We start from the raw sequence: 57671 nt of genomic DNA on the forward strand, positions 1-57671 counted from the left end.
CCACTGCATTTCTTCCTTAACGCCCACCATGTCGTAGAGATCCCCGAGGCTCTGGGCCTTCTTGAGGGCCTCAACTTTGTCGCCGGTCAGGTCAAGGCGCTCCATCATCTGGGGTGTGAGCTTGTTTGCCTGGTCTCCGTAGAGCTGGATGTACTCGCTCGGGGTGAGGGTTCTTATGAGCCCCTGCTCCTGGAGCTCGGTGAGCCTCTTATAGAGCGTCTCAAGGAAGAGCTTTCCGTCGTAGGGGTAGTGCTCCCACGGGTTCTCTCCGTCGAGGGTTATGACGTAAACGAGAGAACCATCGTAGTTCTGCTTCTGGAGCTTGAGAAGCTCGTTTATGAAGTCCTCAACGGCATCGTACTGGTTCATTCCACCGTAGGTAAATCCAACGCGGTCGCTCAGCGCGTGGTCCCTCGGGAAGAGGTATATCTTCTTTTCGTCGAACTCAGCTACCCAGGGCTTGTGGTAGTTCTCAACAGTTCCCTCTATGCCGAGCTTCTGGAGCACGAGCTGGTCGGTCATGACCCAGGTCCAGCCGTTGCCGGCAAGTATCTCGAGGGTCTTGTCGTTGAGAGCGCTCTCAGCGGCCCATCCTCCAACCGGCTCAACCTGGCCGCCGCCAAGGTACTCCTTGTAGAGCTCGTCGGCCTTCTTCACCTGGTCGTTGAAGTCGCTCTCCCAGCCGAAGTCATTGAGGATTGGGCCTATCGGGTGGGCATAGGGAACGACGGTAACTTCCACGTTGCCGTTGCCGAGGAGGAGGTTAATAGCCTCGTGCTCCTCGAAGGTGTGGTTGAGGAGCCACATCTGGGCGTCCAGAACTGTCTTAACGTCTTCCCTCGTGTAGCCGCCTTCATCAACCTTGTCGTAGAGGGCCTTCAGCTCTGGATGGCTCATTATGTAGCCGTAGTCTATCCAAGCGAGGTTGAACAGAACGGCGAGGTCGATGTAGTCCTGCTCTGTGAACTCGTTGGTAACGGCTATTTTCTGCTCCTCGAGCGGCAGGTTGGCATACTTGGCCTTGGCCTGCATCATCTTGTTCTTCAGCTCGGTGTAGCGGTTCCAGAAGTCCCTTATGGGGTTGCCGTTCGGGTCGGTTATCGGCTCACCGTTCCACGGAATCGTGTGGTCGAAGAATCCACCCGGGGCCTGGAGCATGAACCACTTCTCGTCAACGGTGAGCGGCTCGCCGTTGGCTATCTTCTCAGTGATTATCTGGTAGTTGTCCTTGGCGCCGTTCATATAGTCAGCCAGCTGGGCTATGAGCGAGCCCGAGAGGTCTATGGTAGCGTGAACCTCAGGATACTGACTCAGGTAATAGGCCATCTTCCAGTAGTTGTTGGCCGCGTGGAGCCTGACCCACGGCCTCGTGTAGATGTCCTGTATTGGGTCGTAGTAGTAGGGCTGGTGCTGGTGCCAGACTATTATCACGTTCAGGGGCTTGGGCTCTTCAGCCGTCACGCTCGGCTGAACTGCCAGGAGGCTTCCGAGCATTAAAAAGGCCACAAATAGGGAAAGGACCTTTCTCATATTATCACCTCACTCCTTTAAACCTCCAACGGTTAGACCGCTCCTTATGTAGTTCTGAGCGAGCATGAACATCACGAACACTGGCAGCGCGAAGAGCAGCGCCGCTGCCGCGAAGTAGCTCCAATCTATTCCCCTGCCGATACCGCCCATGAGGAGGTATATCCACACCGAGAGTGGCTGGTTTTTCTCCGTCAGTAGCAGGCTCGCGAGGATGAACTCCGTCCAGCCGCCGATGAAGGCGAATATGGCTACCGTGGCTATTCCTGGCAGGGCCATTGGCAGGAGGACGTACCTTATAATCTGCAGGTAGCTTGCACCATCTACCAGTGCCGCCTCGTCGAAGTCGGGACTTATGGAGTCGATGTATCCCTTGAGGAGCCAGGTGTTGAAGGGAACGCTTCCGGCAGCATAGATGAAGGACAGCACCGGCAGCTTGTCGTATAGGCCGAGCTTGACTATCATACCATAGAGGGCTATCAACCCGGCTATGCCAAGACCCCCTGCAACCTGCGTGAACATCAGGTAGAAGTAAAGAATGTGATCTCTGCTGAAGAACTGCATCCTTGAGAATGCGTAGGCCGCTGGAACGACGAAGATCATTGACAAGAGGACTGTTAGCGTGGCCAGCAGGAGGCTGTTCTTCAGGTAGCCGAAGAACACCGAGTTGAGGAACTTTCCGACCGCTGTGAACTCGGCCTTACCTGTGTTTCTGATCACGACGTACTTCTCCATCGGGCCGGAAACTGAAACGCCGTTGACATCACCACTCGTCAGCTCAACCTCCCTGACTATTCCGAATCCTATGCTGCCATCATCGTTCATCCTGGTGAGGACAAACAGTCCCTCTATCTCTCCCTTGAGCGTCCCCTGAAAGTTCTCTGTCGTGGAAACGTCGAAGATGATGCCAGAGACAGGTATTTCAAACTTCAGTCCTGTGAACGGTCCATACTTGATGGCTCCTGTTATCTTTCCATCAGTGAGATAGAGCTTGCCGTCCTCGATTTTGGCCTGTCCTTCAATGGTTCCAGTGAAGTTTTTGCTTATCTTGCTTCCTTTGAATCCAAAGAGCACTTCCCTGTAGGCATCGAGCGTAACGTTCCTTGGTATGAGCTCGATTTTTGTTGTTGCGAGCGTTGCGGCTGGTTTTATCGACACGGTGAATATATAGTACACTGGGAAGAGGATGATAAACATTATGAAAATGGCCGCGAGGGTGAGGAGGAAGCTCTTGATTATCTCCTTTTTCTTTTGGCCCATCATCCCTTGGCACCCTCCTGGAGCTTGGTTATCCTAACGTTGACGTACATGTAAACCGCCAGCACGAGGGTCGCTATTATCATCACCGCCGCTGCCCTTCCGTAGTGGGGACTCGCCCCAAAGGCCTTCCTGAAGCCGTAGAGCAGTATGAACTTGTCCTCGAATAGGCCAGCGTTGTAAATGTATGGCACCATGAAGTACTGGAAGCTGGCTGCACTGGTGAGTATTGTGGCGAAGGCTATTGGCTTGCCGACTATCGGGAGAACGACGTGCCTGAGTCTCTGCCAGTAGTTGGCACCGTCTATTATTGCCGCTTCCACGAGCGTGTCCGGAACGGACTGAAGCGCCGCCGTGATGACGGTTATCATAAACGGATAGGCCAGCCAGACCTCGATTATGTTGAGAGCTACAAGGCCCCAGAAAGGATCGTTCGTCCAGTTGGGAAGGGTACTCACGCCGATCGATTTGAGAATCTGATTAATCGGACCAAAAACCGGATCAAACATAAACCTCCAAACGGTGACCGAGAAGAGGAGCGGTAGGGCCCATGGGATTATCAGGAGCGACCTGTAGACCATCTTGCCCTTGACGTATTTGCTGTTGTAGAGCAGGCTGAGGAAAGTTCCTACAAGAACCTTGAGGGTAACGCTCGTTGCGACGAATATCCAGGTCCACATAAAGGCGCTTCTGAACTTTTCGTCGCTCAGTATCCACCTGAAGTTCTCTAAACCAACGAACTTGAAGGGCTCTGCATCCGGCGCCTGGATTGGAAAGTTGCCGAGCTGGGCGTTGGTGAAGGCAAGGTAAATCGAGTAGATTATCGGCCACAGGTTGAAGAGCAGAAACGCCGCCATCCCTGGAAGAATGAGGAACAGAGCAATTGTGGTGATCTTCTTCATCCCAATCCCTCCAAAAAGGTAGGAAAAGGGAAAGGGCTTCAGCCCCCGAGGTTGTTCAGGATCTCCTGCTGGTACTTCTGGAGTATGGCGGGTATGTCAGCGGTGGCCGGGTCCTGGAGTATCTCGTTGATGGCTCCGTCAACACCGCCCCAAACGGCGCCCATCTTCGGGCTCTTTGGCATGAGGTATGCGTGCTGGACTGCCTGACCGAAGCCGTAGATAACGGGGTCAGCTTGGATTTCTGGGTCCTCAAGAACCGGTGAAAGGACCGGGATGTATCCGAGCTGGAGGGAGAGCTCCTTTATGGCCTCTGGATTGGTGGTGAACCACTTGACGAAGTACCAGGCGGTCTCTTTGTTATTTATGCCCTTGGCGAAGTAGATGTTCTTGACTCCACCATAGGGTCTCGGCCAGTACTCCTTACCGTCCTTGATTATCGGCGGGAGCGGGACGATGCCGAAGTTGATTCCAGCGTCCTTGACGCTGGCAATGCTCCACGGACCGTTGACCATCATCGGAGCACGGCCCTCGAGGAAGATGCTCTGCTGGGTGTTGTAGTCAGCGGTTGGGGCCATGTATGGCCAGACGTTCTGGAAGAAGAACTCGAAGCCCTCTATGGTCTCAGGCTGGTCGAGACCGGGCATCTCGGTCTGGTCGTTGAAGTAGTAGCCTCCAAAGGCCTGAGCCCAGGCAGAGATGAAGTAAGCGTTAACTGGGTAGGCTATGCCGTACTTATCGTTGTCCGGGTCGTAGTACTGCTCCATTATCGCCTTCATCTCGTCGAAGGTCTTGGGCGGCTCGCTTACCATATCCTTGTTGTAGATGATTGCAACGGTCTCGGCAGCGAAGGGCATGGCGTAGAAGTGACCCTTGTACTGCATAGCATCCTGAGCCATCGGGGCGAACTGGTTCAGAATGTCGTCGGTAACGTAGTCGTCAATCGGCTCGAGAAGGCCAGCATCGGCGAACTTTCCAATCCAGTCGTGGGCCCATATGAAGAGGTCCGGACCCTGGCCGGTCGGAATTGCGGCTTTGAGGGCACTCTCAAGATCCGGCTTCTGCTCGAAGACTATCTCAACGTTCGGGCACATGGCCATGTACTCCTCTGCGAGGCTCTGGAAGACCTCGAGCTCGTTCGGTTGCATGGCGTGCCATATGACTATTTTTCCGCTGCCGCACTCGATCTCTGGAGTGGTAGTTGTTTCTGTTGGGCTGGTAGTCGTTGTGGTCTCGCTCGGGGTGGTTGTTGGCTGAGTGGTGGTGGGGCTGGTAGTTTCACCGCCGCCTATACAGCCGCTGGCCACGACGCTAAAAATCAAAACTCCAATCAAAAGTAGGGTAAACAGTCCTTTCTTCATAGCTTTATCACCCGTATTCGCTTTGGGTGTTATAGTATCATCGTCAGTGATATATATACCTTGCGCTTCCCTGTTCAAGTTTGCATTGTGTGTACAACCCGGAACGCTGGTGAAAAAACGTGGCATCAGATGGTTGAGGCGAGGGCGACAAAGGACCAGGGTTTCATCTTGAGGAAGGACACTCCATCCGCTGCAGGACGGTAAGCTTCAGGAATCTGAATGGCTGTGGGAACGTCTGAGTAGTTTATCCCCACCAGAACTCCTTCGTTCTGGTAAACTCTCTCGTAGAGGAGCAGGCCACCTTTGAACTCCAGTGGCCTGAATTCTCCCAGCTGTAAGGCTTTGCTCTTCCTTCTCAGCCGTATCAGCGCTTTTGTCACTCTGAGTATCTTGGTGTTCCACGTCTCTTTCCCCCATTTCATTGGAGTCCTTGAGCTTTCCATCCCAGAAGCACCTATTCCCCTCAGTCCTATTTCGTCACCGTAGAAAAGCGCTGGAATCCCCTTATATGTCATCAGGAAAGCGAGAGCGCAGAGGTATCTCCGCTCGTCACCGACGAGGTCGAGGAAGCGCTCAACGTCGTGGTTGTCAAGGAAGTTGTACATGGAGTATTCAGCGGGCCCATAATAGGTGCTCAGGAGCTCGAGCCAGTTGAGGAACTCTTCGGCACTTATCTCTCCACGCACGAAGAACCTTAGAATGGCCTCGTACAGGGGATAGTTCATCGTTCCGTGGAACTTGTCGAAGAGCCAGAGTCTTGCGTCGTCCATCACTTCTCCTACCAGATACGCGTCTTCCGGCATTCTTTCCCTGACCTCGCGCCACAGCTCTGGCGGGACGCCGTGGGCGACATCCAGTCGCCAGCCATCGGCACCTTCTTCGAGCCAGTGTTTCATTACACTGACTATGAACTCCCTAACCTGTGGATTGTCGTGGTTCAGACGGGGCATGAGCCACACCGAGAAGAAGTTCTCATAGTTCTGATGGAGCTCCTTCAGCCCCTTGTACTTTCGCTCCGGCGGTTCGTTCGAGTCGAGAACCCGAAGGAAGTCCTTCGACACCACCGGGAACTTCAGGATTCTGTAGAAGTCCCGGTACCTGCTCTCTCCGCCCTTCTTCACGACGTCCTGAAAGTATGAGTGGAAAAAGCTCGTGTGGTGGAAGACGCCGTCGAGAATCAGTTTTATGTCCCTCCTTTTCAGCTCCCGGGCGAGCTCTCCGAAGGCCTCGTTACCTCCGAACTTCCCCGCGACCTTGAAGTAATCAACTATGTCGTAGCCATGGTACGTCATGGACTCGAAGATTGGGGTCAGATAGAGTGCATTCACACCGAGCCCCTCAAGGTGGCCGAGCCTCTTCACGATTCCGGCTAAATCGCCACCGTGGTGCCCCAGACCGGTTTCGATTATCCTTCCTCTTGGCTTTTTGATCATGTCTCTTTCGAACCTATCGGGCATTATCTGGTAGAATACCCGATTGAATATCCATCTTGGGACTTGGAGCTCTCTCGGTTCGGCGGTGAAGTTACCGTATTCGATTGTTCCTTCTCCGGTCTCTATCTCGAAGCCGTAGCTCAGCTCCTCGGTTCTTGGAAGAACGGCCTCGAAGTAGTCGAAGAGCTCGTCGCTTGCCTTCTTTCTCATCTCTATACGCTCATCGGTGATGAGGTAAGTGGAGATTGCTTTTCCCTTCACAGTCCTCAGCAGGACATGGGTTCTGTCGGCAAAGGAGTACAAGTAAGCGAGCGCGGGTTCGTGATAGAAGTCGTCTCCGGCGGATATTCTGGCAACGCTGGTTTCCCTCTCGAATTTGTATGAGAACCGCCTGTAAGCCCTCTTCTCTGGATTCTCTGGGTCTGGAGCGTATTTTCCGTCAATTGAGAAGCCGTAGTGCCAGACCCCCTCGGGGAGTTCAACAGTGGCACGCCATCTTCCGTTCTCTTCCCTCATCCGGAAGCTGCCCTCGTTGAAGGCGTTGAAGCTCCCGACGAGGTAGGCGTAGCTTCCCCTGGACGGGACTGAAAATTCAACCTTTGCGATCCGGCCAAAGTATTCGTTTGACTCGAATCCGAAAGTTTTATACACCTTTCCCACCAGGTATCACTAGTGATGATTAAACTAATGCTAGTGAACTTAAAAAGTTGGAGGTCTGAAAATGAAGGAAGAGGAAATTATCGAAAAGCTCCAGAAGCTCGGCTTGACTAAATACGAGAGCTTAGCTTACATAACCCTCCTCAAGCTTGGCCCCAGCAAGGCCACGGACATAACAAAGGAGAGTGGAATCCCCCACACGAGGGTTTATGACGTTCTGAGCTCCCTTCACAGAAAGGGGTTCGTTGACGTGATGCACGGCGCCCCGAGACTCTACAAACCGGTCAATCCTGAAGTTGTCCTTGAGAAGATAAAGGAGGAGTTCATAGAGGACTTGGAGAACCTGAAGGCAGCCTTCCTTGAGCTCTACCGCCAGGTTCACGGAGAGGAACTGCCTGAGATATGGACGATTCAAGGCTTTGAGAACACTGTTGAGAGAGCGGAGTACGTCATCAGGACAGCCAAACACGAGGTTCTGATAAACGCTCCGTTTGAGTTCCTTCGCCTTTTGAAGGATGAGATAAAGCGCCGGAAAGACATAATATTCGTCATAATTAGCAACTTCGAGGAGATTCCGGAGTGGCTTAACGCCGACAACATCATCCTGGCGAAAACCGGCGGCGCCCCCTGGCTCATGGCCAGCTGGATAATCGGGGACATCGACTATGCGCTCTTCTTCGGTGCTCTGCCGAGAGACAAGAGGCGCGAGAAGTTCTACTCCTTCTGGGCCAAGAGTCCAAAGATCATCCAGAACTACATGCACTGGTTCTACACCATATACCTCGACAACAGTGAGATCATAAAGCCCCTTAACTACGGTAAGCTGCCCAAGCCACTATCGTTTGTGAACATCAGAACTCTCATAACTGTCTTGAAGTTTACAGAGCTTCCCAGGAGGGCTGAAGTCATCGGCAGGCTCGTCGAGACGAAGGAGCCCGTGACCCTTGACGGGGAAATAGTTGAGTACGAGTACACGCCGCTTATGGCCAACGTTACGGTCAAGGCTAGTGGCAAGGAATGGAAGGTTGGCGGAATCGGGAGCTACTTCGAGGACGTTGAGGGCGAGAAGTTCATCCTTCTGGAGTGATTTTTCGCTCTTTCCCTATTTTAAAAGGAGATGGCCGCAATGCGGATTCTGATATTGGGATTTGAGTACCTGCCCGTGAAAGTTGGGGGCTTGGCCGAAGCCGTAACCAGCATAGCCGAGGGCCTCTCGAATCTGGGCCATGAAGTGGCTGTTTTTACCCCGAGCCACGGAAAAGACCTTGGCGAGCCTTTCACAGCCTTTAGGGTTTCAGCCTTTGGGGAGAGAGTGGAGGTAACTGTAAAAAAGAGAGAGCAGAATGGTGTCGTGGTTTATTCTCTTGGCGGTGGTGTTCTTGACAGCTCTGACGTTTATGGCCCGGGTTGGAACGGCCTGCTCAAAAAATCCGTTCTTTTCGGCAAGGCCAGCGTTGGGCTCTTGAACGAGCTTATCGGCGAATTCAAGCCTGACGTTGTCCACGCCCACGACTGGCACACGGTCTTCGCTCTTGGCCTCCTTAGGAAGTACTTTGGCCTGAGGAGTGTCTTCACCGTCCACAGGCTCAACAAGGCCAAGGTTCCCGCCCACTATTTCCACGAAGCCCACCTCAGTGAGCTCGTCCCCTACCCGGACATCGACCCCGAACATACCGCGGCTTACATAGCCGACGCAGTAACGACCGTCAGCAGGAGCTACCTATGGGAGGAATGGGACTTCTTCGGGCTCTTCGAGGGCAAAGTTACGCACATCTTCAACGGTATAGACTGCTCCTTCTGGAACGAGGAGCTGATAGAGACGGGAGATCTTCCTAGGGAAGAGCGCAGGAGGAGGATTCTTGAGGACCTTGGATTAAGCGACGGAAAGACCTTTATGTTCATAGGGCGTTTTGATAAGGCACAGAAGGGTGTGGACACCCTGCTGTATGCGATAGAGCTCCTCTCTACTGACCCCTCTTTCAGTGAAATGAGGTTCATCATCATCGGCAAGGGGGATCCGGAGCTGGGAGCGTGGGCAAGGGCCATGGAAAACCGTTTCCCTGAGAACGTGAGGACAATTACCAAACTTCTCAGCAGAGAGGTCGTTAGGGAGCTCTACGGTTCCGTGGACTTTGTTGTAATCCCGTCGTACTTCGAGCCTTTCGGTCTGGTTCAGCTCGAGGCAATGTGCCTTGGTGCCGTTCCAATAGCTTCCGCTGTTGGGGGATTAAAGGACACGATAATAGGCCTCAGCAGTGATCCAGAGCGTGCGACAGGGATGCTCGTTTCTCCAAGGGATGCTTTTGCCCTAGCGAGGGCGATGATATGGGCCAAGGAGCTCGACGATGAGACTCTGGAGAGACTCAGAGAGAACGGGAAAAAGCGGGCCAGGGAGGACTTCAGCTGGGAGAAAGCGTGCGAGCGATATGTGAGGGTTTACGAGGGGAGGGTTGACAAGGCGGTTTCATTCCTTCGCTGATTTTATTTCCATCCGAATTCACTCAGAAACTTTCTCTTCAGTCTCTTTATCGTCCCAGAAACGCCGAGAGTCCTGAAAATTGCCTTAGAACCGTTTATGTGGGTGACGAGCGCCAGGGCGAAGCGGAGCTCCTCCACGTGCTTTCTATCAACACGGACTATACCGGTCTGACTCTTCTCGTTGAACTTTATGAACCAGGGCTTGGCCCGAGCGGAGCCGAGCGTCCCAAGGGTCGAGAGGCTTGCCTCCCAGATGGCCCTCTTTATCTCGTCCTTTGTGAAGGTTCTCTCACCGATGACCTGAAAGGCAATATAGCGGTGCTTATCCCTTAGTGTCGGCGGCAGTGTCTTGGGTCTTTCCTTCATTTTCACACCTTCCCATTTTTGGCTACCAACCTTTTTAAGGCCTGCTCCTCTGGTTGTGTTAGCGAGAGCTGGAGGGATTTGGATGTGGGAGACCCCTTACTTTTCATACGCCGTGAGAGAACTGCCGAAGGGCTGTCAGATGTGCGTTAGGGGAGAGAAGCTCGTCCTCTTCACCACGGGTGCATGCCCGAGGGACTGCTTCTACTGCCCGCTGAGCCCTTGGAGGAGGGAGGATGTCGTTTACGCCAACGAGAGGCCGGTTAAGAGGATAGATGACATTATTGAAGAGGCCAAAATTCAGGAGGCGAGGGGAGCAGGGGTCACCGGCGGAGATCCGCTGGCAAGATTAGACAGAACAGCCGAATATATTCGAGCCCTGAAGGAGCAGTTCGGGGAAAAGTTCCATGTCCACCTCTACACGACCGGAGCACTCACAACGAAAAAGGCCCTCGAAAAGCTCTACGACGCTGGTTTAGATGAAATCCGCTTCCATCCGGATCTCTTCAACCCGAACTCAAGGCTCTTCAGGGTGGAGATTGAGAACATAAAGAACGCATTCGACTTCGACTGGGACGTTGGAGGAGAGGTTCCCGCCGTTCCGGGTCAGGGCGAGAGGATTAAGTGGTTCGCGGAGTTTTTGGACGGACTTGGAGCGAAGTTCCTCAACATCAACGAGCTGGAGTTCAGCGAGACCAACCTGAGGAACCTCCTGGATAAGGGGTACCGGCCCATCAGCGACGAGAGTTCGGCGATTAAGGGAAGCTTAGAACTTGGCCTCGAAATCCTCCGCTGGGGCGAGGAGAACACCTCACTGAGCTACCATCTCTGCACCTCCAAGCTCAAGGATGCCGTCCAGCTCAGGAACAGGCTGAGAAGAATGGCTAAAAACGTGGCTAAGCCGTATATGGAGATAACGGAGGACGGAACACTCCGCTTTGGAATAGCTGAGTACGAGGATTTAGACGAGCTCTACACCCTCCTCGTGGAGGAGGCAGAGGTTCCCGGGGAGTGGCTTTACGTAAACCGCGAGAAGGGCAGGATAGAGATGCCTGAGGAGGTCGCCGTCGAGCTGGCCGAGGCGATTGAAGGAGACGTGAGGTTCTTCATCGTCGAGGAGTACCCCACGTGGGACAGGATTGAGGTGGAGAGGATTCCGTTGCCCTGAGCTTTCCCTTTCTCCTTGTACTATCCGATGTTGCTGGTTCTGGGGACGTAAGTAACTTACGGGGGCATAAGTTGTAAGGGTTCCGAAAAAGTTATTTACCCTGCTGGATATTAACGGCCATGCGGGTCTTCATCAAGGACTACCTCCTCCCGTGGCTGTTCGTTATCGTCTTCTGGGTTGCCATCTGGGGCCTCGTTCCCGGGAAGGAGAAAAACCTCTCGCTTCCGAACGTCCTTTCGGTTTTCGTTCTCCTGCCCATATTTCTCCTCGGGGCCCTGTGTTTCGTTGGAAAGACCCTCGAACGCTACGGCTATTCGCGAGGGGACATCAGAAGGCTCCCCGAAATAATCGAGAAAACCCACGGGAAGCTCTACCCTGCCAAGGAAATCTTTGATACCATCGCAAGTGCCCTCGTTTTCTGGGGACTGTTTTCCACGGCCGTGTTGCTGACAGAGAACCCCCTGTGGGGAGTGATTAATGCCCTGGCAATGTTTGCGTTGATCTTTTCGTTCTTCGTCCTGCTTATCTCGATGGTCATCTGGGTGGTGGTATTTCCACTCTCCCTCTACCGGATTTTCACAGATAAAGAACCGCACAGGGGCCTCATAGATTTTGTCGTCGAGTACAACCTCGTTCTCACCGGGATTCTCCTGGCGGTCAGGCTCATCGCACTTCACGCTGGCGATATCTCTGCTCCCCACTACATCATGAAGCTAATCGCCTTCGGAAGAAACGGCCAGGTTGTGAATGCTCTCTTCGAGCTTTCGGCGCTGAACTTCCTCTTTGGGCTGGTCGGCTTCTACGGGCCAAGGAGAATCGGAAAGGGGACGGCATTAATCCTGACACTCATCGTCCTCGGCCAGCTGTGGGTTGCTTGGGGACTGCTGTTTGGTTGAGGGAAAGCGTTAATTACGCCAAGCACTATTCACGGACATGGATGAAGGTAGAAAACATGCTCCAAAGAGAGCTGGCAATCTTCACGTGCTTATGATAGCATTTGGAACAATGAGTGAAGAGGAAGTCGAGAGGCTCAAGAAGGAGCTCAAGGAAGTTGAAGACTGGATAAACTCTTGGATACTCACTCAGTTGGGGAATTCAAGAGAAGACGAAGAATGAAATTTTGGAAAAGTGAGAAGGCTCAAACCTCTTCAATCCCTATCTTCGCCTGAACTTCGGGCCACTCAACCACGTAGCCCTTGGCCTCGCCGAAGATGACCTCAGTTGCCCTCGTCTCCCTCTCTATGTAGTCAAGGTTCTCCTGGAGCAGTTCGCGATTCTCGTCGGTGGTCTCTATGGTGACAACTATCCTGTCGTTGACGTCGAGGTCGAGCCTCTTCCTCATCTCCTGTATTCTCCTGACGAACTCCCTCGCGAGGCCCTCAGCGAGGAGCTCCCTGGTGAGGGTCTTGTCCACGAAGACCCTTCCGCCGTCGAAGTCCTCAGCAACGAAGAAGTCCGGGAGCTTCTCCTCTATGGTCAGGTGCTCCTTTGTGAGGTGGAAGGTCTTGCCCTCTATCTCGACGTCCATCTCGCCGGCCTGGTAGAGCTCCCTGCCGTGCTCGGCTATCCACTGGGAGACGAGTCTGGCGTCGCCCTTGAACTCCGGCCCGACCTTCGCGAAGTTCGGCTTTATTATCAGCTCACGCTCGACCCTTCCAACGACGACCTCCTTAGCGTTGAGCTGATCCCTGAGCAGTCTGTTAAGCCTCTCGACAGCCCTCTTTACGGTCTCGTCCTCGGTCTCTATGATTATTCTCCTAACAGGGTAGCGGAGCTTTATCTTGGCCTTCTGCCTTGCCGCTGAGCCGGCCTCGACTATCTTCCTTACGGCTTCCATCTCCTTCTCGAGCTCTTCATCAATGGTCTTCTCATCTGCCTTCGGCCAGTCGAGCATGTGGACGCTCTCAACGCCAAGGAACGGCTTGAGGAGGTTCTGGTATATCTCTTCAGCTATGTATGGCGTGAAGGGTGCCATAAGCCTCAGGAGGACGTTGAAGACCTTCCAGACGGTGTAGTAGGCAGCTAACTTGTCCGGGTCGTCGCCTTCAACCCACATGCGCTTCCTGATCAGCCTGATGTACCACCTGCTCAGGTCCTCGACGACGAAGTTGTATATCGCCCTCGTTGCCTTGGTAAGCCTGAAGGTCTCTATGCCCTCCGTGACTTCTCCTATGAGGCTGTTGACCCTGCTTAGTATCCACCTGTCCTCCTCGCGGAAAGGCAGCTCCTCGGGATTGACTCTAGTCGGGTCAAAGTTATCCAGGCTCATGTAGGTGGCGCTCAAAACGTAGACGTTCCATAGTATGTTGAGCATCCTCTTGACCTGAGCCAGGCCCTTCCAGCTGAACTTGAGGTTTTCCCAGGGGTTGGTGGCCCAGAGCATGTAGAACCTGAAGGGGTCCCTTCCTTCCTTCTGGACGACCTCTTCCGGCCTTATGATGTTGCCGAGGCTCTTGCTCATCTTGTCGCCCTTTTCGTCGAGGACGTAGCCGTGCATGGCGACCTTCCTGTAGGGGACTGTGTCGAAGGCTATAACGCTGGCCGCCTGCTGGGAGTAGAACCACTTGGTTACTTGGTCTTCACCCTCGACTATGAAGTCTGCCGGCCAGAGCTCCTTGAAGAGCTCCTCGTTTCTCGGGTAGTCGAGGGAAGCCCAGCTGGCTATTCCGCTGTCAAACCAGACGTCAACGACGTCCTTAACGCGGCGCATCTCCTTGCCGTTGACCTTTATGATGAATGCATCCACGTAGGGCCTGTGGAGGTCCTCCGGGCCGAGCTTCTCTTCGATGACCCTGAGCTTCTCGCTGTAGTCCTCCGGGAGGTCTATCCTCTCGCCGTTCACTTCTATGGCCACGGAAAGCTTGACAAGCTCCTCAAAGCTTCCAACGACGTATATTTCGCCGTCCTCACTCTGCCATATCGGCAGGGGTATTCCCCAGTAGCGCTGTCTGCTTATGACCCAATCTCCGGAGTTCATGACGCCGTTGTCGTACCTGACCTTCACCCAGTCGGGGTACCAGGTCACCTTCTCGTCGTTCTCCTTGATTATCTGGTCTTTGACCTTGCTGACCTTGAGGAACCACTGGTCGGTGGCGCGGAATATAAGCGGCGTCTTACAGCGCCAGCAGTGCGGATATTTGTGCTCTATCGTTCCGGCCTTGACGAGGTAGCCCTTCTCCTTGAGGTGTTCTATGATCTCGGGGTCGGCGTCTTTGACGTAGACTCCATTCCATCTGCCCTCCACGTATCTGCCCTGGTCATCAACTGGTGAATACGCCGGAAGGCCGTACTCCCTTCCGACTTCGAAGTCTTCCTCACCGTGGCCCGGTGCGGTGTGAACCAGTCCGGTACCGTCCTCAAGCGTCACGTGCTCGCCGAGGATAACGCGGTGGGCCCACTCGTACCTCTCGCGGAACTCCTTCTGAGTTGGGTACTCCTCCATGAGTATGTGCATGTAGCGGAGTCCCTCGAGGTCTTCACCCTTGAACTCCTCGACTATCTCGCCCTTAACGCCGACCTCGTTGAGAACTCTCTCAGCCAAGGCCTTGGCCACTATCCAGTACTCCTCGCCGTTCTCGGTCTCGACCCTGACCTTGACGTAGTCGTATTCGGGATGAACTGCAACCGCGAGGTTGGCCGGAAGAGTCCACGGCGTGGTTGTCCAGATGAGAAGGTACTCGTTGTCTTTGCCCTCAACCGGGAACTTGACGTATATGCTCGGGTCCTTCCTTATCTTGTACTCACCGCGAACCTCGTGTTCAGCGAGAGCCGTCTCACAGCGCGGACACCAGTGCAGAACCCTCTTGTCCTTCTCGAGGAGGCCCTTCTCCCAGGCGCGCTTGAGCGTGAACCAGCCCGATTCTATGTACTCGTTCTTTATGGTCATGTAGGGGTTGTCCCAGTCCATCCATATGCCGAGCATCTTGAACTGCTCGGTCATCACCTTGAGGTTGTTGAGGGCGAACTCCTTACACTTCCTTATGAACTCGTCAACGCCTATCTCGGTCTCTATGTCCTTCTTGGTCTTCAGGCCGAGAGCCTGCTCGACCTTGACCTCTATCGGCAGTCCGTGCATGTCGAAGCCCGGCTGCCTGCGAACGTTGTAGCCCTGCATGGTCCTGAACCTTATCACCATGTCCTTGATTATCTTGTTCCAGGCCGTTCCGAGGTGTATGGCACCGCTGACGTAGGGCGGCCCGTCGAGGAAGTAGTACTTCGGGCCGTTTGCTCTGCTGGCCTTCACCTTCTCATAGACGTTGTTCTCCTTCCAAAAGCGCTCGACTTTCTCTTCCAGCTTCCCTGGAGAATACTCCCTAAACTCTGGCTCCCTTATCATTTCAAAACCTCCCTGTGGTCTTTGAAAGGAAAGTTAGAACTAACTAGCTCAGAACAGTGAGGGGCCTTACTCGAAACGAGCAGAGCGAAGGATAAAACACTCCCCCCTCATTGGCATCGGGGCAAAATTGGGAACTTTCCTTATAAGGTTTTTGGATGAGAAGCGCTACGCGTCTCTCATTTTCCAGACGTTCCCTCTTGATTTTGGCTTGCTGGAGACTAGTGGAGAGAAGTGTGCCCTCCCCGACCGACCCCAGGTCACTTCTCCCAGGGGCGTGAGGGGGAGGGCGCGGTGATGATTATCTCTCTAGAGAATTTAAACCTCACGGAGAACTGGGTGACGTGAAGAGCACGGTGAGAATTGGGGGTCCTCCCGAGGCTTGTTTACTTGGCTTGTGTCGAAAGACAGGATTAGAAAATCGAAAGGGGCTTACTCCGTCTTCACCTGCCTCTCTTCCTCTGGCTCGCCCTTTCTTCTGCTCTCGTTCTTGATGACCTGGATTACGTAGTCTATGAACTTCCTGACCTCTTCGAGGTCTTCTTCGGGGATGTTCTGGATCTTCTTATTCTTCGTCTTGTACGTGAGGAGCTTGAGAAGTGCGAGCCTGCCCAGTGCAGTCTTGGTGCTTATCTCTCCCTCCTTCCAGTCGCGCCAGATGGCGTTGGCTATGCCGTAGAACTCGGGGATGCTGTCCAGTCCGGGATCTCCGACATCGAGGACTTCCTTGCCCAGATACTTGTAGCGCTTCTCCTTCTCCTCCTTTGGGAACTCTCTGGCCTTTTCCTTAATGTATGCGTGGATCATCTCCATCACCTCCAACAAAGAATAGCTTTGAAATTTATTAACTTTTTGTTGGTAAATACTTCTCAGGCCTCTTTTCTAACTTCATTCCATATGCCTGCCATAATCAGCGCCGCACCGAGGTAGCCCTTGGGGCTCAGTATCTCGCCTATCGTCAGGAAAGCCGCTATGTGGCCGAATATAGGCTCAGCGGAATATATCAATGCTGCTCTGTGGGCCTTTGTGTCCCTCTGGTACTTGACTTGGAGCGTGAAGGCCACAACCGTTGCGAATATTGCCGTGTAGAGAATGCCCATCCAAGGCATCGGGTCTCTTGGAACAACTAAGGACTCAAAGAGCAGAGCAAAAGCTAACGAGAAAACGAAGTTCCAGAGTATCTGCCAGAAAGCCAAGCTGAGATAGTCCTTCTTCTCAAAGCGCTGAACTAAGACTATCTGGAAAGCGAAGCTTATCGCGCAGAGGACGGTTAGCAGATCGCCGTAGTTGAAGTTTAGACTGGCCCCGGATATAAGGTAAAGGCCGGTCAGCGCCATGATCAGGGAAAGAACGTCCCTTCCTCCCAACCTGTCTCCGAGGATGAAGTAGGCTATAAACGGCGTGAAGACGACGTAGAGCGACGTGATGAAGGCCGAGTTCGAGGCGGTGGTGTACTTCAGCCCCACTATCTGGAAGCCGTGGCCGAAGAAGAGGGTTAGGCCTAGGACAAACCCCTCCTTCAGTGTCTCCCTTTTGAGGACGCGAGAGCGGAAGATGATGAGCATGAGGAGCGAGGCGATTCCGAAGCGATAGGCGAGGAACAGGATTGGGGGAAGGTAATCTAGGCTCGCCTTCATAGCTGGAAACGTGAAGCCCCATATCGCCGTGATGCCTAATAGTATTAGTTCGGAGCGGTTCATCGCCGTGTGTTGTCCCCTTTAATTTATAAGAACTTCCCCGCATAGACTCACGTCTGTGCGTTTTCATAAGGGTTATATAGTCTGAATTCCAACTATGGTACTAGGTGTTCCCGATGAGTGACGATGCTACCAAAGAGAGGATATGGATTCTGATAACGCCTGACAAGTGCAGCGGCTGCAGACTCTGCGAAATAGCTTGCTCACTGGAGCACGAGGGGATAATATGGCCGGAAGCTTCGCGCATAAGAATATACGAGCTTCTGCCCGGAGTTAACGTCCCGCACACCTGCGTTCAGTGTCCTGATTATCCATGCGTTGAGGCATGCAACTTTGATGCCTTGGGCGTGAATGAGAGAACTGGAGCGGTTCTCGTGAACGAAGACAACTGCACCGAGTGCGGCGCCTGTTTCCTTGCCTGCCCCGGTAACGTCCCAAGGATTCTCCCCGGTAAGAGAAGCGTGGTCATCTGCGACCTCTGTGGCGGAAACCCGAAATGCGTCGAGGTATGCCACGAGGCTGGTCACGACGCCCTAACCCTCGTGAAGGGTGACTACCGCTCGATCTACAGGACGTTCGCCAAAGACCCTGTGGAGAAGAGCGAGGAACTCTCGAGAAAGATGTACGGGGAGTTGTTGGGGTGATAACATGAAGGGATACGCTGGAAAGCTGATAGACGTTGATCTTAGCACCGAGACAGTGAAATTCGTTGAGCTCGACGAGGAGATGCTGCGGTTCTACGGTGGCAGGGGACTGGGGACTTACCTCCTCTGGAAGGAGCTGGGAGAGAGATGGGAAGATATTGATCCACTTGGTGAGGAGAACCTTCTACTCATCCTCACGGGCCCGCTGACCGGCTACTATCCGGGTATCAAAACCTCTGTCGTTGCAAAGTCCCCTGAGAGCAACGGTATCGTTGGCAGCGTCCTGAGCAGCGAGATCGGAATCGAGCTCAAAGCCTCTGGCTATGACGGAATAATAATCCGCGGGAGGGCAAAAGAGCCGGTATACCTATTCATAAACGATGAAACCATCGAGATACGCGACGCCTCGAAGTACTGGGGAATGGGTGGTGTTGAGCTTCACAAGACACTCCTTAAGGAAGTTCATGACGAGCTGAGGAAAAGGGCGAAGCTCAGGGGTGTCCCCAAGGAGCCAGCCATGATGTACATCGGGAGGGGTGGGGAGAACAAAGTCCGCTTCGCTGCGATAATGGCGAAGATGATGCACGCCGCTGGCTACGGTGGCTTTGGAGCGGTGATGGGCAGCAAGAACCTTAAAGCAGTCCTCGTGAAGGGTAACGGACCTCTGCCTGAAGTTCACGATTCAACGAAGTTCAAGGCCATGCTCCGGGAGTTCCAGCGCGAACTGTTAACCCTCACGACATTCAGGCAGTGGGGAACCGGATCTGGCGGTTACAGCGTCGGAAAGGATCGCTCGAGCCAGCCGGTGAGGAACTGGCAGGAGGAGTATCACGACGACGAGAGGATAAGTGTAGTTAACTTCGAGCTCAGGACATGGGTCAAGAAGTATTGGGCAGACTACGGCTGTCCCGTCAACTGCATGAAGATTTCCTACCTCCGCTACGGGCCGTATAAGGGAGCCATCACAGATGCCCCTGACTACGAGCTGATGGCCTACATGGGAACCAACCTCGGCATCTTCGAGCCTGAGAAGATAGTCTACCTCTCATACCTCGTGGATGAGCTGGGTTTGGATGGCATAAACGCCGGCAACGTCCTCGGCTTTGCTGCCGAGCTCTATCAGAGGGGCATCCTCACGGAGGAGGACATCGGCTTCAGGCTTGAGTGGGGCGATGAGAAGGCCTTTGCGAGGCTCCTTGAACTGATAGTCGAGAGGGAAGGGATAGGTGAAATCCTCGCGGAAGGAACCTACAGGGCCGCGCTCAAGATTTCCGAGATGAAAGGCGTTGATGCCATGAAGTACGCCGTCCACGTCAAGGGCATAGGCATCGGAGCGCACGGGATAAGGAGCGACCTCGACTACACCAGAGACATAAGCTACGCCGTTTCCGTTCAGGGCGGCGACCACACAGCGACGGCAGGACTTCCCGCGAGGAGCTACGAGGGCGAGCTGGTGAATGCTTTCTACGACTCGGCCGTCATCTGCATGTTCACCACCAGACCGGGCTTTGAGAGAATACTGGAGTTTGGAAACGCCATCACGGGCTTCGATCTGACACCGGAGAAGTGGTTCAACGAGACCGGTCTGAGAATAATCCATCTCCAGAGAATACTCCTTCTCCTCGGCGGACCTGACGTTTACTGGGATCCAAGGAGAGACGACGACAATCCACAGCGCTTCTACGAACCCCTGCCGAGTGGCCCTGTTAAAGGCAAGGCCCCAAGCAGAGAGGAGATACGTGCGAAGGTGAGACAATACTACGATGAGGTCGGCTACGACGAGCACGGCATCCCGAAGGAGGAAGTCCTTGAAGAGCTTGGCATAGGTGAAGCGAAGCGCGAGGTTAAGCGTATAAGGAAGCGCCTCGGCCTCTAACCTTTATTTTTCGGAGGTGGTTCAATGAAGGTCATACTGATTCTCTACGGCGAGGTGGCCCTTCGCTTCTCACCGCGGATGGAGCTTGAGCTTGAGGAAAGAACAACCGTAGGTGAGCTTCTGCGGGAACTGGGGATAAGCGCCGTTGAACACCATATACTTGTGAACGAAAGAAAGGTCGATCATAGTCGTGTCTTGAAGGATGGTGACGTTGTTAAGGTTCTTCCAGTGATTTATGGGGGTTAGCTCATTGTTTTAAACTTTCAGTTTGGGAGTTTCTTTTAAACTCTTGTGTATAATAAGTTTTTGGGTGATTTGAATGCCTGAATACAAAGACTTGGAGATAAAGGCCGTGGGAGAAAGGCTCTCTCCAACCAAGATGAGGGTCAGGGCCGAGGGTTTTGAAATCCTCATAGACAAGCTTGGTGGGGAGTACCCATGTCCGCTAGACTACCAGCTCGCTGCCTTGGCGGGATGCCTCAACATAGTCGGAACCCTCGTTGCCAAGGACATGGGAATAAACATCGAAAGTCTAACCGTTGAGGTAAAGGGCATCTTTAATCCTGAGAAGTTCATGACTGGAAACGGTGGCAGGGCTGGCTTCAAGGAGATAAGTGTAAAGATAAAGGTCAAGGCTGATGCAGATGAGGAGAAGCTTAAAGAGTGGATTGAAAAGGTGGACGAGCGCTGTCCCATCAGCGACAATCTCCTCAACTTGACACCACTCAAGATAGAAGTCGAAAAAGCTTGATCACTCCCCTGGCCCATGGACGCAGGACATGTTCATTGCAAGGAGCATCTCGACGTAACCAGATTCGAGATTTTCCTTTATTTTCCCGGCCAGTCGCTCGAATTCTTCGAGAGTGAGCGGTCTCTTGGTTTTTAGCCACTTAATCTTGCCGTCGTTCTTGTCGAGGATTACTATTTCCCCCTCGGTTATGAGCGGGACGTAGTTCATCTTAACGCCATAGAGCTCTTCGGCAAAGGCTAACTTGGCTCGAAGAAGCTCAAGGTAATTAGCCAGATCTTCGCCCAGAATCTTCCGGAACTCACGTTCCATTCTCCCACCGGTCTAATTTCAATGCACAGCTTTATTAACTTATCGGCCATATATGGGTAGAAATGCACCTCCGAAAGGTCAATAAAGAGAAATGATGTATCACTCTTGGTGAGACCATGTTCAAGAAGTGTTTTATGAAGTACGCACACCATTTTCACGCCTACCAGCCGGGCGACATAGTTTATGTTAAGAACGGCGATGGAAGTAAGCCGATAGAGTATGAGGAGCGAAGGAGTTCTGTTGCCATAAAAATCCGCGGGGAGGAAGTCAGGGGGGAGAACTGGACGAGGGCAATGCTCTACTCCTACGAACACATAGCCGATACACTCTCGCGAATGAAGGGAATAAGCATAGACATTGAGCCGTTCACCGTTCTAATGCTCCTCCGCTACCACAGGAAGACCTTCGAGGAGACGGTTTCCCTCTTGGAGAAGTTTGATGCTGTTCCGACCACACCCTTCCATCCAATCGTCCCGCACCTCGACGAGTTCGAGCAGCGGATTCTGGCGAGGGTTTCCTTTGACTTCTACGCCCCACTTACAGGGAGCAAGCCCGTCGTTGGCTACTGGCTTCCCGAGGCTGTCATAACACGGGGGAGCGCCGAGATAGTCGAGTCCTCAACGGATAAAAGGCTCGTCTTCCTCCTCGACGAGAGGCAGCTCCTCTACGACTTTCCTCAGGCCAAATACTCCTGCAATCGCTATTCTAACTCCTTTGTCTTCGGTCGCGAGTGGGGACTGAGCGACGCCTTCGCTTTTAACACCCTCAACGTCTCGGAACTGATAGAGGGAACCCTCAGACGGTGGGACGACTATAAGGAGAGCCTGGGAGTTCCGTACTTAGTTTTTACTGCCAGCGACCTTGAGAGCCTCCTCGGAAATCCGGCCCAGCTCGACAGGTTTACAGCATGGATGGAGGGCCTCGAAGGGAATGGTGTCGAGAGAGTTTCTGCCATGGAGTTCGTTAAGAAAAAGCTCACTGATGAGTTCAAGCGCCTCGAGGGAGAATGCGAGTTTGAGATGGGCGTCAGGGACTACTCTGCCTGGAGCGACTACTTCGACTTAAGCCTCGACGGAAAGACGAGCGATTCGAGGTGGCTGGGCTACAGAAGGGCCGATGGAAAGGTCTTTGCCCGTGAGGTGGAGGGGAGGAGGATAAGTCAGCTCTGGAAGGTCGCTTTCACGCGCCTTTTTGAGGAGCTAAATAGGACTGTGAGATTGGGCGTGCTTGAAGGTTTGAAGGATTTCAACGCCAACGTCGAGGAGTTCCTCGTGAGATATGCGAGGATTTTCTTCAAGGATTACTATGACTACTTCGGCATTGAAACTTCAATGGACTACGTCCTCGAGCCAGCGAACGGCGAGAAGAAGGCCCTGAAGCTCGGAAGGATTTATTACCTCATGCTTCTGGCAAATCACTCCTGCCCGAGATTCTGGGAGAACCTCGACACGCGCGTGGCTTTCGGCAACGTCTCGGTAATGGCTAAGGCCCTCATTGAGCTTATGGAGTACTTCAACGACGAGGGGAGAAACATCTTCGTCGAGGCCTACCTGAAGCTCCTGAACTTCGGTAGACTCTACCACCTTTGGAACTTCGGCTCATTACCGGCTCTCGAAGGCTGGGAAACAAGCGAGAAAGCGTGGAATAGCGCGCTGAAGCCAGAGGTACCTAACAGCGGCTACAACGTGGTGACGAGGGCCGCACTCTACGTCGGAGGGAGGGACATGAAGGGCGAGCTTAAGGCCCTGATCGGATCCTACAACCTCGAGTGGGCCGTTGCCGACACCGGCCACATTCCGGGCGAGAGGCACGGCCACTGGGAGAATCAGGAGTGGTGCGAGCACAGAGACTGAATATTCTGACTTCAAATTTTCTTTATTGACGCAAGCAATCATTGCGGAGATTGGAAAGATGCTGGCAAAAGAAAACCGCTCCCTATCACAAAGGTGGTGCTGAATGAAGGAGTCCAAATCCTCTGGAGGGGACTCTTTCATACTGGAGCTGATATTTGGAACCCTGAATGGAGAGGAGTACTTGAAGTTGAAACGAATACTGGAGAAGATTGAAAAGCTGTTCGATGAACGACAACTTCCGCCTTAGCCCTTCAAATTCCACTTTTTCCTGCTCAGGAAGAGGTATGCCTCTCTCTTGAGCTCCCCTGGAACGTAATCCACCAGAATATCAGCGGAGTGGATGAACTCTCTTACCTGCTTGCCCAAGGCAACTTGATTCTTCTCCAGGAGCTCTACAATGACGTCGACGATGCTCTCCTTAACCCTCTTCTCCGCGTACAGCCTCTTTCCAATCAGCCAGACCCTCTCGTTCTTCCGGTAGAAGTCCCAGCCCCTCTCAGTGAAGAACTCCGGGCCGGGCTTTATGGTTATCTTCTCGCGCACTATTCTGTCCAGCTCCAGCATGATGAACGCTTCCTCCCCAACGTAGCCGTAGTCCCAGCCGAGAACCCTGAAGTTCTCCCTTCTCAACGCTTTCTCGAAGCCTCTGGCACTCCTCTCCAGCTGCGGGAGGATCAGGTCATCAACAAGCTGGGGCTTTTTGAAGAGGAGCGTGACGAGGTGTGTTCTCTTTCTTCTGAGCTCTCCGAGGTAGTTCTCTCCCGTGCTCTCCGTCGGGAAGAAGAACTCTACGAGGGGCTCTTCCAGAAATTGATGGGCCTTGAAGTAGAACCTCCCGAACTTCTCCCAGCCCAGATTTGCGGCGACGTTCCTCCTCGGGTCAACGGGGTCTATGACGATGAGCGGCTTGTCCCCTTCAGCTTCCCTCTTAATGGTCTTCATGGCTATTTCTGGTTCACTCTTGAGCCAGCCGGCAGGGTCTATTATCTTCTGCCTCAGCATGAAGTCGGCCTTCTCCAGAACATCCAGGAATGAGCCGTACTTGATAATCAGGATTTCGGCAAGGTAGCCCGAAAAGCCCCTCACGTAAATCTCGCTGCCGTAGGCGTTTATTCCCTTGAGGAAGCGCTTCAAAAGCCTGACATCGTCGTTTCTGCCGTGGAGGTTTTCAAGCACCCACTTCGTGTGGAGTATGGAGCGATCAACTGCCGTTCTGACGTCCTTCCAGCTGTCGACGTCGTAGCAGGGGACTATATCAACCTTGACCCCTTTATAGCGGGCTCTCACGTAGGGGTGCTCCGCGTAGGCAACTTCGTAGCTATCGAGCCTCTCCGCTATGGCCTTACCAAGCTCGAGGCCCTTCCCGCGGAGCTCTTCGAGGGGAGTGTCGAGGGGAAAGGCCATGAAGAGGTCAACGTCGTGGTCGCCGGCTAGGTAAGTGTCCTTGGCGAGGGAACCAACAAAATAAGGTTTAATGTCAAGGCCAAGCTCTTCAGCCCTTCCACGGGCTATGTTCTCGATCTCTCGCATCAGGCCTTCAATAAAAGCCCTCTCCTCTTCGTTCGGCCTGATCCTGACGAGGACTTCCCCAATAACTTCTTGAACCATTACCATCACTCCGCCAGTTCAAACCTCGCCACGGTCTCGTAAATCGGGCCCTTGGGGGTGAGCGTGCTTTTCTTCAGTTCTATAGCGTCGACCTCAAACTCTCCGAAGTCCTCGTTTGCCAGATCCTTCAGCGCCATCGCCAGTTCCAGCTTGTCCCTCACGAACTTGACGCGACCGATTGTGATGTGGGCGACGAAGTCTTTGTCCTTCTTGAAGCCCAGCCTCCTCATCTCGCGTTCAACGTCGTTTGCTATGGCCTTAATGCCCTCGTCGTTCTCTATTCCAGCCCAGATGACGCGGACGTAGTTCGGGTTTGGGAAGAGGCCGATTCCCTTGACCCTGACCCTGTGCTTTTTGTGCTTCTTCGCTATTTCTGCCAAAGCCCTCTTCACTTCTTCGGCGGTTGCCTCGTCGATCTCGCCGAGGAACTTGAGCGTGACGTGGAAGTTCTCCCTCTCAACGAACTTTATCTTCGCCGCTTTATTTCCAATCCTTTCCTGAGCTTTCAGGAGGTTGTCCCTCACCTTGTCACCAACTTCAATGGCTATGAACGCCCTCATAACACCACCTGATACCAGAAAGAATTGGGAAGTTAAATCAGTTTTCCTGAGTGATTGGAACAATAGGTAGACCTTGGGAGAATTTCATAAGCTTAAGATGACGTGTTGGTACCTCAAAACAAAAGAAAGAAAAATGTTGATCATCCCATAAATACTATTGTTATACTGTCGCCCGCACTAAAGCCGCTGGTGTCTCCCTGATCCGCTCCGGGCAGTGGAATATCTGCCCCCGGCTCGGTGTCCTGCCAGAGGCCGACGATGTACTGGACGTTCCTGTAACTCTCTATGTTCGGGTAAATCTTTGTCAGGAAGTAGTACGTTCCGGCCGCGGTGCTGTCAGCGTCGGTACCGTAGATCGTGAACACCGTTGCGTTTAAGCTCCTATCCGCGAAGCTCTGGATGACGAAGTATCCCTGCGTGACGTTCCACCACGGTTTCGGAGCGGTCCATGTGACGTTGCCCTGGGGCGTTACTATCGTTATGGTTCCCCCGAAGATTTCCATGTGAACCATTGAAACGTTATCGTATCTTGCGGTTATTGGATTGACGAGGGGTCCACCGACGGAGACCACGGTGTCCCCCGGGGAAACCTCCCCGAGGTCAAACGTGCTGGCCAGTCTGGCCGTCCTTCTGACGTTGGCTCCGGAAGACACGGTCGGTGAGACGTAAAGGGCCGTCGAGAAAGCGTCGGGGGTGCCGAGGTTGTTGAACACGAAGAACAACCTGCTCGCGTTCCCCACCGAGCTGGGGTAGTCCCCGATGGGGAAGAGGGCGTAGTCACCTGATGGGGTTAGCACCACGTCGATCACCCTGCTCTCCTGGAATCCAAGCGTTACTGTTGTGGTGTAAGTTTCGTATCCCGTTCTCGCGAGTGCAATGGTGTGGTTCCCCGCCGGAATTTCCAGGGTTAACGGGGTCATTCCCCTGTAGTTCCCGTCGATGTAGACGCTGGCGTTCGAGGGCCTGGAGAGGATCTTGAGGGTTGCTACGGGTTCTCCCAGGAGGGTTACCCTCCTCTCGGGCAGCTTTATTTCGTTCCCATTGGTCAGGTTCAGGAGAACCTGGTAGGTGTAGTTGCCTGGTTCGAGTCCTGTGGCGTTAACCTTGAAATCGTTCTGCCCTCCCCACATCCAGTACGTCTCGGTCTCTCTGTCCGTCACGGCCTGTATCGTCGCGTAGGGATTGTTGTTGATGCCTATGAACGTGTCCACCAGGGTCAGCACGAGGTCAGCCCGACCGGGATAGGTGGTTCCGTACTGGAGTGAGCCGTTGACCTGGTACAGATAGACGGGCACGCTCTTTTCAAGTACTATTGGGTCGCTTTCAACCCCAGTGGCGGCGTTTTTAACTGTGATAATGGCCCTCTGGTCGATGATGCTTATGTCGAGGACGGTGACGATCCAGTCGGTGCCCTCGATGGCCTGCGGCTGGCCGACCTGGTACCACTCGATGCCCCTGTCCTTGCCGAGGTTGGTCAGCACGAGCTTGGCGTAGTTCACATCGACGAGGCTCTTTGTCCTGACGTAAAGCCATGACTGGGCAAGGGTGTCCATGTCCGATGGGGTCGGGGAGATGTAGTCCGCTAGGGGAATGTCGAGTGAGACCACGAGGTCGCTCCCCTCGGGAATCTGTGAGTTGACGCCTGTCCATATGGTCCGGTTGAGCACTGGAATCCTAACCTCGAAGTACTCCAGGTTTCCGGTGACTCCGTCCTGGTACTTGTCCCTAACCTTGATGTATACGGGCACCACAGAGGAGTCGGCAATCGCCGACGCGGCCTCGATCGCGTCCGTGACGTCCAGGAAGATGGTGCTGTTCGGGAAGGGGTGGGCCTGGTAATTGGCGAGATCCTGGGGAGTGGCACGGTAGCCCATGTAGAAGTTGAGGTACCGTCTGCTCCACGTGGGAGAGTCGGGGTTTCCAATTCCTATCTCTATTCCACTGGACTCTTGGTTCCACACCCCGCCGATTATCTCTCCCCTGAGCGGGTGATTGATTTTGAAGCCCGCGAGAACCTTGGGCTGGTACGGTTGGGGATATTTCGGTACCATCACGAAGGCATAGCCCTGACTTATCTCGTGGTTGGGGTCCTGGGCGGCCTGGTAGGTGAGCCAGAAATAGCCCTTGTCGCCCCAGTCTTCCCCCCAGGAGTTCAGGAGCAGAAAGGCTCCCTGGCCGTCGGGAGTTTGCTTTGTGTCATCGTATCCGACTATTGTCACGGCGTGGCCGCCCTCGTAGTTCCCGCGGTTCTGGTTGAGGGCGTATATGTTGTTGGTGGAGTTAAATCCGTAGAACTCGCCGTATACGTTGATCCCGGTGTACGCGATGTAGCCGTAGGCGAGCAGTCCCTTCAGGTAATTGAACTGGGTGCTGTTCGTAAGATCGAGCATGTATATGTCCCAGGGGTAGCCTATGGGGGAGGCCATTCCATCGACCCCGCGGTTGTAGGGGGCACTGAGCCATTGGGTGTCGTTAGGCCATAGCCAGGCGTAGTTGTCGGGGTCTCCATAGGGCCCGTAGACGAACAGGGGGAACATGTTCAGGGGAACGGCTCCGATCGTCGAGATTAGATTCATCGCGTCCAGCATGTAGCTGCCGCTGTCGGTTCCATCGTTTATCAGGTTGTAGGTGAAGATGGGGTTCATTATCTCCCCGTCCGTGGACGGCGTGGGATTGCCTCGGAACCAGTTAATCATGTATGTCCAGGTATAGTACGTGGACGCCCATCCAACACACGAACCCACAGCACCCTGGCTCCCTACCGGCGGTAGGTAAAGGCCGTTTACGACCTTCGCAGGCAGGCTGTCCAGTGAAAATGCATTTGGGTAGGCCAGGTTCTTCAGGGCTTTCCTAAGTGAGTTCGTCCTTCCAGGATATCCTGGAGCGTTCTTAATGAGCTCTAGGTACTTCTGCGGCGTTAGCTGCTTGGGCTCGAATCCCGTAACTCTTGCGTATTCCTCCGGAGAGACGTACAGGGCTCCCAGGGAGTATTTCTGTGCTGGAGTAGAACCGTTCCCTGTGGTCTCTGGGGTTCCTGGCGCCGCGTTGACGAAAAACAACGAAAAAGTAAGCACGGCCAGAATTAGGATTGCGTGTAGTTTTTTCACTAAAACCACCCGTTGAAGTTCTTGGAAGTGAAAGCTTAAAACTCTTTGGCTATGGAATCTGACTTTTTATCTGGAAGTAAAAAAAGAAACCTCACTCCCTCACAACAACAGGGAACTCTTCCCAAGGGAAGACTATCCACTGGTCGGTCCTGAAGACATAGAAGTCAGGAACGACCTTAGTCCAGGGCTTCATGCTGAGGCAGGCGACCTTTACCTCCCTAGCGCCAGCCTTCTTGACTTCCTCTATGACTACCTCAAGAGTCTTACCTGTGTCGCTGACGTCGTCGACGATGACGACCCTCTTTCCATTCAGCGAACCATGCAGCGGTATTGTCACTACTGGTTTCTCCATGTGCTCCTCTATATCCTTGTAGAACTTGACGGCTATGATCTCGACGTCAACGTCGCCAAGGATGTGGCTGAGCATTACAGCGGGAATGAGGCCGCCCCTAGCGACGCCGACTATGACGTCGGGCATGAACTTCTTCCTCAGCTCTTCGGCGAGCGCGAAGACCGCCCTGTCAATCTGCCACCAGGTAAGGTAAATCTTGTCCATGTTAACACCTCCGAATAGCGCAGGTTGGAAAGGCCTTCAATTTAAGGCTTTCGTCTGATGGCAAGAAGTTAAATATATAGACTTAAAAAGCCTCCGTTAACAGAGAGATGTCAAAGCATAAGAAAAAAGGGGAGAATTCATCCAATGACGCACTTGCTCCAGCCACAGACAGGACAGGTGGCGCAACCACTCTCCATTTTCAGCTCAACGAGCTTTCCGTCCTTCTCATAGCAGACTGGACAGTAAGTGACCCCTAAGAGCTCTTTTATCTTCTCCTCGGGAATCTCCGGCGGCTCCCTATGATGTGGATGCTCGTGGGCTTCGGGTTTAAGGGTCTTTGTCATGCTCAGGGAAAAATTGGGTGCTGGGGCTTCCTCCTTTTTCTTGCCGTTGGTGCCGTTGAGTATGCCTTCGATGTTGATGAACTTGGTCAGCCATGGCTCGGCCTCAACGACGGCCTTGAGCTTCTCGACAGCGTAAGCGCTTGGCTTGGCCTTGACGCGCTGCCTCTTTTCTCCCTCGACGCTGTAGACCTGAACGCTGAGCGAGCCGTCGCGATAGACGGTTATGCCCTTGCAGCCGAGCTTGTATGCGAGGAGGTATGCAGCTTTAACGTCCTCGACGGTGGCGTCGTTCGGCATGTTGATTGTCTTGCTCGCTGAATCGGTGAGCCAGAGCTGGATGTTGGCCTGAGCCAGTATGTGGTCGAGCCAGTGTATGTCCATCGAGGTGACGAAAACGCGCTGCATGTCCTCGGGGATTTCTTCGAGGCCCTGGACACTTCCGTAGTTATCGCTTATCTTCCTCAGCAGCTCGTCGCTCCAGAGACCGCGCTTCTTCAGCTCAGCCTCGAAGACAGGGTCAACGTAGTAAAACTCGCCAACGGTGACGCTCTTCTTGTAGACGAGGGCAAAGATGGGTTCTATGCCGCTGGAGGTATCGGCTATCATGCTGACCGAGCCGGTGGGCGGACAGGTGGTCACCATTCCGTTCCTGACGCCGTACTTCTTGATCTCCTCAACCAGCTCGTCCCATGGGAGTGTCCAGACCTCCCTGTGGTAGTAGCCCTCGACCGGAAGCTCGCCATCCTTGTACCTCGTCTTCTCGTAGAGCGGGAAGGGTCCGCGCTTTTTAGCTGCTTCGACGCTGTACTTGTAGGCGTAGAAGGTAAGGTACTCTGTTGCCTTTCTCATGAAGTCGTAGCCTTCCTTGCTGTTGTAGGCTATGCCGAGCTTGAAGAGGGCATCGGCCAGGCCCATCATTCCGACGCCTATCCTCCTCGTCAGCTTGGTGTTGTAGTCTATCTCAGGGAGCGGGAACTTGTTGACGTCGATTGCGTTGTCGAGGTACTTGGCGACCTTCTGGATTACATAGGCGTACTCGTCCCAATCGAAGTAGGGCTTGCCTTCTTCATCGTACTTGACGAATTTGGCGAGGTTTATGCTGGCTAAATTACAGGATTCGTACTCATAGAGGGGCTCTTCTCCGCAGGGGTTGGTCGCGCGTATCTTTTCACCTTTTGCGGGCTCTAAGACGTTCCTCCTGTTGATGACATCGAAGAATATAACTCCCGGATCGGCCTTGGCCCAGGCCATAAATGCTAACTCCTCGAAGAGGCTCTTCGGGTCAATCTCCTTGACCTTCTCGCCAGTCCTTGGGTTGATGAGCGGATAGCGCTTGCCTTCTCTCAGAGCTTCCCAGAAGTCGGACCATATGCCCACGCTGATGTTGAAGTTTGCTAAAACGTTCGTTCCGATGTTCTTCTCTTTGGCGTGGATGAACTTCTCGATGTCAGGGTGCCAGACTTCGAGGATGCCCATGTTCGCGCCTCTTCTCACTCCACCCTGCTTTATCACGTCGCTGACGGCATCGATGAGGTGCATGAAGCTGACAGGGCCAGATGCCGCTCCAGTGGTGGTTCCGACTAAATCACCCTCCGGGCGGAGTTTGGAGAAGTTCAAACCGGTACCGCCACCCATCTTCTGTATCATTGCTACATCGTGTGCTGCCTTCATTATGCTCTCCATGTCGTCCTCTATCGGAACGACGAAGCACGCTGAGAGCATCCCGAGCGGCCTTCCTGAGTTTATGAGGGCCGGCGTGTTCGGCATGAAGGTCTGGCTCGTCATCAGGCGGAAGTACTCCTCTATTTCGTCCTCGTACTTGTCAAAGGCTCCGTTCTCGAGCATCCCGATGACTTCGTCTATGGAGACCTTCATCTGGCCCTTCTGGGCGAGCTCGCGGTAGAGGTTGAGGAGCCTTTCGAAGTGGTACTTGTTGAGCTTGAACCTGCCGATTGAGAGTTTTCTATCGTACTCGTCGAGCTTCTCCATGTATTTCTCGACATTACTTAGGTCCTGCTCGTGGTTTCCTTCCCTGTCGAAGACCCTCTCATCGTAGAGCAGATCAGGGATGACCACCAGAGTCGCAACCCTCTCAAAGAGCTCCCTCGGGCTCTCAATTATTTCTCCTTTCTCGTTCCTGATAAGGTAGCGAGAAGCCAAAACGCGGAGGGCATTGATGGAGAAGCGCTTGTCTATCTCGTCGAGCTTGTCTTTGTTGAGTATCTTCTTCTTTTCCTCCCTGATCTCGGCCTTCTTCTTACGGTAGAGGATGTAGGCCTTGGCGACGTCGAAGAGACCAACTCTCATCAGCTCGAGCTCGACTATATCCTGGATGTTCTCTATGTGAGGCACCTGCCCGTCGTAGAGCTCGTTCACCCTTTTGACGACCCTTCTAACGACCCTGTTGAGAAGCTTCTCGTCACGGACACCGACTTCAAGCATTGCCCTTTGGATAGCCCATTTTATACGCTCTTTATCAAATGGGACAATCCTGCCGTCCCTTTTCATCACTTTTTCAACGGCCATATAAACACCCCTGACGTACAGTTGTTTATCGTTGCCCCTGTTAGTAGAAGCATCAGCACGGCTTTGTGGCTGTCACCCTACATATACCTTACCCCGGTAGCCTTTGCCGGGGTGACAAATTTATGCCTCTAAATTTGCCTGCAGGGTAAGAAGGTAGAAAAGGTAAATGTCGGACAAATTATCCAAACGTCAAAGCCCTTCGTAGACCAGCCTGAGCCTGTAGGCGTGTTTGAGCTCCTCACTTGCCATCATCCTAAAAATCTGGCTGAGAGAGTCCTTTAGGATTTCAGATAGCTTCGTATAGAGCTCGTAGGCGTGTTTCTCCCTTATCAACGCCTCAAGTATCAACTCCTCGAGGCTCTCGGGCTCAACCCTTTCGTCGCTCAGCATGGGCTCCAGCGAAAGTGAGTCTAGGTAGTCTATAACGGCCGTGCCTTTCAGAGTCCCCCCGGAGAGCATCCCTTCGAGGGTCTTCCTGTGCCTGAGCTCCTCCTCCGCTATGATGCGGAAGGTCTCAACGAACTCGGGCCTTTCGTAGGTGGCGAACGTTTCGCCGAGCTTGTACAGGTTGTAGAGCTCGTTCTCCTGCCAGATGAGTCTTTCGAGCAGCTCACGAAGGTTCATTCTGAAGCCTCCAGCTTAACCTTCAGGTATTCGAGCAGCTCCTTAATGCTCGGGAGGATTAGGTCGGGTTTTACCTCGCTCTTCTCAACGTCTTTCAGCGTGCTGACGCCTGTCAGGACCATTATTGCCTTCATGCCAAATCTCCTGGCGAAGGCTATGTCCGTGTCGAGCCTGTCGCCCACCATCCATATCTCGTCGACGTCACCGAGCTTCTCCCTGACGACCTCGTAAGCGGGTTCGTTGGGCTTGCCTATTATGAGGGGATCAGCATCTGTCGATGCCTTCAGCGCCGCTATAATCGACCCCGCTCCTGGATAAAGACCTTCCTCGGAGGGATACGTTGTGTCCGGATTGGTTCCTATGAACTTCGCTCCGTTCCTTATTGCCAGCGTTCCGTACTTCAGCTTCTCGTAGGTTAACTCAGGGTCGAGGCCGACCACGACGTATTTGATATCCCTCCACCTTTCCCTTGCTTCCTCGAGGCCCATCACGGGCCAGCCCATCCTCACTACTTCCTCTTGGAGTCCTTTCCCGCCAATGACAAAGATGGGGCCTTCCTTAAAGTGGGTCTGGAGGTACCTGGCGGTGGCGTAGCCGGAGGTGATGATACGCTCTTCTTCAACGTCTATTCCCATCCTGAGGAGCTTCTCGCGGTACATCTGGGCATTCCTGGTGGAGTTGTTGGTGAGGAAGGCGAAGGGGATGTCCCTTTCTTTCAGGAAGTTTACTACCTCTCGCGTGCCATCTATGGGCTTATTGCCCCGGTATATCACGCCGTCCATGTCGAAGATGAGTCCGATCATTATGGACACCTACACTTGAGATAGTGAAGACCTAAAAAGTATTTTGGCCTTCAAAAAATTTATATATTCTCATTTCTTTTACGTTGGGGAGTGTGAATCTGATGGGGAAGGATACTGGGGTTCATTTAGGAGGCCTCGCTCATAAGGTCTCTACAAATACGTTGATATTCCCTTCGATCTTCATCTTGGCACTTTTGGTTAGGATTAGAGATCTCAATAGGCCGTTTACTGAGTATTTCCGATACATTAACTGTCAGTATGCGGTTTATGCTAAAAATTATGTCTGGTATGGTTACTTAAATACCAAGCTGGGTTTAATATCGACACCGTATTATGTTTATAACGGTGGGTATGAGTACTATTTTCACCATCCTCCTCTCATCAGTATATGGGTATCTCTGTTTTTCCGGCTCTTTGGGATAACCGAAGCCAGCGTTAGATTGGCTGAGATAGTATTATCCCTGGTTACCCTTGTTATGGTTTATAAGATTTCAAAGCGCCTTTGGGGAGACACAGTTGCCTATGTTTCATCTCTAATCTTCGCGTTACTGCCCATGACCGCGTATTATGATAGAATCGTGGCTCCCGATTATTCGGCGATCCCTTTTGTTCTCCTCACACTGTATTTCTATATCCTGTGGTCTGAACACCCCAAATCTAGGTATCTAGTATACATGGGACTCTCCCTTTTCGTGGGTACTTGGTTCGACTGGCAGGCATATATCATCGTGTTGGGAATTGGAATTCATGCTGTTCTCTCAGATCGGCCAGACAAACACAGGGTGTTGGTAGTACTGTTTGGAACTGCGCTATTAGCTTTCGCGTCTTACCTCCTCTTTGTGTTTATGGTGGGAGGTCGTGAACAGATCGTGGAGTTATACCATGGCTTTCTCACCAGGACAGGGATTAAAGTTTACCACGGATTTGATCGTCCAGGAGCTCGCTATACATTCACCATTTTACAATTTTTGGTCCTTGAGCTTAAGAGGGCACTTAACCTGTTTACCTCTATAATCCTGCTGTTCACGGTTTTCTGGGCAGGATACTATGTTATCCGGAGGCCCGTTAGGGATGGATATATACTACCTCTTTTTTTCCATGGGCTTGTGAGCATCTTTGTGTTTAAACAAGGGGCGTGGATACATGATTTCTGGCTCTACCAGCTCGTTCCTGCAATGGTGCTTTCCTCTGGAAGGGGCATTGTTCTTTTTGCAGAACTGCCCAACAGGTGGGTGTCTGTCTCTAAAGGGATTCATCTCTCTCTGGTATCTTTGGGCCTTTTGTTCGTGACTCTTATTGAGTCTGTGTTTACTCTTGAGATTTTAGCTGTGGTCTACAAGGTACGCATTGATTATGTTGTCGAGTTTGTAGTTGTTCTTGTGTGGTTTGTCTTAACTTTTGTTACGTGGATTGCCTTGTCTCTTCCTGACAAAGAGAGGTTGCTTGATACGGAATCACTTAAGGTATCGTTTGCTATTTTTGTCCCTATATACCTGTTATTTGGATATTCAAAGAACTTGATATATCCTTATGTTCCCAAATACGGGATTCTGCTCGTAATTGGCGTGCTTTTGATGATGGGACTATTTTGGCTGGGAATCCGAAAAAAATCTTCTGAAAGGGTATTAAAGGGAATTGTGATATTCCTAATTCTCGTGCTTTTTGCAGCTCAGGCTACCTATGTGGTTTCCATCCGGGACAGATGGGATTATCCCGTAGAATACAAATGGGGGAAAAGAATAAAGTCCATGACGTCTCCTGATGAGGGCGTTCTGGTGATTCCCGGTACGGGAATTCATAGTTACTCTTCAACGTTCTATTCCGAACGGCGTGTTGAACTTGTGTGGAATCTTGATGACCTAATTACTAAGCTTCAATCTCCCAATAGATACAGATACTTCATTGCAAACGATGCCCTTTTCAAAAACCCGAAATACTCTGAGCTAGCCTGCTATCTGTTTTCACATTATAATTCTACCTTTGTAGATGGCATGTACGTGTTTGACCTTCATTCTACGAGCGATATTGTGTTCTCATTAAATAGAACGGTCGATTTTGACCGGAAAATAAGGCTTATCAACATGTCAATGGTCAGGATAGGGGGATTAAATAACTCTATGGTTGTGTGCTATATCTGGCTACCTCTTGCCCCCATTAAACAGGACTATACTGTTTTCGTTCATTTTGTCAAAAATAACAGCATTGAATTTCAGCAGGATCATCCCCCATGTGCTGGGAAGTGCCCCACGAGTACTTGGCAGATGGGCACTCCTGTAATGGAAGTGTACTTATTGAAAGTCCCCTCAAATGGATGCTATGAATTGTATCTCGGGGTATGGAGTCCTGATACTGGTAAACGATTACCAGTCAACTGTGTATGCAATGATGGTAATACCAGGGCATTTCTTGGTGATGTCTGTTTCACTGGCTAGTGGCTGGGGGTATTAACCCTAAAAACTCCCCTATCAAGGACTCTCCCTTTAATCTCGTGTGAATACCTCACAACAACGCTTCCGTTCAGCTGCTCAGGAAGCGTGAACTCACTCATCCCACTGACATCGTAGCATCTCCTGAACACTCTCGTCCCGTTGTCTAAAAATCCTTCGATTACCAGATCTGTCCCCGTGGCATTGGTAAACCTCAGCACGATTTTGTCCCCATCCCTGAGGACCGCCACGTTGGGGTGTTCGAATCTGAAAATCTTTATGTATCCTCTGTCCGAGTAAACCAGGCGGTAGTTTGGTGCCCTCTCCGTGAACATCAGCCTGGCGAGGGTCGTGTTGAATGCCCTGCCGTTCATCAGCACCGCGTAGCCGTAGTTCAGGTTGAGGTACACGTAGGCATCTGCCTTCTGGATCCCTGTGACGTTCACCTCCCTGACCCCTGCAGTGTCTTCAACGAAGGCTTTCCTGGGGGAGAACCTGCTCCCCCCTACCGTTACCACTACCTCCCAGCTGCTGCTCCTGGTTCTGGCCGATATGGAGTACCCCTCTCTTTCGAAGAGGAACGCTCCTCCAACCTGCTCCACGAGTGGAATGGGCACCATCGGGTAGTCCTTGGGAGGAACTCCAGCCGTCTCCAGCACTGCCGGGAACTTTAAAACGGTGTCGTATGATACTATGATGTAATCCACGCCCAGATTCATAAGCTCCTCTTCGCTGGCCAGACCCATGTAATACCTAGCTACGAACTCGTTTGGAACCCCTTGAGTAACTGGGGCTCTCCAGGAGTAGTAGGTAACCCAATATCCTTGATCCCACCAGGTGAGAACAATATCGTTTCCGTTGGAATGCTCGCTGAGATAGATTAGGGCTTTCTCCCATTCAGCATTCATAAATGGTTTTACGTTGAGTGTGTTCTGTACGCCTACCCATGCGGTGGGAACAGTGACAAGGACTATGAGAATACCAGCTATAACTGGATGACTGCGGATGTTCAACTTATGGATCTCCCTTACAAGGTTCCATAACCCAACTCCGCCGAGTATGGCGACCGCAGGGGAACCTATAAAGAGGAATCTAGTCCAAGTGTATATCATAGGTATACTTGGCAACACAAATCCGAGCACAACGAAGTCTTCAATGGCAATCTTTGAGGGTCTGAGTCGTAAAAGAAAGAACAAAGCTGCAATGATTACTGAACCGTAGGAGATCCACACATCCCGGAGGGACGGTTGCCGCGTTTCTGTGATGGATTCCCCGCTGAAGTGCTTTATAAAACTTAAAAAAGTGCCTTCTATGAATCCGTAGTACTTCACCATCAAAACTAACGCCAATATGAGGAGTACAACTATAATCCCGACACGATGCGTCCTACTTCGTATGACTTTAGATATTATGAACAAAAGCACGATAAATGCAAGGGCTAGTGGAACTGCATATCTTATGTAAGCCAGTAAGAAAGCATCCTTAATGGTCTCAAGGTGAAATCCGAGCTTCTGTGCAGTTTCGATACCTAGAGGACGATTCCATCCAAACATTCCATAGTAAAAGTACTCCCCAAGAAAATTCGCCAATAGGGCTCCGAAGAGAGTAGATACAACGATGGCTACTGAGTCAACTAACATACGAGACTTCTGGAGTAACAGTGCACCTATGGATAGAAATATAGCGTTTCCAAGGAGGAACACGAATATTAGGTAATATGCACTCCAAAATATACTTGCCAGGCCTGATGCTAATGCTGGTACTAGATAGAGTAGCAGTCTCCTCTTTTTCCAGCTTTCTCCTTCATTCCGGCGTGAGAGAGCAAGGCTAATTCCCAAGAGAGCGAGACTGTACCAGAAAAGCAGATAGTTGTCCCCCCGATAATATCCAGCTATTGAACGGAAGACGTGTCCAAAGGAGATGGATAAAAACAACGCGCTTAAAAATGCTTCTTCTCTGCCATACAGCTTCCAGACAGACAGATACACGAATATAATGGTTAAAACGCCAAAAATGACAGGTGTTATCCTGAATGAATCGTAGAGTGAGATTCCAAAAATCGATAAGATCCTGTATACATAAGCCGGGGTCATCCAGAGGCCAAGTGGATGAAAGTTATTTACAAGCATGCCCCAAGGAGCTTTGGCGTACGGGAAAAAGTTCACCCACTCCCCAAGTTTAAGGGAATACTTAACGTATGCCATATGAAAATATGTGTCATAGCCAAGAAGATAGCTTAATCTAAAGGGTATTAAGCGAATAGCGATGGCGATGCTAGTTAAAATAGGGAGGGCATACTTTGGTTTAAGCAGGTTTTTGATAACGCTCAGAATGAATTCTAGTGTAACTGTTCTCACTTGAATCCCCCATAGCAGTACCTTTTCTGAGAATATTAAAAGCATTGTGTTATTCTCTATCTTCACAAAGTTTAATGTTAAAAAATAGGGGCATCATAAAACGTTCAGGGGTAGATAATTTTAAAGCCATAACCCAAAAGCAAAGGGAGGGGAGAGCAGGATTATGAAGATTGCATTTGTTTATGATGCGTTATATCCAGAAATCAAAGGGGGCGTGGAACGTAGGCTGTATGAAATTGGAAAGAGACTTGCAAAAAGGCATGAGGTGCACTGGTACTCCTTCAATTGGTGGGGTTCTAATAAGCAACTAGAACGTGAAGGTATAATTATCCATGGCGTTGGAAGGCCCGTTCACTTCTACAAAGGTAACAAGCGGGATCCCAAGGAGGCAATAATGTTTTCTTGGAGACTATTGATGAAAAAAGTAAACTCTTACGACATTGTGGACTGCCAGGAGTTCCCTTACTTGCCCAGTTATTCGGCAAAATTCAAATTTGCCGATTCAGGTAATTTTGTAATAACGTGGCATGAGTATTGGGGAGAATATTGGGGAGAATACCTTCCTGCTGGGTCAAGAATTGGGAGATTAGTAGAAGATAACATGCTAAAACTGACAGAGAATCATGTCGTGGTTTCAAAACACACTTTGCAGAGGTTGTGTAAAGTACGAGCGGGGAGATTTGAGTTAATACCTAATGGTATTGACTTCAAAGCCATAAAAAAGGTACCTCCTCATCGGGAGAAGAGATATGATGCAGTATTCGTTGGCAGGCTCGTAGAACATAAAAATGTGATGTTGCTACTAAGAGCGATAAAGCCGATACGGACTGAGTATCCCACATTCAGAGTTGGAATAATTGGGGATGGGCCCCAGAAAAAAGAATTAGAAACTTTCACAAGAAGGCAAGGGCTACAGAAAAATGTAGAATTTCTGGGGTTCTTGGAGGATTTTGAGGAAGTTATAGCGATACTTAAATCTTCTAGGCTCTTAGCTTTCCCTTCTATGAGAGAAGGATTCGGCATGGTCGTTCTTGAAGCAAATGCCTCTGGAATTCCAGTAGTTACCGTGGATGCTCCCTTAAATGCATCAAAAGAACTGATATTGCCTGGAAAGAATGGTTATGTAAGCACTCCTACGCCGGAAGATTTTGCACAGAAAATCTTATTAGCGTGGGAAAATTCTTACAAGATGAGACGACAGTCTATCTCACTTGCAAGGAAATACGACTGGGATAATATCTCTAAGAAGTTGGAAAGATACTACAAGGGTGTGCTGCATGAAACCTGAGGTGACGGTTGTTTTACCTACAAGAAATGAGGAAAGGGCTATATCGATAATGCTGCCCCGTATCAGGGGTGTGCTGGAGAGGCTGGAGGTACCATACGAGATTATTGTTGTGGATAAGAGTGTCGATAAAACCCCTGAAATAGCCGAACAGCTCGGTGCGAAGGTTATTAAGCAGGAAGGTATTGGCTATGGCGATGCATACCTAACTGGGTTCAAACATGCAGATGGAAAGTTCATTATAATGATGGATCCCGATGGTAGCTATGACCCAGAGGATATTCCAAATATCTTGAAGCCCCTCCTAGAGGGGGAGGCAGACTTTGTAATAGGTACCCGGCTGAGGGGGAAGATGGATAAGGGCGCCATGCCCTGGCTTCACAAATATATTGGGAATCCCCTTCTAACCAAAATTCTCAACATCCTCTTCAAAGCTGGAATATCTGACGCTCACTGTGGTATGAGAGCCATAAGAAAGGATGTACTTGATCAACTGCCCCTGAAATGTAGGGGGATGGAGTTTGCGAGTGAAATGGTCATAGAGGCTGCAAAGAAGAATCTGAGGATAGTTGAGGTTCCCATCAGGTACCATCAGAGGATTGGTGAATCAAAGCTCAGCTCCTTTAAAGATGGGTGGAGACACCTGAGACTTATGTTGCTGTATTCCCCATCGCATCTGTTCCTCTTCCCTGGAATACTGCTCCTGGGTATGGGACTTCTGCTTATGGGGTACACTTACTTCATTAACCCAGAGAGACTGCATACAATGATACTCGGCAGTGCACTTACCCTACTCAGTGTTCAGATCCTGAGCTTTGGGATCTCTGCCAAGGTCTATGCGGCTAAGGAGGGGCTGGATGAACCCACAAGACTCACGAACTTCTTTATGAGGTATTCAATCCTCGAGGAGGGCTTGTTGGTCGGGGGGATTATGTTCATTATAGGAATTATGTTAGGTGTCCATATCTTCCTCCAGTGGCAAAACGCGGGATACGGTGCTTTGTTCAAGCTGAAGGAGGCCATTCTTGTACTGACGTTCACGACGATTGGAATCCAGGTAATGTTTTTTGCGTTCTTCGTTAGCATATATCTCCTCAAGGGGGACGATTAATGGAAAAAGACAGAAAGTCTATTCTGATTGTCTCTCCATATTTTTATCCTGAAGGTGGGGGCTTGGAAAGGTATGCATTTCACATGGCCAAACGGCTTGCAAAAGAACATGATGTTGAAGTACTCTGCATGACTAAAGGCTCAGAAAGCAGCGAGGATATGAACGGATTTAGGGTATGCAGGATAAAACCGGAACTTATAGTCTCTAACACACCCATCGGGTTGAAGTTTGTTGTTGCCTTAGCCAAGAGGATGAAACATAAAGATCTAATAATTGCACATACTCCCGTGCCGTTCGCTGCTGATGTGGCTGCAATTCTCTCGGGGATATACGACATTCCGATCAGGATAGTCTACCATACTGTCGGCCTCAAAAAGGGAGCGAGGCTCTTGGATTTCATTGCTGTCATCTACATGGCCACGCTTGAGAGGTTAACGCTTCGGAGGGCGATGATAACTTCAGTATCCCGTTCTGTGTGGGAATATCTGAAAAGGAAGGGGTACAACTCGGAAATCTCATATCCTCCTATGGCTCATAGTCTAATGGAGCACTGTCTCCTAAATCTTCCCGTAAAGAGGAAAAACGTAATCCTTTTCGTAGGCCAGCTTGGGAGGTATCACAGATTCAAGAACCTTGATCTTCTTCTTGGGGCGTTTTCTGAGGTCTCATCACGATATCCAGGATGGGAGTTGTGGATAGTTGGGGACGGTGATATGAAACCCGAATACGTTTCCCTTGTGTCTAAACTTGGAATATCCCAGAGAGTACGGTTTCTGGGGCGGATAAACGACCCTGATGATCTAGCCCGGGTGTACTCTACAGCCAAGATGCTTGTCCTGCCCTCCTCTTTCGAGTCCTTTGGGATGGTGGTTGTGGAGGCTCAAGCATTTGGCGTTCCTGTTGTTATTTCTCCGAATGTGGGTTCGAAGGTGTTTGTTCTGGATGGCAAAACTGGAACTATTATGAAAACTATTAAGATTGAGTCATTGGAGGAGGCCCTTGAGACCCTGATGAGCAATCCCAAACGGCTTAGGAAAATGGCCATTCTCTCACGGAAGTTTACACAACACAGGATCAGATCTTCCCCTTGAGCTTTAGAGTTGAGATCACCCGCTTCAGTCTGATGGTCTCTTTGGTAAAAGATCTGAAGCCAAAACGACGTTCTATTTTGGTTATATCCTTTTTGATATCTCTAATGGGACGCAGTTTTGATTTGTCTCCTTCATCAACCACCCACCACGGCACTAAAGTCAGGCTGGGAATCCTGCCTATACCGTGGCCGTAGACCCTTATCGGGAGAAGTGGAGTAACGATCTCGCCGAAGAGCTCTCCGTGGTCTGCCGTGACAACCGTTCTACCACGGAGTTTGTGGAGTAGTAGCTCCACATAGGGGATGACTATGCGGAGGTTTTCCACGTATGCCTTGATAAGACGATGAAGACTGAAGTAGGCATATATCTCCGAGAGGTATATCTTGTGAGGGGGTTCCCTTGGGAATCCCCGCAGAGAAAAGTCACCCTCTTCAACGGAGTTCTTGATGAGGGTCATTGCATCGTCCTTAAAGTTCCTAAGGGTGAAATATGGGTGATGGGGCTGGAGGAAGTGAATTATTAAGCGTTTGTCTGGGTATTTCTCCATTGCTTTTATCGTCTCGAGGTATACAGCGCTGGGCGGCACCGTGCTGTACTTTTCATCCCAGTGCTTTTTCCATACCGATACAATTCTATGGAACTTCCCGCGAAGGTATCTGTCTACGAAGGGGTTTGCAGTTATGTAAACTATATCATCGTATTGTTCATCATAAAAGTTCTTTACCAGGAACTCGCCAGTCCATGAACCGAGCGAGAATTTTGATTTGAGCTCGCCAGGCAGGTTTCTCTCTAGGAACTCTTGCTTGAATACGTCGAACCTGCAATCATCAAGTATTATGAGGTGATCCCATGGCTCGTTGAATATGGGTTCTCCGGGATTTCTGCGGGTAATCTCGACGATACCTTTCAGGAGGTATTCCTTTGTCTTATGGACAAAGAGGTGGTTTTTGTCTTTTTGGGATTCATAATTCCAGTATTTCTATATCATCTAAAAATTTTGTTGTGTGGACTTTTTGACTGTCAAGTCTCAAAGTTTGCTATATCCATAAATCGTGATGAACATTTGAAATCATTTTATAAATTGTTTAACTATCAATAGTATGAATTTGTTCAATATGTGTGCCCTTGTACACTCTAACGTTGTTTATGTTACATTTTGCATTACTATCTCTTGTTATATTTTAAAACTAATGCTTGCTACTGGTATATACAGTTGTTTTTGTCATTTTTTATAGTTTATTTTATGTCCATATATACACAAGTGCACAGTAATACAACTATATCAAGTTGATACTTTACTAACGAAAAATTTATATCATGTATTTGCTTAATACTTCAGTGGCCTACGAGGCCGTCTCTCTATTGACAGAACCAAAGGTGGGTGAAGTGGTATGAATAAATGCAAGAAAGCCCAAATTTTTGGCCTGGTGTTGGCATTTTTGATTCTGGCATCAGTAGTGCCAAGCTTTGCACCAGGCTTTATGACCCCCGTTAAGGCAGCGGGCTACATTACAGGAATTAGTGCGGATACGAACTATGGAGGCTGGGTATTATTCGCAGGTTTTGAATACTTTGTCAACATAACCATTAACGCAACCCAGCAGACATTTGCAAATGTGACATTGTATTACATATACCAGGATGGTCATAATGAAAGCGTTTACAGCAGAGTTAAGCCCATTTCAACAGGCTCCAACACGGTTCTCATAAACTCAACTGATCCCGGGGACATTGATCCATCTTACTCAAAAGTACCTCAGGATGTTGAAAGGGTCACCCTTGTTGTTTATGAGTACGATATTGCCAACGGCAACATTCCTTATACTGGCACCATTTTTGAATTCAACGTTAGGTATCCATTTACAGTAGTCCTTCAGGACATACAGAGCAGTGTTCCGTACTACAATGGAACAGACTGGCTCAATGACAAGGCTCTTGAGTACATACCTTTCAATATGACAGTCAATGTTACCTACGACCCACAGCTCGTTAATAGCTCTTTGATAACGGTTCCATCCAGCCAGATTGTCAACATAACTCTTCCGGACGATAGTGGTCCAAAGGTTCTGCAGATTATCGTAAACATTACTGATAAGACTGATCCCACACTTATCCAGAATAACCATGGTAGTGCATTCGTTGAGCTTAGTGGTGGTGTGAACGCGTCTGATGTGGTGAAAGTAGCATCCACTGCAGGAGGATACACTTACGTTAACAACAGTGCTCTCACTATATATGACTGGGGTCTTGATTACACATACAAAGTCGTACCCTCTGCTACTGACGACCATACTCCGTACAAGTATGTGCCATTTGATCTGTATATGAATCTCACTGCTGTCTTTGCTTTTGGCATAGTGGGGGTTAACGACACTGCAAGTGTAGTAGTTACTAGTGACGTGGTAGGTGGTTCAAACACTACTACCATGATAAACGGTACTGCTGAGATTGTCATTAAAAACCTCATCGTAGATCCGGCCGATGTTACAATTACATTTGCCACACATTGGGAAGAACTCTATGGTGACTTCACAATAACTGGAGCTCCGTGGAACATTTATGTAAGTGACTATACCGTATATTATACCGGTGGGAGCCAGAATGACGATGTGTTCTATGTAAATGTGCCGGCTACTCTCAATGTTGAAGTCCAATACAATCTTACGGCTGTTATTAACTCGACACCGGACTACAAGATACTTCTCAACGGTAATGAGATCGCTAATGGAACATTCGATGTCGTCAATAATTTTGGCTCATTTGAAGTTAACATAACCCCAAATGAGGTCGGTACGATTACGGTTGTCATAAATGACACTACATATCATGTTAGCACGACCATGGACATCCCTGTCAAAGCTTGGAACGTTACTAGCAACTACACAGTTTTCAACTATGGCATCTACCCAGATAATGTCTTCTACGTCAGTATTCCAGCGGATCTTGACATCAGTGCCCAGTTTACTCCTCTGGGAATTTTCCTGAACTCCAGCGTCGTTGTTGAGGTCTATGACATGAACAATAACCTTCTGAACACCACGGTACTACCAATAACTGACAACTTTGGAAGTGGAACTGTTCTTACCAATGTGGAATTCAATGAACCTGGCTATGTGCTCGTAAAGGTTTATAACGACACTTACATGGTCTGGACTAGCTATACTATCCCGATAAAGGACTGGGGCATTTACGTTAGCACAACACCTGCGAATCTTACTGTTGGCCAGACCACAGATATCACCGTCGAGGTGGGAGAGAGTCTCCAGTTCCCAGGAAGCAGAAACGTTAATGTTACCCTTGAACTTCCTGATGGTTACACCGAGACTAAGACCCTCACGCTTGAAGGGCCCATTGCTGCCGGACAGGGCGGTTATTATGGATTTGTGACCTTCGCAAACATAACCGCCAACAGTGTTGGCCTCGCCAAGATCATTGTCACCGACGTTCTTACTGGGAAGACCGTTACCCACTACATGCTCATCGAGCCCAGTTTTACCATAACCAACCGGTACATCGAGGTCACCGCCATGCCGGTCAGCAGTCCAGTTTACGCGTATTTACCGAATACCCTTAACATCGAGCTCCAGTACAAGTCTAAAAGTGGGGACTACATATTCAATGAAGACATTAATACCGAGGCTAATGTCACCATAATTGACGCTGATGGAAATGTCTACACTATCAATTACGTGCCTGTTAAGAATGGATACGTTAAATTTAACTACAATATCCCAGTTAACGGCACTAATCCGATTTACATTGAGGCTGTTGACGCATACAATGCTAGTGTAGTTGGCGTTGCGATGGTTTCAGTGGAGACATGGAATGCTACCTTCGACTTCACTACCGACGGCGACGTCTACCAGTACGTTGACAACACCCTTTACGTGACCGTTTACGTCAACGGCCCGAGCGTCCCGGTCGACGTTACCATTAACGGAGCTTCTGTTGGTTCCTACAGCAATGGTGATGTCATAACTGTCGCCATAGTTGACCCGCAGGGAACCCTCACCTACAATGTCGAGGCTACCTATAATGGCCACGTCGTTGGTACAGGTAGCTACGTCATCGAGCCTATCATCTGGAATGCCACCATAATCGTCGAGCCGGACATGCTCTACTGGGGAATCAGCGACGAGCTTCACGTCAGTGCTGAGCCCACTGGCAATGTCCCACTCATCGCGGACGATCTAAACGTTGACGTCAGCACTAACTACGGAAACGCCAGCGGTGCTGGTGCGATTACAATACTGCTGACCAACCCAACTGACAACGTCACCGGAACCGTCTATGTCTACTACAATGGCCATCTAATAAACTCCACCGCAGTTAGCATACCTGTCGAGAGCTGGGACATCATTGTCCAATACACACCAACAGAGTTCTACTATCTGCCACATGGGTATGCCAACCCGCCGCTCATGGGCAACGTGACCCTTAGCCTGCCATGGGATGTGGCCAGTGCTGCGAACGTGGGATTTGAGGTTTCACTTCCGACGCTTGGAATTGGAGGGGGCTCTCAGGGATCCAACTACTTTGACATAGACTTCAGTTGGGCACCTGAGAAGTTCGTCTTCAACCAGAGCGGCGTCGTCCAGATGATCATGATGGTCTTCGACCCGGCCACCAACTTCACGTACTTCGCCCAGACGTACGACATCCCAATAGAGCTTGCTCTTGACGCCACTGTGTCCCCGCAGATAGCCTACGTTAACGTGCCATTTGACCTTATGGTGAACGTCACCTCCATCGCGGCTAGTCCGAACATCACAGTCACCATTGACGGGACCAATTACACCGCAACTGCCTACCAGAATGGAGTCATTGTTATATCAGACGTTGTTCTTGAGCAGAACGGAATCTATACAGTCGTCATCCATGATAATGCCCTAAACGCCACAATAACTAGGGCACTTGAGGTTCGTGACTGGCATATTGAGGTAACCGCTACTCCGTCCAACATAACTGCCGGTAGTATGTACAACGTGAACTTTACAATAGCATTTGTTGACGAGATGGGTGATATGGTCAACATCACCAGTATGGCCTGTCTTATGCTTGAGTTCAGCAATAACAGCATTATACCAAGTGGTTTCTACACTTGGATGATACCCATCACAGAGGGTCATGGAGCAATAGTTAATGCACCTATCTTTGCTCCAGTTGCTGGAACCTTCCAGATTATGGTGGCTAGTAAGTACGGAATGAAGAACGACACAGAGACTATAATGGTCAACGCGCCCAACCCCGCTGACTTGACCTACGTCTATGTTAACATCAGAAAAGAAGGTTCCCTTGAGCCGCCCGGAGAGCCAGTTAGACTATACTGGGGAATCGAGATTGGCGGAGTCAAGAAGTACTTCCCGGTCTACAACCCGGTCTACAACGCCGACTACTCTGAAGGAATGTTCGAGCTGTATCCACAGCAGCCCTTCAACCTGTACGTCATAGCGGTTCCGTCCACCATTAACTATCCAATCGTAGAGGAAGGGCAGAACTATACCTGGGAGAATGTCCTCCAGTACGTCAACGAAACTTGGTACGAGCTTAACAAGACCGTTACAGCCACTTCGATCGACAATGGCTGGTCTATAATGGTCAACGTCTCCAAGTACAAGGTTAACCTCGTTAATATCACAAAAGACATTTACAACCTTCAGGTTACCAACGTTCCGGGACTCATCCAGATAGTTCCAGGGTCTGCTTCGGTCCAAGGTAATGCTATATTTAGTGGAGTCACTATGGAAACATATCACTACGAGGACTTTATGAGAGACCTCATGGCCGAGCCCGCTGAAGGCGCAACCATTATAACCATTGAACCCAATGAACTGGCCCTAGAGCTTCTTGACGATACTATGTTCAAACCAACTCAGGCCGGTGAGTACTTCACCTTTAAAGCGATGTTGAGCATTACCAACGCTGAGGAGCAGTTCGATGCTCAGTGGATGCCATTCGAGGACTGGATCAACAATATAACTTTCCTCAATGACACTGAAAAGCAAGAGATAATTGCCGAAATATTGGCCAGTGTTGGCAACGTCTCAGAACTCAACGGTCCTGTCGCCAATGAGACATTGGACTTCCACATAGACAATATGGCCATAGCTTACCTCGAGCCAACCAACGCTACCACTGACGAGACTGGAAGCGCCATCTTTAAGGTCTGTACGCAGGCCACTCCAGATATGACTCCGGAGGAGCTTATTACCCTCATGGGAGCAGTTGACGTCTGGGCTGCTTACGATGGGCTAGCCAGCAACGACATCGTTGTCGAGTTCGGTGGTACCAGTTCAATTTCAGGTGACATAACCGATGACAGTGGAAACCAGGTGCCAGGAGCCACCGTTATCTTGAAGATATGGAACGGCACTACTTGGGTCAACGCCACCGACTTCGAGGGCAACGTCCTCACCGCTGTCTCCGCCGAGGACGGACACTACGCCATAAGCAACGTCCCGGCCTCCGTTGACGGCAGCAAGTACATGATCGTCGCCACCAAGGGCAACCTCACCGGCTACGCTTACGTGACCGTCTACCCGTTCGCCACCTCAACCGCCGACGTCAAGCTCCGCGGAACCATCGAGACCAGCGGATTCGCGATGTATTCGGAGAGGATCGCCAACGCCGACACGGTCTACTTTATCTTCAACAACCTCGGAACGCCAGATGCATTCTCGACTTCCCAGTACATAGCCCGCACCGTCCCGATTGACGTCAGAACCAAGTCAGTGCTCGCTGACCAGTTCGACTTCGCCCAACTGACCGCCAACGACGTCCTCATCTCTGTTGGTGGACCTCTCGTCAACCCGGTCACCGCGGCCTACGAGGACATAGCCCCGGTCCACATGGTGGTGGACGGCATGATAACCATCGTCACCCCGCAGGGCAACTTCACTTGGCAGCCGCCTACTCCGTGGTGGAACGCCACCAAGGGCTACTTCATCATACAGCTCTTCGAGGACAACAGTGGAGCACTTGTAGTCACCATCTACGGTACTGATGCCGACAGCACCGCGGCCGGAGCCTACTACTTCATAACCCAGGTCTCCCCGAACATCGACAGCTACAACGGCATTCGTTACATCGTTGGACTGTGGGAGGACACCGAGCCCGGAGCTGACGTGCCGTTGCCGGGTGCTGACCTCGGAGACACTAGTGGATTCAGTGCCGGCGACAGCATAACCATTGTGGCCGAGGGTTGATTTTCCAAGCTTTTTTTCTCTTCATTTACCGAAACTTTTTAATTCTGCCATTTTCAAAAGAGTTGTCGGGGGATTAGTGTGAAATGGGAGCATTATCTGCTAGCTATAATGGTAATTCTTGTCATTGGTAGCATTGTATTAATAAACTCCCAAAGGGCTCCTGGGTTCTCAAAAGTTTATTTTGATAGCACTACTGTACCGGCATATTTGACTCCTAATACCACATATAGCATAGTTTTCATTATCGAATCTCATGAGAAGGGCCCCGAGGAATATTCCTTCAAGGTTTACCTAAATGATATGGTGATTAAGGACGGTAATATTTCACTCAACCCCGGTAGCATGGCTCAGGTATCCTTCGAATTCTTTATCGAGAATGTAACTTACCGAAGGGTTGTGTTGTGGGAACAAACTACGACTTACAATCTAAGTGGAATATATGATATCACAGGTAATTATATGAGATGGGGAGGTATCCTGATTGTTAATGATTCATATGGATCGCGGCTGCTTGAGCACTTACCCCCCTCGTACGCTGGGCCGAGCAATTTGAGCTTTCTCATGAATACCTCTAAAAATGTCACTGTCACTAAGATAGTTGAGAACAGGAGTAACACCAGCACGGTTGTGAAGGAATACCGGCTGATGTTGCTTAAACTGGGAGAGGACAGGTACAGAGTCATCGTCAAGGAATCCAAAATAATGTACCTGCCCGAATCGCTCACGATAAGAGTGGTAGTTGAAACAAGTAATGGGAAAGTGTATCAGATATTCAAACGTCTTCCCCTCGCGGAGGGTTAGAGGTGCAGACGCAGGTGGCGGTTTTAACTCTTTTGCTGGTTATCTCCACAATAAGCGCATACTTAATCATGGATGGGAAAGCTAATTTCCGGCTCAAACTTCTGGCGATAATCTTGTTCTCTGGTGTAGTTATTTTCTACATAAGAATCGGCTTTGGGAGGTATTTCACGACCATAGATGAATCCTACTATGTGTCCCTCCTAGGAGATTCTCTATGGTATAAGACCTCGATAGTTTCTGGCTATATAACCCCATTTTCCCTTCATCTTGTTTATTCTTTTTCTTCTGACGTGATTGGTATAGTAGTGAGATACTCCATTGTAGTAGCTGTTCTGTATATACTTATCCTGTTTTTTGCTTACCAAAGGAATGGTGTGTCCAAAAACCATGCCCTGTTGGCGATTCTACTGCTCTTCATAACTCCATTATATTGGTGGTCGGTCATTCAAATAAGGCCCCAGCAGATTGGAGTGCTGGTTGGACTTATCCTTGCAGTTCTTATCGTGACAGGACGCCCCACGTTTAGGTTTTTCGTTGGGGTTTTGATACTGTACGTAGCGCTTATTTTTGCTCACGTTCTGTCTTTTATTCTGTATTCTGCTGTTTTTGTTATGTACCTTGCCTTGTTAATACTATGGGAGAATAAACCCCGGGAAAACGCGAAAAAGTACCTTACTGTTGCAGTTTCAATAATTGTTTCGTGGATTGTGTTTGTGACGTTTCCATACTCTTCAAATCTCTTTAAGAACATGACATGGATTGCAAATAATGTATTAAATCTTCAAATGTCGGTACAGACATTCTATGTTGCCTCGACTTTTGTTATGGGGATGTTTCTTGCCATTGTGTATCTCATGGCGAAATATTTTAGCAGTCATAATCCGATTAACTTGGATTCCCTTAAGGTGCCCCTACTCAAACTTGTTGATGCAGAGGTGAATGTTTTTCGGAGATATCTGCTCTGGATAGTGGTTGGGGTGGCGGTTCTTGTTGTCTTTTACGTTCAGTTTGAACTAGGTGCTCAGATATACACTCGGGTTTACAATAATTCAACCGCAGCCGTAGTGTTCTTCCAGATGGGGAACCTGTTTTTTGCACTGTTCTTTTTGAGAGGATTCTTCATGAAGATAAGAGAAAACACAATGACGGACTTTGACATCCTGTCCGTGCTGTGGATCCCAATAGGAGTAGCTCTCCTCATTATTTCGTTTTTCATGCCAAAAGGAAGCAGCATATGGGGGTTTCATAATTGGCTGGTACGAACACTCCAGTATTTTGTTGTATTTGCGTCTCCAATTGTGGCATATTCGATTATGGGGGATATAACTCCCAAAAATTCTGTCAGAATGAGATCTGTGCTGTCTCTCCTCCTTGGAATCCTGATCATAATTAGTGTGTTGAACACCATTAGGATCCCGGGCATATACAATTATGATACCATCTGGACTCCGGAACTGGTTAACGTCTGCCAAGAATCTCCGGTATCTGCTATTTACACGCCCCGGGTGGAGAGGTCGGTATACTACACGTTTGCCATGAACAACTTGCTCAAGGTTTGTGGAGGATATCTAAAAGACCCGAACATTAAATCACCAACGTACCTTATACTTTCTTCGGATCAGCTCTACGTATACATTCCGGATTACCGGCCCATTGGGTTAGGAGCCTTTGAGAACAGTCTACAGGATGTCGGGGGGATTGCTTGGATAATCGCAGGAGGAAACAGAGATGAGGTAGGGGAATACGCCCTATCATTACTCGGAAATGCTGTACCGGTACCGGTTGAAAAGGACGGTGATTCATGCCCTCTGAGCCCAGACCGGATAGGATATCCCACTGTACTCGTTGGAGGAAAAGCCGTTAACCCCTGCACGTTGCGCTTGGTGGAGGAGCACGTTGTCCCTGTGTATTTGGATTCTTATTCCGTGAGAACACCCACTGGAATGTACTCAGTCTCACATGCTGATGCTTGGTGGAATGTGGAAGATGGGCTGTTCGTCATACAAGCTGTCGAATATTACAACACTCCGGTTTTAATAATCGAAGGTACGAATGTCGATGCCACCCTTGCTGCTGTGTACTACTTCGTTGAAGAGGTGTATCCGAATCTGTTTCTCAAATACCAGAACACCAAATACATTGTGGGGAAATGGGAAGAGGATGACGACACTGTAATTGACGTTGCGAAATTGACTTCACAGGATACCAACGGATTTAGCCCTGGGGATAAAATCACGATTCTCGAAACGGGATAGCCTTAACGGAGTGATTTAGATTTTAGCAGTTCTCTATTCCATATTTCTGGTTTGATTTTTGTTATACGGATAAATGTTGAAGGATGAGGAGAGTTTAAAAGCTCACTGCTCTGCGTTTATCTTCATGTCCACCTCCACCCTGTCGGTCTGGCACTCGTTGCCCGCTTCTGGTGAGAACCTTATCCTCATGACGATCTTTAGCACCTCACCCTCTCCCAGGGAGCCTTTGAAGAGCTCTATCTCCTTCCCGTCAAGTTCCCTCAGTGTTCTGCCCGCCACCTCCGTCAGGTCGGTGGTTGTGCCTCCGTGCTGTACCGAGAGGCCCGTTATCACGAGGTAGCCGCTCAGTTCGCCTCTCTCTGTGGTGTTGTCGACTTCCTTCTCGGCGGGGGAGAGGGCACCGTCCTCCAGGTCGTTAACGTAAATGGTCATAGTAATCCTCGAAACCTCGAGGTCCCCGCGGTTTTTCACGTAAAAGGTTACGGTTTTCTCGTCGCCAGGCATTAAATCCGAGAAGTCGAAGAGCTTGAGGCCGTTGTAGAACCTCTCTCCGTCTTTGCTTATTCCTATATCGAACTTTCCGGAGGAGATCTCGTTGTTCTCAGAGAGGGCTATGTCCGTGAATAGGGAGCTGGAGAGCCCCGCGAGCGCAACCAGCAGCAGAAGGGCCGCACTCAGCACAACTTCTCTACGTCTCATTTCCACCACCAGCGATAGTATTCAACTAGTGATTACGTGGGATGGACTTATAAAATTTTCTCTCAAAATAGTAAGAAATAGGGCTCAGGAGGTCACCTTCACGTTGAGCTTGAGGCTCTGCACCGTGCCGTTTATCGCCTCAAGGATGAGGTTCTTGGCATCGGTTTCAGCGTAGTTCCCGTCCAACGGTGCCGGCGGGAGCTCTGGCGGTTCATCCTTGAAGAGGAGGAACCAGACCTGCCACTGGCCGGGTTTATCGATGCTGAGGGTGTAGTTGGTCTCGAACTGGGGCGTCCAGTTGCCCTCGATGTTGACGGGAACGTCGGGTAAGGTGACGTTGAACCAGCCCGGCATGGGGTACATCTCGTATATTATCGTCGTGTTGGTCGTGCTGTCCCACGTCAGGTTGACGAGCCATATCTGGACATAGTAGGTTACGTTCCTGTGCTCGTGGTTCACTATGCCTATTATAACCCTACCTTCCTGGCCTACCCTCAGTTCGGTTGGGTAATCGGCGGCCTTGCCCTCCGGCCCGAGAATGTAGAACTCCGTGAAGGCCTCGCCGGGCTTCGGGTGGGTTATGACGTAGCCCAGCGTTCCAATGGATGTTATGATGGCGATTATCAGGATCACCGTGAGGGCCTTGTCGAGCTTGCTCGACTCCTCCCATTCAAGTTCTTTCTTCACGTCCTCGAGCGTTATCCATGGAATCCACGGCTCGAAGGCCTTTGCTCTGCCGTAGATAGCGATGATTGAAAAAGCAATGTTGAAAATCGTCAGGCTGACGAGTATTGGGATGAGCCTTATACCCCAGGGGGTGTAGTTGAGGCCGAGGCCTATGAGTGGAACAATGGCTATGCTGAGGCCGAAGCTGAGGGCGAGCCTTTCGAGGTTGTCGAGCTCCTTCCTGTTGGGAAAGAGGGCAGTTATGAAGACGTAGCCCGGGAAGAAGAGTACAAAGGCTAATCCAAGGGCTTTTCTGAGAAGGCTGTCCGGTGCGTAGAAAATCAGAAGGTCGAGCAGAATTGAGAGAGTGATGATTGTGAGCAGGTCCCAGTAGTCCTTGAGCTTCATTCACTTCCCCCCTTTGGGCGTCTTCGCCCGGTTTAAAACCCTTTTCCTCCGGAACCTAGAATAGATTGGGAGTACCTGTGCAGCCATCCTTGAGCACGTCGGGCTGGACATTCACTCCCCCTCAAACAGCTTCACCTCGAGGAACTCAACATCCTTCCGCTCGGCGAAGAGGATGAAGAGCAGTCCCAGGCCGATGATGACGAAGGCCTGAGCCACGGGGTCGGTGAGGCTGTCCCTTGTCAGGTACATCACCGCCGCTGAAAGTCCCAGCCAGCCGGCGAGGTATGCAGTCGCTTTCCCGAAGTGCCTGTAGGATGAGTAGAGAACTACTGCTATGAGGACTATCAGGAATGTGTAGTCCGTCACGGCCGAGACTATTAGAACCGCTGAGAGGATGAGCTCTTCCCTTTCGACCCTGATTCCTCTGAGAACGTCGTCGAGCGCGAGGATCGTGGAGAGGGCCACAAACACGGCAAGCTTGAGTCCTTCCCATGTGTAGATGGAAGTACTGGGAAGCGATACTGCTATGGAGAGGACATAGAGGTAGAAAGCGGCCAGTGAGGCATTCCTGCTCCTTAACCTCAGCAGATAAGCCAGCATGATCAGGAGGAAGACGTAGTTTTTGAGCACTATTCCAGTTAGGATGGTCGCTATCAGCCCTATCACAGCCTACCCACCACCCTTGGAAGCACGTCTCGGGGGCCGACTTCAATGACCTTTATCCAGCCCCTGACTTTCCTCATGACCTCCTTCCTCTCGCGGTAGCCGCGGTAGAGGGTCTCCAGCTCTCTCTCGGTCAGCCCCTCTTTGCTGACGAAGAATACCGGGTTTGGATACAGGAGGACGGCCTTTGAGCCTTTTCTCTCGAGCACCCTCGCTGCTTTGATTATCTCCCTCGGGTGGAGGCCGAGGTCATCGACCATTATCACGTACGCCCCGCTCTTGACTTCCATTGCCGCTTTGAGGGGACCCGAGGCGCTGGAGCCGCGCTTCATCTTCAGTACCAGTCTCCCTATCGTCGATGGGGACGACAGGCCGGATGGCTTCAGCGGGGGCAAACCTTTCTCGCCCCTGAGTCCGAGCTCGGAGACGAGTGTCAGCGGGTCACTTGCGTGCTCTATTACCCTGACGATGCCCGCCTCGTCATAGGCTACAACCTTCACGCTGTGGCCGAACCTCCTGAAGTAGGCGGAAAGCTGTGCTATGATGAGGACGAGGTAGTCTATCTTGCCCGCCTTTAGCTCCCTGCGGAACTTGCGGTCGACGTTGACGAGCAGGTAAACATCAGCGAGGCTTTCCCTCCTGAAGACTCTGACTATAAGCGTGTTGAGCCTTGAGGTGGCCTTCCAGTCGATTTTGGTTATATCATCCCCTGGAAGGAACTCCCTGAGCTCCTCGAAGTCAAGGGTCTCTGCCCCGATTCCAAGGGCCCTCTCGACCTCGGCCAGGGCCTCGACCTGGCGCCTCTCCCTCATGGCCTCTTTTATGCTTCTGGGTGATGGGAAGATAGTCATCTTTCCGTGTTCTATCACAGGGAAGTCCTTCTTAAAGAGCCCGCGCTCATCCTCGAAAGTCGCCTCTGCTTTGATCGCTATCCTGCCCTTAGCCTGGGGAACTATCGTCTGCTCGAGATATTTCTTATCGCCGGGATTCAGGAAGGTCCTGAGCTCCCTAGCGAAGACGCTCTTCGATGTTTCCCTTATCCTCAGTACGCCCGTAACCCCGGAGAGATTCTCGACTTTGATCCTGGCCTTTACAGGCTCCCTCTCGGTTCCTCTCTCCGGAACGGTTCTCTCGACCCTTACACTGGGCTCAAAGCTTAACCTTGCCAGGGCGTAGTGGGCCATTATCCCGACCGCCATCAGCGCCGCCGCTGGGCTGCCCATCAGGTAGGCGGCGGCCGAAAGGACTGCCGCGAGGGAGAGCAAGACTCCTGCCCTTTTCATTCCGTTGGCACCTCTACCCTTTCGAGGACTTCCCTTACAATGGTCTTCCCGTCGATGCCGTCCACCTCGTACTCAGGCTTGACGACGATCCTGTGGGAGATGACTGGAATAGCCAGCCATTTAACGTCATCCGGGATGACGTAGCTCCTCCCTTCTAGGTAGGCCTTAACCTTGGCGGTGTAGAGGAGATGCTCGCCAGCCCTCGGCGAGGCTCCAAGGATCACCCTCTCGTCGAGCCTCGTCTCCTTGACGATGGCGTATATATAGTCGATTGCTGCCTCACTCACGTGGACTCTCATGGCCTCTCTTCTGGCCCTGGCCAGCTCGCTCCCGAGGACGACCTGGTTTGCTTCCGAGAACTGCCCCAGGCTCTTCATCCTGAGCATTGCCTTCTCGCTCTCCTCGGGGAGGTAAGTGAGGTCTATCTTCATCATAAACCTGTCAATCTGCGCGGTAGGGAGCTCGTAGACGCCCTCCATTTCCACAGGGTTCATCGTCGCGAGGACTATGAACGGCTCCGGGAGCTTGAGGGGGAGGCCCTCTATGGTGACCTGTCGCTCCTCCATCGCCTCGAGGAGAGCTGACTGTGTCTTTGGAGAGGCACGGTTTATCTCATCGACGAGAACGACGTTGGCAAAGATGGGGCCCTTTCTTATCTTGAACTCCCCGGTTCGCATGTCGTAAAAGGTGTGGCCGATTATGTCTGCCGGCAGTATGTCTGGCGTCATCTGTATCCTCGAGAACTTCAGTCCAAGGGTCTGTGCGAAGTTCTTGCTCAGGGTCGTTTTCGCTATTCCCGGGACTCCTTCCAGGAGCACGTGCCCGTTGGCTATAATGGCTATCGTCATCAGCTCGATCACATCGTCCATTCCGACTATTGCCTTTCCAACCTCGGCCTTAATCTTCTCGAGTATCATATCAACCACCCATCCTTTCGAGCATCTCGATTATCTCCTTTTCATCCCAGCCCCGCTCCCTCGCCAGAGCCAGGGCGAGCTCTTCGGGGCTTTCCTTCCTTCTGAAGAAGCGCGAGACAGGCTTCCAGAGCAGCCTTCCCACCGCTCTGAAGATGCCCAGCTCCCTGAGGAGTATTAGAATACCGATGACGAGTATCAGCCTGATGACCATGTCTTTGGGCAGTAGCCTCGTTATCGTGACTGTTCCAGCGGTGTACAGGTTGAAGTCCGGGTGATGGGCCTCGTCTATGTAGAAGGTATCGCCTCCGAGGTACTCGATGAGGTTCCTTAGGAAAGGCTCGTTCTCGCCGTAGAGCTGGTTTATCAGTATATCCGGATCTGCCAGGATTACGACCCTTCCATTCCCGTATTCGACTTCAGTCATGAGCGGGTACTGCTTCCTCTGGGAGTTTATCATAGCCACCTTGCTCGCGTAGGCCTCACCGCCCCTCGTCACGAGAATTGCAGAGGGCTCATTTGTGACTATTCTCGTGACGTTTCTTGCCAGAAGGGGGTTCTCTATCCTAACGGAGACTATGATCCTATCATCCTTCTCGTAGAAGAAGTCGCGGAGGGGATAGTTGGATATGCTCACTGACAAGTTGAGGGCCCTCAGTATCTCGTTGCCCGTGCCGAAGTCGTCGGCTATGAAGAGGGTATTTCCACGCTCCAGGAAGGTCTTAATCTGCTCTATCTCGGCATCAGTGAAGGTCATGTTGGGGCCGACTATGACGAGAACACCGTTATTCTCGCTGATGCTGGCCATGTCGAAGGATTCGAAGATGGGAGCGACCCGCTTCCCCTCTCCGTGGGCAAGCTTGACGAAGTTTGAAATCCCGTCCCAGTTTGTGTTGAACATACTGTACTGGGTGGAGCTCTTGAACAGGGGTACCGTCAGCGGCATGGTGATGAGGGTGAAGATGAGTAGGATAAGAACGAGGTACTTTATGGTTTTATTCACCTCTCTCACCCCGAAGCAGCCTCTCGATGCTCGCCCTGAACTCGGTTAGCTCCTCCCCACTCAGGGGGATTTCCCCGTAAACGGCTTTCTCGTGGAGCTTTGTTACGGCCTCAAGGTCTGGATACAGCTCCCAGTCGCGGAGAATCCTCAGGACTTCCCTCGGAGTCAGGCTCTCGCTTATTCCGAACATCTCCCTCAGCCTTTCTCTGAGGAGCTTATAAGCCTCACCGATGTCTTCGGGGATTTCAAGGAACTCTCCGGACGTTTCATTCCCCCCTGCCGCGTACTTGAAGACCGTCTTCTGGGATGCTTGAGGCGTTGTTTGGTCTTTCTTTCTCCTAGTTAGGATGCCAGCCGCGAGGAGCATCGCCAGGACAACGATTGCGATGTACCTCGGCAGCATGTTCTCCGGCGGGACGACGGTGAGGAGGACCACATTGGAGGTGGCTCCCTCGTACACCTCGCTGCCGGCGAAGGCCACGTAGACCTTCAGCCGACCGGGACTCTGCGGCTCCAGGGCGAAGGAGAAGGTTCCGTTCTCGGCCGTGATGTTGAACTGAGGGGTGTCGTTGACATAAACGATGAGGGGGAAGGTCATGTTCGGCTTCACCCTTCCTGTGAACGCGGCTTTTTCCCCGAGGGTTATTCTCTCTGGCCCGTTGAGGGTTATCGCAACCGGGAAGCGCCTGAACTCAACCGTGACTATCTCTGAGGTTCCGGTGTGGGTTCCGTCGCCGGCGAATTCCAGCGGCACCTGGAACGTTACGGCC

General features: G+C 51.0%; 44 protein-coding genes (2 of these 44 cut by a window edge). 18 read left to right on the plus strand and 26 right to left on the minus strand.

What is annotated here, in order from left to right; translation table 11 throughout:
* The 5 genes from TON_RS09125 to TON_RS09145 form a co-directional block, all read right to left on the minus strand.
* Positions 1-1530: the start of a glucodextranase DOMON-like domain-containing protein gene (locus TON_RS09125; protein ID WP_012572754.1), read on the minus strand. 2505 nt of this gene lie to the left of the window's left edge; the window shows 1530 of its 4035 coding nt (coding positions 1-1530); the start codon lies at positions 1528-1530; its stop codon lies off the left edge, out of view.
* Between the two features lie 9 nt (positions 1531-1539).
* Positions 1540-2790: an ABC transporter permease subunit gene (locus tag TON_RS09130; RefSeq protein WP_048055117.1), complete on the minus strand. Its 1251-nt coding sequence runs from the start codon at positions 2788-2790 to the stop codon at positions 1540-1542.
* Positions 2787-3686: a carbohydrate ABC transporter permease gene (locus TON_RS09135; RefSeq protein WP_012572756.1), complete on the minus strand. Its 900-nt coding sequence runs from the start codon at positions 3684-3686 to the stop codon at positions 2787-2789. The genes TON_RS09130 and TON_RS09135 overlap by 4 nt, the downstream gene beginning before the upstream one ends.
* 38 nt (positions 3687-3724) lie before the next feature.
* Positions 3725-5044 (minus strand): extracellular solute-binding protein, encoded by a 1320-nt coding sequence (locus tag TON_RS09140; protein WP_012572757.1) that lies wholly within the window; start codon positions 5042-5044, stop codon positions 3725-3727.
* Positions 5045-5169: 125 nt separating this feature from the next.
* Positions 5170-7128, minus strand: a complete 1959-nt coding sequence (locus TON_RS09145; protein WP_012572758.1) for an alpha amylase N-terminal ig-like domain-containing protein — start codon at positions 7126-7128, stop codon at positions 5170-5172.
* A 70-nt stretch (positions 7129-7198) separates the two neighbouring features.
* On the opposite strand from TON_RS09145, the gene trmBL1 reads away from it, so the two are divergent.
* On the plus strand, positions 7199-8221 hold the full coding sequence (gene trmBL1, locus TON_RS09150) for an HTH-type sugar sensing transcriptional regulator TrmBL1 (protein ID WP_012572759.1): 1023 nt from the start codon (positions 7199-7201) through the stop codon (positions 8219-8221).
* A gap of 39 nt (positions 8222-8260) precedes the next feature.
* The gene (locus TON_RS09155; RefSeq protein ID WP_012572760.1) at positions 8261-9613 is read left to right on the plus strand and encodes a glycogen synthase; all 1353 of its coding nucleotides are present in this window, start codon (positions 8261-8263) and stop codon (positions 9611-9613) included.
* Positions 9614-9615: 2 nt separating this feature from the next.
* Here the strand turns inward: TON_RS09155 and TON_RS09160 are convergent, their stop codons facing one another.
* Entirely contained in the window at positions 9616-9978 is a 363-nt protein-coding gene (locus tag TON_RS09160; RefSeq protein WP_012572761.1) for a ribonuclease P protein component 2, read from the minus strand.
* Positions 9979-10060: 82 nt separating this feature from the next.
* On the opposite strand from TON_RS09160, the gene TON_RS09165 reads away from it, so the two are divergent.
* The 3 genes from TON_RS09165 (at position 10061) to TON_RS09175 (ending at position 12259) form a co-directional block, all read left to right on the plus strand.
* Positions 10061-11143: a radical SAM protein gene (locus tag TON_RS09165; RefSeq protein ID WP_012572762.1), complete on the plus strand. Its 1083-nt coding sequence runs from the start codon at positions 10061-10063 to the stop codon at positions 11141-11143.
* A 119-nt stretch (positions 11144-11262) separates the two neighbouring features.
* On the plus strand, positions 11263-12039 hold the full coding sequence (locus TON_RS09170) for a hypothetical protein (protein WP_012572763.1): 777 nt from the start codon (positions 11263-11265) through the stop codon (positions 12037-12039).
* A gap of 37 nt (positions 12040-12076) precedes the next feature.
* Positions 12077-12259: a hypothetical protein gene (locus tag TON_RS09175; protein WP_012572764.1), complete on the plus strand. Its 183-nt coding sequence runs from the start codon at positions 12077-12079 to the stop codon at positions 12257-12259.
* 22 nt (positions 12260-12281) lie between these two features.
* On the opposite strand, the gene ileS is transcribed toward TON_RS09175, so the two are convergent.
* The 3 genes from ileS to TON_RS09190 form a co-directional block, all read right to left on the minus strand.
* A complete protein-coding gene (gene ileS, locus TON_RS09180; protein ID WP_012572765.1) occupies positions 12282-15479 on the minus strand; it encodes an isoleucine--tRNA ligase in 3198 nt (1065 codons plus the stop codon).
* A 429-nt stretch (positions 15480-15908) separates the two neighbouring features.
* Positions 15909-16283, minus strand: coding sequence for a hypothetical protein (locus TON_RS09185; protein ID WP_012572766.1), 375 nt, complete (start codon positions 16281-16283; stop codon positions 15909-15911).
* Positions 16284-16345: 62 nt separating this feature from the next.
* Entirely contained in the window at positions 16346-17176 is an 831-nt protein-coding gene (locus TON_RS09190) for a DMT family transporter (RefSeq protein ID WP_012572767.1), read from the minus strand.
* A gap of 113 nt (positions 17177-17289) precedes the next feature.
* Here TON_RS09190 and TON_RS09195 point away from each other — a divergent pair, with 113 nt between their 5' ends.
* From TON_RS09195 to TON_RS09210, 4 genes are all read left to right on the plus strand, one after another.
* Positions 17290-17817, plus strand: coding sequence for a 4Fe-4S dicluster domain-containing protein (locus TON_RS09195; RefSeq protein WP_012572768.1), 528 nt, complete (start codon positions 17290-17292; stop codon positions 17815-17817).
* Between the two features lie 4 nt (positions 17818-17821).
* Positions 17822-19693 (plus strand): aldehyde ferredoxin oxidoreductase family protein, encoded by a 1872-nt coding sequence (locus TON_RS09200; RefSeq protein ID WP_012572769.1) that lies wholly within the window; start codon positions 17822-17824, stop codon positions 19691-19693.
* 24 nt (positions 19694-19717) lie between these two features.
* Complete coding sequence (locus tag TON_RS09205; RefSeq protein ID WP_012572770.1) at positions 19718-19939, plus strand: MoaD/ThiS family protein; 222 nt, start codon at positions 19718-19720, stop codon at positions 19937-19939.
* A gap of 73 nt (positions 19940-20012) precedes the next feature.
* Positions 20013-20444, plus strand: a complete 432-nt coding sequence (locus tag TON_RS09210; RefSeq protein WP_012572771.1) for an OsmC family protein — start codon at positions 20013-20015, stop codon at positions 20442-20444.
* Here the strand turns inward: TON_RS09210 and TON_RS09215 are convergent, their stop codons facing one another.
* Positions 20445-20753, minus strand: a complete 309-nt coding sequence (locus tag TON_RS09215; protein WP_012572772.1) for a hypothetical protein — start codon at positions 20751-20753, stop codon at positions 20445-20447.
* 116 nt (positions 20754-20869) lie between these two features.
* Between TON_RS09215 and TON_RS09220 the strand changes: the two genes are divergently transcribed.
* Together TON_RS09220 and TON_RS10505 are read left to right on the plus strand one after the other, a co-directional pair.
* On the plus strand, positions 20870-22606 hold the full coding sequence (locus TON_RS09220; protein WP_012572773.1) for a hypothetical protein: 1737 nt from the start codon (positions 20870-20872) through the stop codon (positions 22604-22606).
* Positions 22607-22709: 103 nt separating this feature from the next.
* Entirely contained in the window at positions 22710-22853 is a 144-nt protein-coding gene (locus tag TON_RS10505; protein WP_187146226.1) for a hypothetical protein, read from the plus strand.
* Here TON_RS10505 and cca read toward each other — a convergent pair.
* The 7 genes from cca to TON_RS09255 all read right to left on the minus strand — a co-directional run bounded on the left by cca (position 22850) and on the right by TON_RS09255 (position 32734).
* Complete coding sequence (gene cca, locus TON_RS09225) at positions 22850-24214, minus strand: CCA tRNA nucleotidyltransferase (RefSeq protein ID WP_012572774.1); 1365 nt, start codon at positions 24212-24214, stop codon at positions 22850-22852. The genes TON_RS10505 and cca overlap by 4 nt on opposite strands.
* Before the next feature lie 5 nt (positions 24215-24219).
* Positions 24220-24774: an RNA 2',3'-cyclic phosphodiesterase gene (gene thpR / locus TON_RS09230; RefSeq protein WP_012572775.1), complete on the minus strand. Its 555-nt coding sequence runs from the start codon at positions 24772-24774 to the stop codon at positions 24220-24222.
* Positions 24775-24914: 140 nt separating this feature from the next.
* Entirely contained in the window at positions 24915-27881 is a 2967-nt protein-coding gene (locus tag TON_RS09235) for a PEGA domain-containing protein (RefSeq protein WP_012572776.1), read from the minus strand.
* A gap of 91 nt (positions 27882-27972) precedes the next feature.
* Positions 27973-28437 carry a phosphoribosyltransferase gene (locus tag TON_RS09240; RefSeq protein WP_012572777.1) on the minus strand — a complete coding sequence of 155 codons (465 nt, stop codon included), beginning with the start codon at positions 28435-28437 and terminating at the stop codon, positions 27973-27975.
* A 137-nt stretch (positions 28438-28574) separates the two neighbouring features.
* Positions 28575-31307 carry an adenosylcobalamin-dependent ribonucleoside-diphosphate reductase gene (locus TON_RS09245; protein WP_012572778.1) on the minus strand — a complete coding sequence of 911 codons (2733 nt, stop codon included), beginning with the start codon at positions 31305-31307 and terminating at the stop codon, positions 28575-28577.
* A gap of 189 nt (positions 31308-31496) precedes the next feature.
* Positions 31497-31931: a ferritin family protein gene (locus TON_RS09250; RefSeq protein WP_012572779.1), complete on the minus strand. Its 435-nt coding sequence runs from the start codon at positions 31929-31931 to the stop codon at positions 31497-31499.
* Entirely contained in the window at positions 31928-32734 is an 807-nt protein-coding gene (locus TON_RS09255) for an HAD-IIA family hydrolase (protein ID WP_012572780.1), read from the minus strand. The genes TON_RS09250 and TON_RS09255 overlap by 4 nt, the downstream gene beginning before the upstream one ends.
* Positions 32735-32835: 101 nt before the next feature.
* On the opposite strand from TON_RS09255, the gene TON_RS09260 reads away from it, so the two are divergent.
* Positions 32836-35166, plus strand: coding sequence for an ArnT family glycosyltransferase (locus TON_RS09260; protein WP_012572781.1), 2331 nt, complete (start codon positions 32836-32838; stop codon positions 35164-35166).
* On the opposite strand, the gene TON_RS09265 is transcribed toward TON_RS09260, so the two are convergent.
* The gene (locus tag TON_RS09265; protein ID WP_238516397.1) at positions 35163-37583 is read right to left on the minus strand and encodes a glycosyltransferase family 39 protein; all 2421 of its coding nucleotides are present in this window, start codon (positions 37581-37583) and stop codon (positions 35163-35165) included. The two genes, TON_RS09260 and TON_RS09265, sit on opposite strands and share 4 nt — an antisense overlap.
* Positions 37584-37680: 97 nt before the next feature.
* On the opposite strand from TON_RS09265, the gene TON_RS09270 reads away from it, so the two are divergent.
* Genes TON_RS09270 through TON_RS09280 form a run of 3 tightly spaced genes read left to right on the plus strand, consistent with a single transcriptional unit; the run spans position 37681 to position 41004 of the window.
* A complete protein-coding gene (locus tag TON_RS09270; RefSeq protein WP_012572783.1) occupies positions 37681-38805 on the plus strand; it encodes a glycosyltransferase family 4 protein in 1125 nt (374 codons plus the stop codon).
* Positions 38795-39913, plus strand: a complete 1119-nt coding sequence (locus TON_RS09275) for a glycosyltransferase family 2 protein (protein ID WP_012572784.1) — start codon at positions 38795-38797, stop codon at positions 39911-39913. Before TON_RS09270 ends, TON_RS09275 begins: the two co-directional genes overlap by 11 nt.
* A complete protein-coding gene (locus TON_RS09280) occupies positions 39913-41004 on the plus strand; it encodes a glycosyltransferase family 4 protein (protein ID WP_012572785.1) in 1092 nt (363 codons plus the stop codon). The genes TON_RS09275 and TON_RS09280 overlap by 1 nt, the downstream gene beginning before the upstream one ends.
* On the opposite strand, the gene TON_RS09285 is transcribed toward TON_RS09280, so the two are convergent.
* Complete coding sequence (locus TON_RS09285) at positions 40988-41590, minus strand: hypothetical protein (protein ID WP_238516399.1); 603 nt, start codon at positions 41588-41590, stop codon at positions 40988-40990. The two genes, TON_RS09280 and TON_RS09285, sit on opposite strands and share 17 nt — an antisense overlap.
* Before the next feature lie 805 nt (positions 41591-42395).
* On the opposite strand from TON_RS09285, the gene TON_RS09295 reads away from it, so the two are divergent.
* The 3 genes from TON_RS09295 (at position 42396) to TON_RS09305 (ending at position 51265) form a co-directional block, all read left to right on the plus strand.
* Positions 42396-48209 carry a carboxypeptidase-like regulatory domain-containing protein gene (locus TON_RS09295; RefSeq protein WP_012572786.1) on the plus strand — a complete coding sequence of 1938 codons (5814 nt, stop codon included), beginning with the start codon at positions 42396-42398 and terminating at the stop codon, positions 48207-48209.
* A gap of 78 nt (positions 48210-48287) precedes the next feature.
* Positions 48288-49010: a hypothetical protein gene (locus tag TON_RS09300; protein ID WP_012572787.1), complete on the plus strand. Its 723-nt coding sequence runs from the start codon at positions 48288-48290 to the stop codon at positions 49008-49010.
* 2 nt (positions 49011-49012) lie between these two features.
* Positions 49013-51265 (plus strand): hypothetical protein, encoded by a 2253-nt coding sequence (locus TON_RS09305; RefSeq protein ID WP_012572788.1) that lies wholly within the window; start codon positions 49013-49015, stop codon positions 51263-51265.
* A gap of 102 nt (positions 51266-51367) precedes the next feature.
* Here the strand turns inward: TON_RS09305 and TON_RS09310 are convergent, their stop codons facing one another.
* The 7 genes from TON_RS09310 to TON_RS09340 form a co-directional block, all read right to left on the minus strand.
* A complete protein-coding gene (locus TON_RS09310; protein WP_012572789.1) occupies positions 51368-51964 on the minus strand; it encodes a TasA family protein in 597 nt (198 codons plus the stop codon).
* Positions 51965-52048: 84 nt separating this feature from the next.
* On the minus strand, positions 52049-53038 hold the full coding sequence (locus tag TON_RS09315; protein ID WP_012572790.1) for a DUF1616 domain-containing protein: 990 nt from the start codon (positions 53036-53038) through the stop codon (positions 52049-52051).
* A gap of 111 nt (positions 53039-53149) precedes the next feature.
* Positions 53150-53704 carry a hypothetical protein gene (locus tag TON_RS09320; protein ID WP_012572791.1) on the minus strand — a complete coding sequence of 185 codons (555 nt, stop codon included), beginning with the start codon at positions 53702-53704 and terminating at the stop codon, positions 53150-53152.
* Entirely contained in the window at positions 53701-54984 is a 1284-nt protein-coding gene (locus TON_RS09325) for a DUF58 domain-containing protein (protein WP_012572792.1), read from the minus strand. The genes TON_RS09320 and TON_RS09325 overlap by 4 nt, the downstream gene beginning before the upstream one ends.
* The gene (locus TON_RS09330; RefSeq protein WP_012572793.1) at positions 54981-55901 is read right to left on the minus strand and encodes an AAA family ATPase; all 921 of its coding nucleotides are present in this window, start codon (positions 55899-55901) and stop codon (positions 54981-54983) included. The genes TON_RS09325 and TON_RS09330 overlap by 4 nt, the downstream gene beginning before the upstream one ends.
* A 1-nt stretch (position 55902) precedes the next feature.
* Positions 55903-56901 (minus strand): DUF4350 domain-containing protein, encoded by a 999-nt coding sequence (locus tag TON_RS09335; RefSeq protein ID WP_012572794.1) that lies wholly within the window; start codon positions 56899-56901, stop codon positions 55903-55905.
* A protein-coding gene (locus TON_RS09340) for a DUF4129 domain-containing protein (protein WP_238516401.1) crosses the window boundary here: on the minus strand, positions 56894-57671 show its end. 971 nt of this gene lie beyond the right edge of the window; the window shows 778 of its 1749 coding nt (coding positions 972-1749); its start codon lies beyond the right edge, outside the window — the gene reads right to left on this strand; it ends in the stop codon at positions 56894-56896. The genes TON_RS09335 and TON_RS09340 overlap by 8 nt, the downstream gene beginning before the upstream one ends.

It is taken from the genome of Thermococcus onnurineus NA1, from assembly GCF_000018365.1.
Taxonomy (GTDB): Archaea; Methanobacteriota_B; Thermococci; order Thermococcales; family Thermococcaceae; genus Thermococcus; species Thermococcus onnurineus.

Coding starts and splice junctions, on each gene's coding strand:
- TON_RS09130 (WP_048055117.1), bottom strand. CDS start 2,790: ATGATGGGCCAAAAGAAAAAGGAGATAATCAAGAGCTTCCTCCTCACC.
- TON_RS09135 (WP_012572756.1), bottom strand. CDS start 3,686: ATGAAGAAGATCACCACAATTGCTCTGTTCCTCATTCTTCCAGGGATG.
- TON_RS09140 (WP_012572757.1), bottom strand. CDS start 5,044: ATGAAGAAAGGACTGTTTACCCTACTTTTGATTGGAGTTTTGATTTTT.
- trmBL1 (WP_012572759.1), top strand. CDS start 7,199: ATGAAGGAAGAGGAAATTATCGAAAAGCTCCAGAAGCTCGGCTTGACT.
- TON_RS09155 (WP_012572760.1), top strand. CDS start 8,261: ATGCGGATTCTGATATTGGGATTTGAGTACCTGCCCGTGAAAGTTGGG.
- TON_RS09160 (WP_012572761.1), bottom strand. CDS start 9,978: ATGAAGGAAAGACCCAAGACACTGCCGCCGACACTAAGGGATAAGCAC.
- TON_RS09165 (WP_012572762.1), top strand. CDS start 10,061: ATGTGGGAGACCCCTTACTTTTCATACGCCGTGAGAGAACTGCCGAAG.
- TON_RS09170 (WP_012572763.1), top strand. CDS start 11,263: ATGCGGGTCTTCATCAAGGACTACCTCCTCCCGTGGCTGTTCGTTATC.
- TON_RS09175 (WP_012572764.1), top strand. CDS start 12,077: ATGGATGAAGGTAGAAAACATGCTCCAAAGAGAGCTGGCAATCTTCAC.
- ileS (WP_012572765.1), bottom strand. CDS start 15,479: ATGATAAGGGAGCCAGAGTTTAGGGAGTATTCTCCAGGGAAGCTGGAA.
- TON_RS09185 (WP_012572766.1), bottom strand. CDS start 16,283: ATGATCCACGCATACATTAAGGAAAAGGCCAGAGAGTTCCCAAAGGAG.
- TON_RS09190 (WP_012572767.1), bottom strand. CDS start 17,176: ATGAACCGCTCCGAACTAATACTATTAGGCATCACGGCGATATGGGGC.
- TON_RS09195 (WP_012572768.1), top strand. CDS start 17,290: ATGAGTGACGATGCTACCAAAGAGAGGATATGGATTCTGATAACGCCT.
- TON_RS09200 (WP_012572769.1), top strand. CDS start 17,822: ATGAAGGGATACGCTGGAAAGCTGATAGACGTTGATCTTAGCACCGAG.
- TON_RS09205 (WP_012572770.1), top strand. CDS start 19,718: ATGAAGGTCATACTGATTCTCTACGGCGAGGTGGCCCTTCGCTTCTCA.
- TON_RS09210 (WP_012572771.1), top strand. CDS start 20,013: ATGCCTGAATACAAAGACTTGGAGATAAAGGCCGTGGGAGAAAGGCTC.
- TON_RS09215 (WP_012572772.1), bottom strand. CDS start 20,753: ATGGAACGTGAGTTCCGGAAGATTCTGGGCGAAGATCTGGCTAATTAC.
- TON_RS09220 (WP_012572773.1), top strand. CDS start 20,870: ATGTTCAAGAAGTGTTTTATGAAGTACGCACACCATTTTCACGCCTAC.
- TON_RS10505 (WP_187146226.1), top strand. CDS start 22,710: ATGAAGGAGTCCAAATCCTCTGGAGGGGACTCTTTCATACTGGAGCTG.
- cca (WP_012572774.1), bottom strand. CDS start 24,214: ATGGTTCAAGAAGTTATTGGGGAAGTCCTCGTCAGGATCAGGCCGAAC.
- thpR (WP_012572775.1), bottom strand. CDS start 24,774: ATGAGGGCGTTCATAGCCATTGAAGTTGGTGACAAGGTGAGGGACAAC.
- TON_RS09240 (WP_012572777.1), bottom strand. CDS start 28,437: ATGGACAAGATTTACCTTACCTGGTGGCAGATTGACAGGGCGGTCTTC.
- TON_RS09245 (WP_012572778.1), bottom strand. CDS start 31,307: ATGGCCGTTGAAAAAGTGATGAAAAGGGACGGCAGGATTGTCCCATTT.
- TON_RS09250 (WP_012572779.1), bottom strand. CDS start 31,931: ATGAACCTTCGTGAGCTGCTCGAAAGACTCATCTGGCAGGAGAACGAG.
- TON_RS09255 (WP_012572780.1), bottom strand. CDS start 32,734: ATGATCGGACTCATCTTCGACATGGACGGCGTGATATACCGGGGCAAT.
- TON_RS09260 (WP_012572781.1), top strand. CDS start 32,836: ATGGGGAAGGATACTGGGGTTCATTTAGGAGGCCTCGCTCATAAGGTC.
- TON_RS09270 (WP_012572783.1), top strand. CDS start 37,681: ATGAAGATTGCATTTGTTTATGATGCGTTATATCCAGAAATCAAAGGG.
- TON_RS09275 (WP_012572784.1), top strand. CDS start 38,795: ATGAAACCTGAGGTGACGGTTGTTTTACCTACAAGAAATGAGGAAAGG.
- TON_RS09280 (WP_012572785.1), top strand. CDS start 39,913: ATGGAAAAAGACAGAAAGTCTATTCTGATTGTCTCTCCATATTTTTAT.
- TON_RS09295 (WP_012572786.1), top strand. CDS start 42,396: ATGAATAAATGCAAGAAAGCCCAAATTTTTGGCCTGGTGTTGGCATTT.
- TON_RS09310 (WP_012572789.1), bottom strand. CDS start 51,964: ATGAGACGTAGAGAAGTTGTGCTGAGTGCGGCCCTTCTGCTGCTGGTT.
- TON_RS09315 (WP_012572790.1), bottom strand. CDS start 53,038: ATGAAGCTCAAGGACTACTGGGACCTGCTCACAATCATCACTCTCTCA.
- TON_RS09325 (WP_012572792.1), bottom strand. CDS start 54,984: ATGAAAAGGGCAGGAGTCTTGCTCTCCCTCGCGGCAGTCCTTTCGGCC.
- TON_RS09330 (WP_012572793.1), bottom strand. CDS start 55,901: ATGATACTCGAGAAGATTAAGGCCGAGGTTGGAAAGGCAATAGTCGGA.